Annotated in this window: 53 protein-coding genes and 1 tRNA gene; 31 read left to right on the top strand and 23 right to left on the bottom strand. The window is 37.6% G+C overall.

Annotated elements, in window-relative coordinates; all coding sequences use genetic code 11:
* Window positions 1-28: 28 nt before the first annotated feature.
* From ABR854_RS15605 to ABR854_RS15595, 3 genes are all read right to left on the bottom strand, one after another.
* Entirely contained in the window at window positions 29-883 is an 855-nt protein-coding gene (locus ABR854_RS15605; RefSeq protein ID WP_350266345.1) for a LytR/AlgR family response regulator transcription factor, read from the bottom strand.
* 95 nt (window positions 884-978) lie between these two features.
* A complete protein-coding gene (locus ABR854_RS15600; protein ID WP_350266344.1) occupies window positions 979-1,614 on the bottom strand; it encodes a rhomboid family intramembrane serine protease in 636 nt (211 codons plus the stop codon).
* Between the two features lie 87 nt (window positions 1,615-1,701).
* Window positions 1,702-2,676, bottom strand: coding sequence for a polyprenyl synthetase family protein (locus ABR854_RS15595; RefSeq protein WP_350266343.1), 975 nt, complete (start codon window positions 2,674-2,676; stop codon window positions 1,702-1,704).
* 278 nt (window positions 2,677-2,954) lie between these two features.
* Here ABR854_RS15595 and ABR854_RS15590 point away from each other — a divergent pair, with 278 nt between their 5' ends.
* A complete protein-coding gene (locus tag ABR854_RS15590) occupies window positions 2,955-4,364 on the top strand; it encodes a serine hydrolase (protein ID WP_350266342.1) in 1,410 nt (469 codons plus the stop codon).
* A 7-nt stretch (window positions 4,365-4,371) separates the two neighbouring features.
* On the opposite strand, the gene ABR854_RS15585 is transcribed toward ABR854_RS15590, so the two are convergent.
* From ABR854_RS15585 to ABR854_RS15575, 3 genes are all read right to left on the bottom strand, one after another.
* The gene (locus ABR854_RS15585; RefSeq protein WP_350266341.1) at window positions 4,372-4,980 is read right to left on the bottom strand and encodes a Uma2 family endonuclease; all 609 of its coding nucleotides are present in this window, start codon (window positions 4,978-4,980) and stop codon (window positions 4,372-4,374) included.
* A gap of 138 nt (window positions 4,981-5,118) precedes the next feature.
* Window positions 5,119-6,189, bottom strand: a complete 1,071-nt coding sequence (locus tag ABR854_RS15580; protein ID WP_350266340.1) for a branched-chain amino acid aminotransferase — start codon at window positions 6,187-6,189, stop codon at window positions 5,119-5,121.
* A gap of 167 nt (window positions 6,190-6,356) precedes the next feature.
* Entirely contained in the window at window positions 6,357-7,379 is a 1,023-nt protein-coding gene (locus tag ABR854_RS15575) for a M28 family peptidase (protein WP_350266339.1), read from the bottom strand.
* Between the two features lie 243 nt (window positions 7,380-7,622).
* Here ABR854_RS15575 and ABR854_RS15570 point away from each other — a divergent pair, with 243 nt between their 5' ends.
* The 6 genes from ABR854_RS15570 to ABR854_RS15545 all read left to right on the top strand — a co-directional run bounded on the left by ABR854_RS15570 (window position 7,623) and on the right by ABR854_RS15545 (window position 11,894).
* The gene (locus tag ABR854_RS15570; protein ID WP_350266338.1) at window positions 7,623-7,952 is read left to right on the top strand and encodes a nucleotide pyrophosphohydrolase; all 330 of its coding nucleotides are present in this window, start codon (window positions 7,623-7,625) and stop codon (window positions 7,950-7,952) included.
* Window positions 7,953-8,055: 103 nt separating this feature from the next.
* Complete coding sequence (locus tag ABR854_RS15565) at window positions 8,056-9,012, top strand: hypothetical protein (RefSeq protein ID WP_350266337.1); 957 nt, start codon at window positions 8,056-8,058, stop codon at window positions 9,010-9,012.
* A 49-nt stretch (window positions 9,013-9,061) separates the two neighbouring features.
* Entirely contained in the window at window positions 9,062-9,289 is a 228-nt protein-coding gene (locus tag ABR854_RS15560) for a hypothetical protein (RefSeq protein ID WP_350266336.1), read from the top strand.
* 200 nt (window positions 9,290-9,489) lie between these two features.
* Window positions 9,490-10,002, top strand: coding sequence for a DUF2480 family protein (locus ABR854_RS15555; protein ID WP_350266335.1), 513 nt, complete (start codon window positions 9,490-9,492; stop codon window positions 10,000-10,002).
* A 117-nt stretch (window positions 10,003-10,119) separates the two neighbouring features.
* On the top strand, window positions 10,120-11,625 hold the full coding sequence (gltX, locus tag ABR854_RS15550) for a glutamate--tRNA ligase (RefSeq protein ID WP_350266334.1): 1,506 nt from the start codon (window positions 10,120-10,122) through the stop codon (window positions 11,623-11,625).
* 86 nt (window positions 11,626-11,711) lie between these two features.
* Window positions 11,712-11,894 carry a hypothetical protein gene (locus ABR854_RS15545; protein ID WP_299421033.1) on the top strand — a complete coding sequence of 61 codons (183 nt, stop codon included), beginning with the start codon at window positions 11,712-11,714 and terminating at the stop codon, window positions 11,892-11,894.
* A gap of 2 nt (window positions 11,895-11,896) precedes the next feature.
* On the opposite strand, the gene ABR854_RS15540 is transcribed toward ABR854_RS15545, so the two are convergent.
* On the bottom strand, window positions 11,897-12,919 hold the full coding sequence (locus ABR854_RS15540; RefSeq protein WP_350266333.1) for a patatin-like phospholipase family protein: 1,023 nt from the start codon (window positions 12,917-12,919) through the stop codon (window positions 11,897-11,899).
* Between the two features lie 179 nt (window positions 12,920-13,098).
* On the opposite strand from ABR854_RS15540, the gene ABR854_RS15535 reads away from it, so the two are divergent.
* The 7 genes from ABR854_RS15535 to ABR854_RS15505 all read left to right on the top strand — a co-directional run bounded on the left by ABR854_RS15535 (window position 13,099) and on the right by ABR854_RS15505 (window position 20,343).
* Entirely contained in the window at window positions 13,099-13,914 is an 816-nt protein-coding gene (locus tag ABR854_RS15535; RefSeq protein ID WP_350266332.1) for an exonuclease domain-containing protein, read from the top strand.
* Window positions 13,915-14,065: 151 nt separating this feature from the next.
* Window positions 14,066-14,395: an NADH-quinone oxidoreductase subunit NuoK gene (gene nuoK, locus ABR854_RS15530; RefSeq protein WP_015028326.1), complete on the top strand. Its 330-nt coding sequence runs from the start codon at window positions 14,066-14,068 to the stop codon at window positions 14,393-14,395.
* 81 nt (window positions 14,396-14,476) lie between these two features.
* Entirely contained in the window at window positions 14,477-16,423 is a 1,947-nt protein-coding gene (gene nuoL / locus ABR854_RS15525) for an NADH-quinone oxidoreductase subunit L (protein WP_350266331.1), read from the top strand.
* Window positions 16,424-16,497: 74 nt separating this feature from the next.
* Window positions 16,498-17,943, top strand: a complete 1,446-nt coding sequence (locus ABR854_RS15520; protein ID WP_350266330.1) for a complex I subunit 4 family protein — start codon at window positions 16,498-16,500, stop codon at window positions 17,941-17,943.
* A 111-nt stretch (window positions 17,944-18,054) separates the two neighbouring features.
* A complete protein-coding gene (locus ABR854_RS15515) occupies window positions 18,055-19,449 on the top strand; it encodes an NADH-quinone oxidoreductase subunit N (RefSeq protein ID WP_350266329.1) in 1,395 nt (464 codons plus the stop codon).
* Between the two features lie 65 nt (window positions 19,450-19,514).
* Window positions 19,515-20,012 carry a GtrA family protein gene (locus ABR854_RS15510; protein WP_350266328.1) on the top strand — a complete coding sequence of 166 codons (498 nt, stop codon included), beginning with the start codon at window positions 19,515-19,517 and terminating at the stop codon, window positions 20,010-20,012.
* 151 nt (window positions 20,013-20,163) lie between these two features.
* On the top strand, window positions 20,164-20,343 hold the full coding sequence (locus ABR854_RS15505; protein WP_350266327.1) for a hypothetical protein: 180 nt from the start codon (window positions 20,164-20,166) through the stop codon (window positions 20,341-20,343).
* Between the two features lie 71 nt (window positions 20,344-20,414).
* On the opposite strand, the gene ABR854_RS15500 is transcribed toward ABR854_RS15505, so the two are convergent.
* Window positions 20,415-21,239 carry an aminotransferase class IV gene (locus ABR854_RS15500; protein ID WP_350266326.1) on the bottom strand — a complete coding sequence of 275 codons (825 nt, stop codon included), beginning with the start codon at window positions 21,237-21,239 and terminating at the stop codon, window positions 20,415-20,417.
* Window positions 21,240-21,289: 50 nt separating this feature from the next.
* The gene (locus tag ABR854_RS15495; RefSeq protein WP_350266325.1) at window positions 21,290-22,942 is read right to left on the bottom strand and encodes a M28 family peptidase; all 1,653 of its coding nucleotides are present in this window, start codon (window positions 22,940-22,942) and stop codon (window positions 21,290-21,292) included.
* Window positions 22,943-23,048: 106 nt separating this feature from the next.
* On the opposite strand from ABR854_RS15495, the gene ABR854_RS15490 reads away from it, so the two are divergent.
* A complete protein-coding gene (locus tag ABR854_RS15490) occupies window positions 23,049-23,552 on the top strand; it encodes a hypothetical protein (protein WP_350266324.1) in 504 nt (167 codons plus the stop codon).
* Between the two features lie 37 nt (window positions 23,553-23,589).
* Here ABR854_RS15490 and ABR854_RS15485 read toward each other — a convergent pair whose 3' ends face one another.
* The 3 genes from ABR854_RS15485 to ettA all read right to left on the bottom strand — a co-directional run bounded on the left by ABR854_RS15485 (window position 23,590) and on the right by ettA (window position 26,014).
* A complete protein-coding gene (locus tag ABR854_RS15485) occupies window positions 23,590-24,003 on the bottom strand; it encodes a PIN domain-containing protein (protein ID WP_350266323.1) in 414 nt (137 codons plus the stop codon).
* A complete protein-coding gene (locus ABR854_RS15480) occupies window positions 23,996-24,211 on the bottom strand; it encodes a hypothetical protein (protein ID WP_350266322.1) in 216 nt (71 codons plus the stop codon). Before ABR854_RS15480 ends, ABR854_RS15485 begins: the two co-directional genes overlap by 8 nt.
* Window positions 24,212-24,349: 138 nt before the next feature.
* A complete protein-coding gene (gene ettA / locus ABR854_RS15475) occupies window positions 24,350-26,014 on the bottom strand; it encodes an energy-dependent translational throttle protein EttA (RefSeq protein WP_350266321.1) in 1,665 nt (554 codons plus the stop codon).
* Window positions 26,015-26,227: 213 nt separating this feature from the next.
* Between ettA and ABR854_RS15470 the strand changes: the two genes are divergently transcribed.
* From ABR854_RS15470 to ABR854_RS15460, 3 genes are all read left to right on the top strand, one after another.
* The gene (locus tag ABR854_RS15470) at window positions 26,228-27,499 is read left to right on the top strand and encodes a DUF349 domain-containing protein (protein ID WP_350266320.1); all 1,272 of its coding nucleotides are present in this window, start codon (window positions 26,228-26,230) and stop codon (window positions 27,497-27,499) included.
* Window positions 27,500-27,575: 76 nt separating this feature from the next.
* Window positions 27,576-27,646 (top strand) — tRNA-Gln (locus ABR854_RS15465).
* Window positions 27,647-27,798: 152 nt separating this feature from the next.
* Window positions 27,799-29,565, top strand: coding sequence for an ABC transporter ATP-binding protein (locus ABR854_RS15460; RefSeq protein WP_350266319.1), 1,767 nt, complete (start codon window positions 27,799-27,801; stop codon window positions 29,563-29,565).
* Between the two features lie 106 nt (window positions 29,566-29,671).
* Here the strand turns inward: ABR854_RS15460 and ABR854_RS15455 are convergent, their stop codons facing one another.
* The 6 genes from ABR854_RS15455 to ABR854_RS15430 form a co-directional block, all read right to left on the bottom strand.
* Window positions 29,672-30,238, bottom strand: coding sequence for a precorrin-2 dehydrogenase/sirohydrochlorin ferrochelatase family protein (locus ABR854_RS15455; RefSeq protein WP_350266318.1), 567 nt, complete (start codon window positions 30,236-30,238; stop codon window positions 29,672-29,674).
* Between the two features lie 2 nt (window positions 30,239-30,240).
* On the bottom strand, window positions 30,241-30,732 hold the full coding sequence (gene msrC / locus ABR854_RS15450; protein WP_350266317.1) for a free L-methionine (R)-S-oxide reductase MsrC: 492 nt from the start codon (window positions 30,730-30,732) through the stop codon (window positions 30,241-30,243).
* Between the two features lie 38 nt (window positions 30,733-30,770).
* A complete protein-coding gene (locus ABR854_RS15445; RefSeq protein ID WP_350266316.1) occupies window positions 30,771-31,271 on the bottom strand; it encodes a hypothetical protein in 501 nt (166 codons plus the stop codon).
* A 142-nt stretch (window positions 31,272-31,413) separates the two neighbouring features.
* Window positions 31,414-31,881, bottom strand: a complete 468-nt coding sequence (locus tag ABR854_RS15440; RefSeq protein WP_350266315.1) for a toll/interleukin-1 receptor domain-containing protein — start codon at window positions 31,879-31,881, stop codon at window positions 31,414-31,416.
* On the bottom strand, window positions 31,878-32,366 hold the full coding sequence (locus tag ABR854_RS15435) for a restriction endonuclease (RefSeq protein ID WP_350266314.1): 489 nt from the start codon (window positions 32,364-32,366) through the stop codon (window positions 31,878-31,880). Before ABR854_RS15435 ends, ABR854_RS15440 begins: the two co-directional genes overlap by 4 nt.
* Window positions 32,367-32,378: 12 nt before the next feature.
* Complete coding sequence (locus tag ABR854_RS15430; protein ID WP_350266313.1) at window positions 32,379-33,173, bottom strand: (Fe-S)-binding protein; 795 nt, start codon at window positions 33,171-33,173, stop codon at window positions 32,379-32,381.
* A gap of 265 nt (window positions 33,174-33,438) precedes the next feature.
* On the opposite strand from ABR854_RS15430, the gene priA reads away from it, so the two are divergent.
* The 7 genes from priA (at window position 33,439) to ABR854_RS15395 (ending at window position 44,730) form a co-directional block, all read left to right on the top strand.
* On the top strand, window positions 33,439-35,928 hold the full coding sequence (priA, locus tag ABR854_RS15425) for a replication restart helicase PriA (protein ID WP_350266312.1): 2,490 nt from the start codon (window positions 33,439-33,441) through the stop codon (window positions 35,926-35,928).
* A gap of 85 nt (window positions 35,929-36,013) precedes the next feature.
* On the top strand, window positions 36,014-37,210 hold the full coding sequence (locus ABR854_RS15420; protein WP_350266311.1) for an AAA family ATPase: 1,197 nt from the start codon (window positions 36,014-36,016) through the stop codon (window positions 37,208-37,210).
* Entirely contained in the window at window positions 37,207-37,773 is a 567-nt protein-coding gene (locus ABR854_RS15415) for a DUF4276 family protein (RefSeq protein WP_350266310.1), read from the top strand. The genes ABR854_RS15420 and ABR854_RS15415 overlap by 4 nt, the downstream gene beginning before the upstream one ends.
* Window positions 37,774-38,064: 291 nt before the next feature.
* Window positions 38,065-40,386, top strand: a complete 2,322-nt coding sequence (locus tag ABR854_RS15410) for an adenylate/guanylate cyclase domain-containing protein (RefSeq protein ID WP_350266309.1) — start codon at window positions 38,065-38,067, stop codon at window positions 40,384-40,386.
* A 6-nt stretch (window positions 40,387-40,392) separates the two neighbouring features.
* The gene (locus tag ABR854_RS15405) at window positions 40,393-40,971 is read left to right on the top strand and encodes an HD domain-containing protein (RefSeq protein ID WP_350266308.1); all 579 of its coding nucleotides are present in this window, start codon (window positions 40,393-40,395) and stop codon (window positions 40,969-40,971) included.
* A gap of 260 nt (window positions 40,972-41,231) precedes the next feature.
* Window positions 41,232-43,244, top strand: a complete 2,013-nt coding sequence (locus tag ABR854_RS15400) for a M13 family metallopeptidase (protein ID WP_350266307.1) — start codon at window positions 41,232-41,234, stop codon at window positions 43,242-43,244.
* A gap of 325 nt (window positions 43,245-43,569) precedes the next feature.
* Window positions 43,570-44,730, top strand: a complete 1,161-nt coding sequence (locus tag ABR854_RS15395) for an ATP-binding protein (RefSeq protein ID WP_350266306.1) — start codon at window positions 43,570-43,572, stop codon at window positions 44,728-44,730.
* A gap of 61 nt (window positions 44,731-44,791) precedes the next feature.
* On the opposite strand, the gene ABR854_RS15390 is transcribed toward ABR854_RS15395, so the two are convergent.
* Window positions 44,792-45,349 (bottom strand): DJ-1/PfpI family protein, encoded by a 558-nt coding sequence (locus ABR854_RS15390; RefSeq protein WP_350266305.1) that lies wholly within the window; start codon window positions 45,347-45,349, stop codon window positions 44,792-44,794.
* A gap of 214 nt (window positions 45,350-45,563) precedes the next feature.
* Between ABR854_RS15390 and ABR854_RS15385 the strand changes: the two genes are divergently transcribed.
* Complete coding sequence (locus ABR854_RS15385) at window positions 45,564-46,706, top strand: hypothetical protein (RefSeq protein WP_350266304.1); 1,143 nt, start codon at window positions 45,564-45,566, stop codon at window positions 46,704-46,706.
* 45 nt (window positions 46,707-46,751) lie between these two features.
* On the opposite strand, the gene ABR854_RS15380 is transcribed toward ABR854_RS15385, so the two are convergent.
* Window positions 46,752-47,297, bottom strand: coding sequence for a hypothetical protein (locus ABR854_RS15380; protein ID WP_350266303.1), 546 nt, complete (start codon window positions 47,295-47,297; stop codon window positions 46,752-46,754).
* Window positions 47,298-47,588: 291 nt separating this feature from the next.
* On the opposite strand from ABR854_RS15380, the gene ABR854_RS15375 reads away from it, so the two are divergent.
* The 5 genes from ABR854_RS15375 to ABR854_RS15355 all read left to right on the top strand — a co-directional run bounded on the left by ABR854_RS15375 (window position 47,589) and on the right by ABR854_RS15355 (window position 53,855).
* Window positions 47,589-48,581 (top strand): sterol desaturase family protein, encoded by a 993-nt coding sequence (locus ABR854_RS15375; RefSeq protein WP_350266302.1) that lies wholly within the window; start codon window positions 47,589-47,591, stop codon window positions 48,579-48,581.
* 68 nt (window positions 48,582-48,649) lie between these two features.
* A complete protein-coding gene (locus ABR854_RS15370; protein ID WP_350266301.1) occupies window positions 48,650-49,096 on the top strand; it encodes a hypothetical protein in 447 nt (148 codons plus the stop codon).
* A 33-nt stretch (window positions 49,097-49,129) separates the two neighbouring features.
* Window positions 49,130-50,929, top strand: coding sequence for a hypothetical protein (locus ABR854_RS15365; protein ID WP_350266300.1), 1,800 nt, complete (start codon window positions 49,130-49,132; stop codon window positions 50,927-50,929).
* A gap of 140 nt (window positions 50,930-51,069) precedes the next feature.
* Window positions 51,070-52,386, top strand: a complete 1,317-nt coding sequence (locus ABR854_RS15360) for a M16 family metallopeptidase (protein ID WP_350266299.1) — start codon at window positions 51,070-51,072, stop codon at window positions 52,384-52,386.
* Window positions 52,387-52,457: 71 nt separating this feature from the next.
* The gene (locus ABR854_RS15355) at window positions 52,458-53,855 is read left to right on the top strand and encodes a M16 family metallopeptidase (protein ID WP_350266298.1); all 1,398 of its coding nucleotides are present in this window, start codon (window positions 52,458-52,460) and stop codon (window positions 53,853-53,855) included.
* Window positions 53,856-53,980: 125 nt separating this feature from the next.
* Here the strand turns inward: ABR854_RS15355 and hemC are convergent, their stop codons facing one another.
* The 3 genes from hemC to ABR854_RS15340 form a co-directional block, all read right to left on the bottom strand.
* Window positions 53,981-54,916: a hydroxymethylbilane synthase gene (hemC, locus tag ABR854_RS15350; protein WP_350266297.1), complete on the bottom strand. Its 936-nt coding sequence runs from the start codon at window positions 54,914-54,916 to the stop codon at window positions 53,981-53,983.
* A gap of 141 nt (window positions 54,917-55,057) precedes the next feature.
* Window positions 55,058-56,158, bottom strand: a complete 1,101-nt coding sequence (holB, locus tag ABR854_RS15345) for a DNA polymerase III subunit delta' (RefSeq protein WP_350266296.1) — start codon at window positions 56,156-56,158, stop codon at window positions 55,058-55,060.
* A gap of 83 nt (window positions 56,159-56,241) precedes the next feature.
* Complete coding sequence (locus tag ABR854_RS15340; RefSeq protein WP_350266295.1) at window positions 56,242-57,411, bottom strand: putative sugar nucleotidyl transferase; 1,170 nt, start codon at window positions 57,409-57,411, stop codon at window positions 56,242-56,244.
* Window positions 57,412-57,671 lie beyond the last annotated feature (260 nt).

Below are 57,671 nucleotides of genomic sequence, written 5' to 3'. Positions count from 1 at the left end.
GGGATAATCGTAAAGTTTTTCTGTGAATTTATCTTAAACGCTCAACAACTTCTGTGTATTTCCGAGCAACGGGTACAAGCAGTTCGGGGGCTTCGAGGTGAAGTTTGTAGCCTTGAGCATTGCCCGTTACTTTCTCGACTTTATCGAGATTGACAATGAATGAACGATGGCAACGCACGATGTTTTCGGAAGGTATTTGACTTTCGAGGCGAGTAAGGCTACTACGAAGAAGCTCTTTTTGGAGTTTGCCTTGCTTTTCGTAATATATGGTTGAATAATTATCAGACGATTCAATAAAATAGAGCGAATCGGTACTTAACTCTATCGAATCTTTTTCATTTTCAGCAATTAATTTCAGTGTTTTTTCAGAAACAGATTCGTTGGAAGGTTCCGAAACACTATGATGCTGCACAACAATGGGTTGGTTGTATTTTTTAAGCTGAACAATATAATTGAGCATCACACCAAAGGTGGCAGGGAAAATACCAATAATCATGACACCTACCAACATCCACAAAAAACTGCCAAAGCTAATACTTAGGTTAAATGCAATTTTACTCAAAAGCACATTGCCAAAAGCAACCATTAGAATGAGCAATAGAATTGATAAAATCTCTTTACCAATATTCCAAGAAGATTCGTTGTGGTATTTGGGAAAAGTTTTGAAAATAATAAACCTCAAAATTATTCCGCACAAAGTTGTAACAAGGCCATAACCAGCCAAATACCAGTTTTTGTTGGGGTCATGCCATTCGGTAAGTCCGAAGGGTTGAAAAAGTATTAAAAATAAGGCAATAAAAGTACCTTCTCCAATGCTTTGAATAAGCAATCGAAAATTTGATTTCTCGCCAAAAGGGTAAGGCTGTTGAAGGATTTTTAGCACGATTTGAAAGATTTACAAGATGGTAAGATTGAGTAAAACACTGTCTGTAAGTGTCTTGCAAAGCTAATTACGAGTAAAAAATAACTAATCACTAGTCAAAACGGTCGCCAATTTGCAATTTGATTAATAAAACTCGGCACCACTTCTGGGTACATTGCAATCATCACAACCACGCCAAAAATCGCTCCCCACCAGTGAGCCGAATGGTTGATGTAGCCATTGCCCCGCTGCATTTCGTAGTAGGTAAAAGCCAAATACAGAATAGCAAAAATAAACGCAGGCATCGGAATAAAAAACACCGCCAGTTTTGCCGTAGGAATGAATAAAATCGCCCCAAAAATTACGGCAGAAACCGCTCCTGATGCTCCGAGTGAATTATAGTTTCCGTCTTTACGATGCTTAAAAAATGTCGATAAGTCAGATACTACAATTGCAACTACATAAAAGATTACATAAGCTACCGAACCAAGACGAGGGTCATTATCAAACTTTTGGATGAAAACCTGCTCAATAAAATCACCAAAACTATATAAGGTAAACATATTGAAAAACAAGTGCATAAAATCGGCATGAACAAAACCCGAAGTTACAAAACGGTGATATTCACGGTTACGGTCAATGGCTTTGGGGTTCATCATCCAACTATAGAGCATAGTTGGGTTACCTAAGGCATAAAGACTCACACCTACCGTAACGATGATAATTAATAAATTTGCGGTCAGTTGTTCCATGTGGTTAATTTATATTTGAGAATGTGAAGAAAACACTTGAAATCATTCTTAATTTTTCATTCTACATTCTTAATTGTGCAATAGCACCTACGATTCTCTTTCTATTAATTGTTTGGTAAGCTCAATCAGCGGCTGCTTTCTTTCGGCCGAAGCATTGAGTTTTTCTAAATCAGCTAAGCCTTTATCAAAAAACGCATTCATCTTTTGCTCGGCCAATTGTCTGATATTCAAGGCGTCATAAATAGCTCTTACGGCTTTTACTTTTTCGTCTTTATCAAATTCTTTGGCATCAATCCATGCTTGTAGCTCCGTTTCTTGGGCAGTTCCTTTGCCAATTTCGAGGGCTTTTAGCAAAAGCCATGTTTTCTTATTTTCGATAATATCGCCACCTACTTGTTTACCAAATTTCTCAGGGTCGCCATAGACATCCAAAATATCATCTTTTAGCTGAAAGCCAATACCGATGTTTGTTCCGAAATCATATAGTAATTGCGTCGCTTCTTCACCCGCTTCGGCAATCAAACCGCCTAATTCTAAGGCAAAACCCAACAAAACGGATGTTTTTAGGCGAATCATATTAATGTATTCCTCTTCTGTAACATCATTTCGAGTGGCAAAATTCATATCCCATTGCTGCCCTTCACAAACTTCGGCCGCTGTGCGATTAAATCTTCTGATTACGTGCTTAAAAACTTTATCATCAACGGCTGTCATTAACTCATACGCACATACGAGCATCACATCACCCGAAAGAATCGCCACGTTAGCATCCCATTTTTCGTGTACAGTTGGCTTTCCTCTACGAAGTGGAGCGGCGTCCATAATATCATCGTGCATGAGCGTAAAATTATGAAAAACCTCAACGCCAAGGGCTGGTTTTACGGCTTTTTGCCAATCATCAACAAAAATATTAGTGGCCATCACGGTGAGTAATGGACGCATTTTTTTTCCACCGAGCGACATCAAGTATTCGATGGGTTCGTAGAGTTCAACGGGACTTTCGCCGTATTTTGTACTGGCAATTTCGGTTTGAATTGCTTTCAGAAAAACTTCTAATGACATGCTTTTTGTGGTGCGAACATCCTGTTCGCCGAAAATCAGATACACGGATTGAAAAACAAATAACGCCAAACTTAGCAAAACTACCAAGTAAATTATGCAGCCAAGTAAGGCATAAAATCGAAAGACTTTGAATATCAACTTATTAAAGTTGTATTTGGTTTTAGTTTATGATTTTTAATTTTTCGACCACCAAATTATTTTATTTTACCATCTGTCAAAATTGCCGCTTATGTTTAGAGATTCTTGCCCAAATTTAACCATTAAACAAACCATATATTATGAGAACTTTACTCACGCTTTTACTACTAATAAGCTCATATACAAGCTTTTCGCAAGCAGTTTCGGCCAGAATAGATTCGGTGCGAAAATTAGTTGAACTAACTTTCAATGAAAAAAACGGTAAAGCTTTATATGCTCTAACGAACGAAAGTTTTCAGAAGCAAGTTTCCGAAGCTCAAATCGTACAGGTATCATCAATGCTTTATAATCAGTTCGGAAAGTGGAATACTTCGGAATTTCAGAAAACCACCAATGGAGTAGCATACTTTAAAACTATTTTTGAAAAAGGAAATCAAAATTTCTTTATCGGATTAGATAAAAACGATAAAATTTCGACACTACTCTTTCAGCCTTACAAAGGTGAAGTACCGAAAAAAGATTATCAAGTTGCCAGTAACAATCCAATGAAAACGCCGCTCGATTTACGAGTTGATAGCTTGGTAAGGCCGTATATTCAAATGCAACACACGGCAGGCATTTGTGTAGCCTTCATAAAAGATGGAAAAACTACTACTTACAGCTACGGTGAAATTAAAAAAGACGACAAACAACTACCCAATGCCGATAAAACATTTTTTGAAATTGGTTCAATCAGTAAAACTTTTACAGGTATTTTGCTCGCCGACGAAGTGGTAAAAGGCAAAATGTCGCTCGACGACCCTATCAATAAATACTTACCAGATTCTATCAGAAAAATGGAATTTAAGGATGTCCCGATTACGCTCAAAACTCTATCGAATCATTCATCGGGATTTCCTCGTTTGCCGATGAATCTTTATAAAAAAGGCGATGATGCCAATAATCCATATCAAAATTATGATGCAGGAAGAATGTTTAGCTATCTGAAAACCTTTAAGCCATTCAGAGAAGTTGGTGTAAATTACGAGTATTCAAATTTTGCGGTGGGTTTGCTCGGCACAATCGTAGCTCAACAAAATCAAGTTTCTTACGAAGAATTATTGTTGCAAAAAATCTGCAAACCGTTGAAACTGAAAAATACAAAAATCAGCTTAGATGCTACTGACAAAAATAATTTTGCACAAGGCTACGACGAAAAAGGCAAAGCCGCCTCAACGTGGGACTTAAATATGTTGGCGGGTGCAGGTGGCATTCGCTCCACAACAAACGACATGGCAAAATATGTGGAGGCAAACATGAACAAAGCACCAAAACAACTTCAAGAAGCCATTGATTTAAGCCATAAAATAACTTTCGAGAATGAACAAAATATCGTTGGATTAGGCTGGCATATTACCAAACGAAAAGGAAATACAATTTATCAGCACTCAGGCGGCACGGGAGGGTTCAGAACTTTTGTGGGCTTCGATAAAGAACGCCAAATTGGCGTAGTAGTACTTTCAAACTCAGCCGAAGAGGTAGCCATGATTGGAATGGGGTTGTTGAAGTAAACAATTTTTACTCAAAAATTTCTTTTACATTCATGCCGAAGCCTACTATTACTTCTGATTGTAAAATGCCCTCTTTCAGTTTTTGGGCCAATTTGTAAGTATGGTTTTCCAGTAGATATTGTTCAACAGTCTGAGCATCGGTGTCAACAATCCAATATTCTTGCACACCATGAAGTGCGTAATCAGTCATTTTAATACCATAATCACGTTCTTTGGTGCTGTCAGATAAAATTTCAATGATAAAGTCAGGAGGTGGAAAAGCCGATTGTTTTTTCTCAAAATCAAGTGTGCGTTCTTTTTTCCAAAAACAAATATCAGGCTCATAATCATTTCTTGTGAGCCTAACCATTACTTTTTCGTAAGCAACTTTTCCTAAATCTTGGTCATAGACAAAAGGCAGTAACCTTCTTGTTAAGTTAGACGAAGCCATCCAATGTCTTCCATAAATAGGCGAATGATAAATAATTTCGCCCATAATAAACTCAGCTTTAATATTTTCGTCAATATTAGCCCAAAACTCATGACGACGTTTCTGTTCGTCAGCCCAAGCAGCTTCGAGTTCGTCAATGATTTCACGAAGATTAGGTGACTGCAATATTTCGTCGAATACAAGCATTTATTTGATTTTTTATACGAATTTATCAAGTTTTTAGAAATTATGAAATATATTTCACAACAAAAACGCCACTACGAAAAATCATAGTGGCGTTTTTGTTGTTACCCGAGCGAATCGGACTGCCGAAGCAGTCGAGGGTTAAGCATGAATATTCCACACCCAACCAAATGTATCTTCTACTTTACCAGTACGAATATCATTCAAAGCGTTTTTCAAGCGAGTTGACATCGAATCGTCAGTGATTGCTGGTAATACATAATCTTTACCTTCAAAACCGATTGCGGCAAATGGAGAAACTACTACAGCAGTTCCTGCACCAAATACTTCGGTTACGCTTCCGCTTTCGATTCCTGAAATAATTTCTTCTACTGAAACCTTTCTTTCTTCTACTTCGATGCCCATTGATTTGGCTAATTGGAGCAATGTATCACGAGTGATACCCTTCAAAATTGTAGAGCTTGTGTTTGGGGTTATGAGTTTGCCATCTTTCACAAACATTACGTTCATCGTACCCGATTCTTCAAAATATTTATGTTCGATAGCATCTGTCCACAATAATTGTGTATAGCCCTGCTCTTGTGCGAGTTTTGCAGGATATAACGATGCACCATAATTACCACCACATTTTGCTGAACCTACACCACCAGGAGCAGCACGGATAAACTCAGTTTCAACTTTCACTTTTGGTGGAGTTGAATAATATTTTCCTGCTGGACTCATGATAATCATGAAGCGATAGTTTTGTGATGGACGAACGCCCAAATAAACATCACTCGCAAACATGAACGGACGCAAATAAAGCGAGTTGTCTTCGCCTTTTGGCACCCAAGCGGCATCAATTTTCAATAATTCTTCCAAGCCTCCGATGAAAATTTCTTCAGGAACTTGTGCCATGCACATACGTTCGGCCGAAATATTAAAACGCTTGAAATTTTCAAGCGGACGGAACATCAATACTTCATCTTTTTCGTTTTTGAAAGCTTTCATTCCTTCAAAAATTGTTTGTCCGTAGTGAAGTGATGCCAACGCTGGATTATAACTAATATCTCCGTAAGGCAAAATCTTTGGGGTTTGCCATTCTCCGTTGATACAATCTGCGACCAACATGTGGTCAGTAAATATTGTCCCAAAAGCAATATTATTAGGGTCAAGTTGATGAATTCGGCTCTCAGCAACCAGCGTCACGTCTAAGTTAAGTGTTTCTGTCATAACAAAAAATTTGAATGAATGGCAATTTGATTTACTCTACCGCAAGAATTTTGTATCCGAAAATCTATAATAGAGACTTTATTAGTTATTTCTACTTGCGAAGTAACAAATAATATACCACAGTGTCAAGGAAAAATGCAAAAATAGTTGTCAAGACAATCTTTTTTTTATTGCACCTTACTTTCTTCGTATAAAACTTGCAAAACTGTCTGTCCAACAGCCTTTAAAGTGCCTTTATCAATGATACTCAAGTTGTCTTTTTGGGTGTGGTGATAATCACCAAAAGTGTTGCCTGTTGTTGGGCGTAAATCACAAATATCAATCATCGGTATTTTTGCATTTACGTTTACAGGTACGTGGTCGTCGGTGATATTTCCAAAATCTTGATTCAAGAAATACTGGCTATAACCCAATTGACTCGCAATGCTCCAAACGCTGTTCATCACAGCAGGAGCGTATTGCATGGAAGCGTTATCTTTCGTGAAAGTTGCTCCTTTTGCTCCGACCATATCCAACAAAATTCCGAAATAGGCCGAGTAGTTTGGTTTATGTAAATTTCTCGACCAATATTCCGAACCCATCAACCAACCACCGTTTGGAATCGTCACTTCTTTTGTATAACTATTTGGCGGCCCCCAATCTTCTACATCAAATAACACAACATCAATGCCAATGCTTGGTTTTTGTGCTGAATTTTGAATCGTGCGTAAAATCTCGAAAATAACGGCCACACCACTTGGGCCATCGTTGGCCGAGTCGAAGGGCTTATCTTTAGCCGTCGAATCATCGTCCGAAAACGGTCGAGTATCCCAGTGCGAAGCCAAAATGATACGTTTGGTAGCTTGTGGATTGTACGTACCGATAATATTTCGGGCATTTAGTACTTTTCCATCGTAAGTTACTGGCTTGAATTTTTGTTCAATTACCTCACAACCAAGTTTTTTTAGTTCGCTGGCCATCCAATCGCCACATTTTACGTGAGCCGCCGAATTTGGAATTCTCGGTCCAAATTTTACTTGTTTTGCTATATAATTATAAGCGGTGTCAGCGTTGAATGAGGGTGCAGTAGCGAGTTTCACGGTTTCGGTTGAGGTAGAAGTTTCTTCCGAACTGGCCGATTGCTTACAACCAACAAAAGCCGTAGAAATAGCAAAAACAGATAAATAACAAGTGTATTTCAGTAAATTCATAATAAAATTTGTGTAAAAACGAATACCCCTAAGCGAAGCGTCGCCAGTGGTTGAGCAAAGTTATAAGTTTTGATTCTTTTCTACTAACGTTGAATCGAATTAAGTATTTCAAGAATCGTTTTTTTGATTAGCTTTGCATAGAAGATACGAGATTTTAGATGCGAGATTTTAGATTTGAGACTTTGATTTCAATATTTTTTCTTGTGTCTCCAATCTCGTATCCCGAATCTAACATAAAAATAAATGACCATAGAAGAAGCACAAAAGATTGTTGATGAGTGGATTACGACGATTGGCGTAAGATATTTTAATGAATTGACCAATACGGCAATGCTCATGGAAGAAGTGGGCGAAGTGGCTCGAATCATGGCACGCCGCTACGGCGAACAGTCAGAAAAGGAATCGGATAAAAACAAAGATTTGGGCGACGAAATGGCCGATGTGCTTTTTGTATTGATTTGTTTGGCTAATCAGACGGGTATCGACCTCACGGAAGCTCTCCGCAAAAATCTCGAAAAGAAAACCAAACGTGATTTATTACGCCACAAAAACAATGAAAAACTGAATTCTTAAACCCTAATCCATTGATAAAATGATAAATGTATTAAGTTTAGACAACCTTCATTCTACATTTTTCATTCTACATTCTTAATTGTGCTTTAGCACTCACTGCCTGATGTTTACAATTCTGAGACAAGCCTTCCGTCGAACTGCTCAAAACTGGCAAATAGTTTTGGTTATATTTCTCGTAAACTTCATTTTGGGGCTTGTCATTGCATTTCCGAGCTTTAGCATTATCAAGGCTGAATCTGAACAATCATTGGCGTTTGAGAAGCTAATAAAAGACTTTGATTTTACGGTTTTCTATGATTTTATGCATAAAAACGGCAAGTCGTTGGTTTCAATGCTTCCTGTTAGCTTAGTTTTGAGTGGTTTTTATATTGCTTTAAATGTTTTCTTTTCGGGCGGAATTCTGAGCCAGTTTACACTTCGTAATTCTTTCAAACTGAACGAATTTCTGAAAAATTCTGGACATTATTTCCTCCGTTTCTTCTTGTTGTTTTTACTTCAAGTTGTTTTTCTTATCATTGCATTCATAGCCATTTTTATCGTATTCAGTATTTTTGGAAGAATAGCTGATGGAAAAACAGAGCCAACCTTTGTAGCGTGGATGATTTTTCCGAGTGCTTTTGCTTTCTTTATTATTACATTGTTGCTCAATGTGGGCGACTACGCCAAAGTTTTATTGCACCGAGATGAATTATTGAATCCGTGGAAAGCATTTTGGAAAGCAACCGAATACGTTTTCCGAAATTTCAAAACCATGCAAATCTACTGGGCAGTGGTGGTGGTTAGCTTCGCAGTGATGTTGGTTTATCTTTTTCTCGAATCAAGTATTGGAATGACTTCGGGTTTTAAAATCTGGTTGATGTTTATTATTCAACAGTTTTTTATCTTTTGCAGAGTTTTTATTCGTACTTGGAATCTCAGCAACGCTTTTGATTTTGTTTCCCTCCGCCCGATTCCGCTGACACCTAAGCCCATAATTATTGAACCCGAAGTTATAGAAGAAGCAAGTCAGGAATCTCAAACCGACGAAGAACAAGATTCGGGAACTAAACTTTCTGAATAAGAGATTTGTTTTCTAAAAAATACATCAAAATATAACCTTAGATATTATTATGAACACTGCACAAGGGTTTTATGAGGTCTATAAATCTTTACCAAAAAAAATACAGAAAGAGGTAATTGATTTAATAACAAATGATAATGAAGAATATATTCATATTTGCCTTCCAGCTTTGGTTGACGGGTTGACCGAATTGAAAGAAATTAAAGCGGGCAATAAACAATCTCGACCTGTTAGTGAATTATTGAAAAGGAATAGTAGATTACTCAAAGCTATTTAGTCCATAGGACTTTCATATCGGTAGCATAGAACCAAAATAGTGTAACAAGAATGCCGTAGGTATTCAACAAATAGGAAGTAAATAAGTTGAATACCTACGGCATTCTGAAGATTAATACAATCACAAATTCTATCAATATAGAAGTCCTACGGACTAAGAATTTGAATAATTTAACAGGAAAGTTCCCAAAGACTTAAAATATGGAAGATATAATAGTAAATAGAGTAGCCAAAAGCGGTTTATTATCGCTCGACTTAGAAGATTATTACCACGAAGGCGAACGAGTAGTTTATGATTTGAAAGATAATCTTTTTATGGGTCTGATTCTGAAAGAAAAAGATTTCAGAGAATTTATCAAAATTCATGATTGGAGCCAATATTCGGGCAAAAACGTAGCCATCACCTGCTCCGAAGATGCCATTGTGCCAACTTGGGCCTATATGCTTTTGGCAATTCAAGTTGAGCCTTATGCTCACATGGTAGTTTTTGGAAGTTTGGCAGATTTAGAAACCAAACTTTACGAAGAAGCACTTTCAAAAATCAATTTCCAAGAATACGAAGGCACAAGGGTGGTGGTAAAAGGTTGCAGCAAAGTTGCAGTACCCACGAGTGCATACGTAGAGGTTACTCGTCGTTTACGTCCGTACGCCCAAAGCATCATGTTTGGCGAACCTTGCAGCACTGTGCCACTTTATAAAAAGCCGAAAGTATAATTCTTGCATAATTTTCTGTAATTTTGCGACCCGTTTGTACCACAAGTTTCTAACTTGTGCCTATTTCTAATTAATTTCTACGATTTCAGACAACTTAGAAAGTTGTTTTACAAAAATATGGTTCGTGTAAGATTTGCTCCAAGTCCAACAGGCCCTCTGCACATCGGAGGTGTTCGTACTGCTTTGTATAATTATCTGTTTGCCCGCAAAATGGGTGGAAAAATGCTCCTCCGTGTCGAAGATACAGACCAAACTCGCTATGTTCCTGGTGCGGAAGATTATATTTTGGAAGCCTTGAAATGGGTAGGTATCGAAATCGACGAAGGTCAAGGCGTTGGCGGGCCTCATGCTCCTTATCGTCAGTCGGAAAGAAAACCAATGTATCGCCAATATGCCGAACAACTGATCTCGGAAGGAAAAGCCTATTATGCTTTCGATACAGCCGAAGAGTTAGATGAAATGCGTAAGCGTCTCGAAGAAGCAAAAGTTGACAATACGTCTTACAATGCCGTTACGAGAATGCAAATGAAAAACTCAATCACGCTTCCGAAAGAAGATGTTGAGGCAAGAATTGCCAATGGCGATGCCTACGTAATACGCTTAAAAGTGCCTTTGAAAGAAGAGATTCGCTTCAAAGATATTATCCGTGACTGGGTGGTGGTACATTCATCAACGATTGATGATAAAGTTTTATTGAAATCAGATGGAATGCCGACTTATCACTTAGCCAATATTGTGGATGACCACCTCATGGAAGTTACGCACGTAATTCGTGGCGAAGAATGGTTGCCTTCTGCTCCTTTACATATATTATTATACAAAGCCTTTGGTTGGAAAGCTCCAGAGTTTGCTCACTTACCGTTACTTTTGAAACCAGAAGGCAATGGAAAACTTAGCAAACGTGATGGTTTATTGGGTAACTTCCCAATTTTCCCGTTGGAGTGGCAAGACCCTTTCACACAGGAAATTGCTCGTGGTTTCAAGCAAGATGGTTATTTGCCAGAAGCAGTTGTCAATTTCTTGGCTTTCTTAGGCTGGAATCCTGGCACAGAGCAGGAGTTTTTCACGATGGAAGAATTGATTGCTTCATTCAGTTTAGATAAAATTCATAAAGCAGGTGCAAGATTTATGATTGATAAAGCCAAATGGTTTAATCAACATTATATCAAATCAAAAGCTGAGAGTGAATTAGCCGCTATCATCAAAGAATCAAAGACTGATTTATCTGATGAACTGGCTGTCAAATTGGTCAATTTAATGAAAGACCGTGTAACTTTCCCGCAGGAAATTATCACTGAAGTACCTTTCATTTTTGAAGCACCAAGTGTTTACGACGAAGAAATTGCCAAATCGAAGTGGAATGACGATGCCCGCAAGGCAATGGGTGTAATCAAAGAAGCGATTGCTGGTATGAGCGATGCAGATTTTACTTCTCAGAATATCCACGATACGATTTTTCCAGCTCTCGACGCTGCGGGAATCAAGGCAGGAAAAGTCATGCAAGCATTCCGTTTGGCAATCACTGGCGTAGGAAAAGGCCCAGATTTGATGCTAACATTGGAGATTTTGGGCAAAGCCGAGGTTATTTCACGTATTGAAAAAGCAGTTGTTGCGTTAGGTTAATCTTAAATCAAGTAAAAAGGGTGAATTGATTTTCTGATATTCACCCTTTTTTGTATATATTTCCAACATATTTATTAAAAAGTATCATGGCAAAGAAAAAAACCGACGAAAAACCAAACGAAGAAAAACCTCGTGTACACAAAGATTTAGATGGTTTCGATATAAAAATCAATTCTTTTGGCGAAATTCAGATGAGTTACGACATCGAAAAAATCAATCAGTTTCTCAACAAAACCGTTGATGATAAGAAACTTAGAAATCGTAAGTAATCTTAACGATAAAAAAATTCAACAACGCCCTGTTGGCCGCTAATCATCATTTTTCGGATTTCTTCTTCCGATAGTTTTCGTACTTTCGGATTCATGTCGTAGTCGTTGATATAAATCGTCCGCACAATATCTTCGGGTTTTGGTCGGCACACGGTTTCGGTCATGATATTATACAAAGCCGAAACATACCCTTTAAAATCTTGAATTTCAAAAGGGGCAAAACCTGTCTTTAGGCGAGTTTCGTGGTCGATTTGCTCACACCTTTCCAAGCGTAGCCCCAAAGTTTCTTCGTTAAAAACTGGTTCGTTTACTGTGCTATCAGTTGCAGTACTCAAGTATTTAGTTTGGTCAAAAAGTTCAATCGGATAATTCATCAAAAGTCCACCATCAACAAAAACATCGCATTCATCGCTCGGCAGCGGACTTTCAATAATTTTCCCTTTAGGGTTAATCGAAATTGACTGGTAATAAAGTGGAATCGACATCGAAACTCGCACGGCATCACAAATTCTCATATCAGGGTAAGTTTCGTGCGAAAATACCACAACTTTTTGTTTTGAAAGATTTACTCCCGTCACATATAAATCTCGGTACGGTACAGTTTGAGCCAATTCGTGTAGCTCGGCAAATGTCAGGTTAGGTTTATTGGTGCGGTCGGCGATAAGTTTCTGAATCGTATTCAAAAAGCTTTTTCCTTCATACCAGCCAAATTTTTTCAAGAAACGTTCGCCTGCCCGAAAAACAGTTCCCCCATCATTAAAAGTCTCAATGGGCGTATCGGCAATAATTTGCGAAATCTCGGCCGCCGAATAGCCAACTGCTAATAAACAAGCTTGAATTGCCCCAGCCGAAGTCCCTCCTACTCGCTGAATTTGTGGCAAAACGCCTCGATTTTCAAGTTCAATCAATGCTCCACCATAAGCTACACCTTTGATACCCCCTCCCTCCATTACCAAATTTCTGTAAACTTTTTGTTGAGCAAAACCCATAAATGAAAGCAAAAGCAAAAGAATAAATTTATACATTATCAATCTCATTTTTATTAAAACCTACACAAACAAGCTAAATCTTTGGAATAAACGAAGTTTTGAAAATTCTATTACAATCATTAGCTTAATAAATCAACACACAATCTAATCCTTTGATTTCGGCTATTATTATTTTTTAATTCATAACTTTGCACATTGAATTAAAATTAGCCCAAATGCTCACTCATTCGCTCAAACTACGTAAACCCTTAGCAGTAATCGACCTCGAAACAACAGGTGTAAATGTAGCCAAGGATAAAATCGTAGAACTCTGTATTGCTAAAGCAAAACTCGACGGCACGGTAGAAGTAAAAACTAAGCTCATCAACCCAGGTATTCCGATTCCGCTCGAAACGAGTCTTATCCACGGAATTTACGACGAAGACGTCAAAGACGCACCAACTTTCAAGCAAATTGGCAAGGCTCTTGCTCAGTTTTTGGAAGGTTGCGATTTGGCAGGTTTCAACAGTAATCGCTTCGATGTACCGATGTTAGTAGAAGAGTTTTTGAGAATGGATGTTGATTTCGACATTAAAAACCGCAAATTAATTGATGCCCAACGTATTTTCCACCTCATGGAACCTCGTACTCTTTCAGCAGCCTACAAATTTTTCTGCAATAAAAGCCTTGAAAATGCACATAGTGCTGAAGTAGATACTTTGGCTACGCTTGAAGTGCTTTGCTCGCAAGTAGAACGCTACGAAGGAGTAAAAATTAAAAACGAAAAAGGTGAAGAATACGAACCAGTAAAAAATGACATGGACGTATTGCACCAACTTACTTCGGCAAATATCGTTGATTTTGCTCAACGAATGACTTTAAACAAAAACGGAGAAATCGTGTTTAATTTTGGTAAACACAGCGGCAAACCAGTAAAACAAATATTAAAAAACGAGCCTCAATATTACGATTGGATGATAAACGGAGATTTCCCACTTGACACAAAACGTAAATTAACTGAGATTAAGCTCAAAATGATGCTTGATAAATAGATAAAAGACTGAATATCACGGTACATTCAACAATTTTCTTAAAAAGCACACTACAAAAACGAATATTGTTTATTTTTGCGGAAATATTCTTAGACACACGCCCCAAAGGCGTATTTTGAAAGAATTAATTAAACTGTTAATTGATAAAGAAATGCAAAGCCAAATACCTGACATTTTTCAGATACCCCTAATAAATTATGTATTATTAGCCAGTATCTTGTTTATCATTGGCATCGTGGGTGTTCTTATTCGCCGAAATGCCATTATTATCTTCATGTCTGTCGAGTTAATGCTCAATGCCGTAAACCTACTTTTGGTTGCATTTTCATCGTATCGTTCAGACCCAGCGGGACAAGTCTTTGTATTCTTCATTATGGCCGTAGCCGCTGCCGAAGTAGCCGTCGGACTCGCCATTATCGTAATGATTTACCGCAATATTCGCTCAATCGACGTGAGTCTTTTAGATAAATTAAAGTGGTAAGATTCAATGAAATGAAAAACGCAACTCTTCGTTTTTCATACTTCATTAATCATTATTCTTTGAAAATATAATTTGTAAGATATGTTATTAATAAAACTTATACCTTTATTTCCACTCATCGGTTTTTTAATCAATGGGCTTGGTTTCCGCAAAGTATCTAAAGGTCTGGCAGGTTGGATTGGCACAGGAGCGGCTCTTCTTTCGTTTGTTGGAGCTTTTTCAGCTTATCAAGCATTTATTGCAGGTGGCCAACAACCAATCATCGTTAGTATTTTTGATTGGATTACAGTCGGAACGCTCAATATCAACTTCTCATTTCAAATTGACCAACTTTCTATCTTGATGCTCTTCGTTGTGACGGGTGTGGGTACGCTCATTCACGTATATTCGATGGGCTACATGCACGATGACGAAGGTTTTGGCAAATTCTTCGCTTTCTTAAATCTATTCTTATTCTCGATGTTGTTGCTCGTTATGGGTTCAAACTACATTGTGATGTTTATCGGTTGGGAAGGTGTAGGTCTTTGTTCTTATTTATTGATTGGTTTCTGGAACAAAAACTTTGAATACGGCAATGCCGCTCGCAAAGCATTCATCATGAACCGTGTCGGTGACTTAGGCTTTTTGATTGGTATTTTCTTGATTATCAACCAATTTGGCACAGTAGAATACCTTCAAGTTTTCGACAAAGCAAAGGGTTTCTCGGTTGGCGATGCTACAATCGTAGCCATTACAGCTTTCTTGTTTATCGGAGCAATGGGTAAATCAGCTCAGATTCCACTTTATACTTGGTTACCAGATGCGATGGCGGGTCCAACACCAGTTTCGGCCTTGATTCACGCCGCTACGATGGTAACATCTGGTCTTTACATGATTGTTCGCTCAAATATTCTCTATACACTTGCACCTGGCACACTCGAAGTAGTAGCGTGGGTTGGTGTGGCAACGGCTCTTTTTGCGGCAACCATTGGTATTTTCCAAAACGATATTAAAAAAGTATTGGCTTACTCAACCGTGAGTCAGTTGGGTTATATGTTTATGGCAATGGGCGTTTCGGCTTATACGTCGGGTTTCTTCCATGTCGTAACTCACGCCTTCTTCAAAGCATTGTTATTCTTGGGTGCTGGTAGTGTTATTCACGCCATGAGTGGCGAGCAAGATATTCGTCGCATGGGTGGACTTGGCGGTAAAATCAAAATTACAGCCATTACTTTCCTTATCGGTACGATTGCCATCTCTGGTATTCCTCCATTTGCAGGTTTTTTCTCGAAAGATGAAATCTTAGCACACGTTTACGAACACAATAAAATCATGTGGGTGTTGGCAGTAGCTGGATCAATGATGACGGCTTTCTATATGTTCCGTTTGTATTTCTTGACTTTCACAGGAAGTTTCAGAGGTACACATGAGCAAGAGCATCACCTACACGAATCACCATTTAGCATGACATTGCCTTTAATGGTACTTGCAGTGTTATCAATCGTTGGTGGTTTTATCGGAATGCCTGAAATTTTTCACTTCCCTCACGCACTTGCTGAGTTTATGAGCCCATTATATGAAGGCTCGAAAGCTGTAAATCCTGAGTTTGGCGGTACACCAATCGACCATTCAACCGAATGGATGTTGATGGGAATTTCGGTTGCAGCCGCAGTTGTTTCTATCGTTTTTGCTTATTCTAAATTTGGTGGAAGCAAAAATGTTCCTGCCGAAGATTCAGAAATTACAGGCTTACAAAAAACTATTTATAACAAATATTATATTGATGAAGCTTACTGGGGAATTTTCGTAAACCCAGTGAAACGTTTATCAAATGTATTTGCTAATATAATCGAGCCAAAAGGATTCGATGGTGCAGTAAATGGCGTTGGTGGTTTTGTAAATACATTTAGCGGCGTTGCTCGAAAACTACAAGCAGGTGGAACAGGATTCTATTTATTTGCGATGGTTATCGGTATTGCCATAATCTTGGGAATGAATCTCGGATACCAAGTTTTGGAAACTATCTTGGCTTTTGTTGGAAAAAAATAAAACTTAGGTCAAATCCTGACCTATTGATATTCATAAAAATTACGGTTAAGTAATAATAATAAAATTAATTTCGAATGTTGGCACTAACACTCATACTTATACCCCTCATTGGTAGTCTTGTACTACTCTTATTGAAAGGAAGTAGCGTAGGTTCATCAAAAAATACAGCCCTTGTAGTATCATTGGCTACACTTGCTGTTGCTATTTATGCTTTTACGACCTTCAGTACTCAAACAACTATCGGAGTAAAATACAGTTGGATGAAAGACCTAAACATCAATTTTCACGTTTCGATTGATGGTATCAGTCTTTTATTGATATTGCTTACAGCATTCTTAGTACCGCTTATTATTGTTTCAACATTTAAGCATACATACAAAAATCACGCTTCTTTTTACGCACTTATCCTCTTGGCCGAAACAGCCTTAATGGGTGTATTTATGGCTCGTGATATTTTCTTGTTCTATTTCTTCTATGAAGCAGCATTGATTCCTGTTTATTTCATTGCAGCTGTTTGGGGAGGAAAAGACGCACCACGTATCACTTTCAAGATGTTTGTTTATACTATCTTCGGAAGTTTGTTTATGTTGGTTGCCCTTGTTTATTTATATATGAAAGGAGCAAGTGCTGAAATTGACCAATTGGCTACAACCGCTAAGTTGCTTTCACCAAACGCTCAAAATCTTTTATTCTGGGCATTTTTCATTGCATTTGCTATCAAAATGCCTGTGCTTCCATTCCATACTTGGCAGCCAGATGCTTATTCAGAATCTCCAACACCAGCAACGATGTTGCTTTCGGGTTTACTTTCTAAAATGGGGGTTTATGGTCTGATTCGTATCATGCTTCCTTTAGCTCCTGTGGGTGTAGCCAACTGGGGACAATTCGGAATGGTTCTTTCAATCATTGGTTTAATCTACGGTTCAATCATTGCTATTCAGCAAAACAATATCAAACGCCTGATTGCTTATTCATCTTTTGCTCACATGGGCTTAATGGCAGCGGGTGTTTTATCGGGTAATATTAACGGTATTCAAGGAGCATTACTTCAAATGGTTGCTCATGGTGTAAATGCAGTTGGTTTATTCTTTATCGTGAAAATCATCTACGACCGCACTGGAACTCGTGATTTGACGGCTTTGGGTGGAATTACACAAAAAACACCTGCTTTGAGTATTTACTTCATGATTATTATGTTGGGAAGTGTTGCTCTACCACTTACAAATGGTTTCGTTGGAGAGTTTTTATTACTCAAAGGAGTTTATGATAAAAATGCCTGGTTAGGTGGTTTTGCTGGTCTTACAATCATTTTGGGTGCAGTTTACATGCTTCGCTTGATGCAACGCTCAATGTTTGGCGAAAGCAATGACGTGACAGCGAAATTTAAAGATGTAAGTGGCAGCGAAGTGGCAGTTTTATTGCCAATCGCAGCAGTAGTTTTGATTATGGGTCTTTTCCCTAATGTTTTCTTAAAAATCACCGAACCCGCTGTGAATAGCATTTTACAGATGATGAAGTAATTCGGTCGATAGTTTTTCAATGCTCCAAAAACATTGAATTTTATCAAAAAATAGAAATATTATAAAACTCAATTCCTCCCCTCAAGGGGCTGGGGGTTTATCAAATAAAATATGTATCCAATACTCGTACTCTCTGTTACTGGACTTGTTACCTTGTTTTTAGGTTTCCTAAAATCAAAGAAAATACTTTTACCAGCTTCTTTGCTTTTTGTGGCGATTGCCTTTCTCTCAAACTTTATTGATTGGAATGCCCCAGGATTGTATTTCTACGATATGCTCGAAGCCAGTAATCTTTCTATCATATTTAGTTCAATCATTTTGCTTTCGGCATTTTTGGTGATGGCATTATCGAAAGGATTCCTTGATGACGAACATTCTCAACCAGCCGAATATTTTGCAATTTTGCAGTTTTCGTTGGTAGGAGCAATCATGATGACAAACTTCCAAAATCTTATTATGTTGTTTGTGGGTGTTGAAATCCTTTCTGTATCAATGTATATTCTTACAGGTAGCGATAAACGCAATCTAAGAGGAAATGAAGCCGCTTTGAAGTATTTCTTGATGGGTTCGTTTGCTACGGGTATCATGCTTTTTGGTATGGCCATGCTTTACGGTGCTAATTATTCTTTTAATATTTCTGATGCTCGCATTTTATTATTACAACCAGTCACCGATGTTCGTCCAGTATTTTTATACGTTGGGGTTACATTTTTGTTGATTGGCTTATTATTTAAAGTTTCGGCAGCACCTTTCCACTTCTGGACACCAGACGTATATGAAGGAGCTCCAACGATATTTACAACGTTCATGTCAACAGTTGTAAAAACTGCTGGTTTTGCGGCAATTTATCGCATTCTTGAAGTATCATTCTCACCAATGTATAGTTTCTGGTGGGTAATGGTCGTGACGATGGCTATACTTAGCTTATTCATCAGTAACATTACCGCAGTTTCTCAGAATAGCTTTAAACGTATGTTGGCGTTTTCAAGTATATCACACGCAGGATATATGTTGCTCGCAGTTGTAGGTTTAAACAATAAATCAGGTGATTCTATCGTATTCTATTCATTAGCTTATGCTTTAGCAACGATTAGTGCTTTTGGTGTATTAATGATTGTATCGAAAGACCGCTTGGTTGATGGCCGTCCAAACGAAAATATTGCGGTTTTGAATGGTTTATCAAAAAAGAGTCCTTTCTTAGCGGCTGTTTTGGCAATCTCAATGTTGTCGTTGTCTGGTATTCCACTAACGGCTGGTTTTTGGGGTAAGTTTTATGTATTTGCAGATGCAGCCTCACGTGGACATATTTGGGTGCTTGTACTTGCTATTATGATGTCAGCGGTTGGTATTTATTATTACTTCAAGCCGATTATTGCAGCGTATATGAAAGAGGGCGAAGGAGATAATATTCGATTGAGTGCTTTTTATAAAATAATTCTTGGGTTTACAACCCTTGGCTCAATTTTACTCGGCTTGTTTCCTGACTTGGTACGTGAATTGCTCTGATTTGCGAAACCGTAAATCACTAACCTATAGAGCATATTTTAAACCTTACTGGACTATATCAATTTGTGAAATTACTGAATAAAATAAAAAATAAAGAACTAAGGTCATTTATCACATTCTTTCTTACCGCTGTTTTAGGAGCAGGGACAAACTTTTTTACCCGAATATTATACAAACCACTATTCTTGAGTTTTGGCTTTGCTGATAAACCAGCATTTCAATGGAGTGTTTTTGCAGGATATATGACTGCTACAATAATCACTTTTATACCACAGAAAGTCTTTGCATTCTCTGCAAAAGAGTCTGGAAATACTAAGCGAGAATCTGTGAAATTTTTTATTATTGCTACTTTAGCATTGGGAATACAATTAGGATTATCTTCTTTAACCCTTGATTATATTGCTAATGTATATTTCACTAATTTCTCATTGACTCTTCGAGAAACTTTTTCGCATATTGTAGGTATGGGGTTCAGTTTTCTGGCCAACTTTTACGGACATAAGTTCCTAACTTTCAGAAGCACAGGTGTTTACGATAAAATCAAAGCCCGTTCTGCTCGCTGAAATTGTACAAAAACAAGAAAAGCTATTTTCTTAAAAAGAATTTAAGGAAATTTTAAATATTTTTTAAGAAAACCCTTGCATCTTATCTTAAAATTGTCTTAAATTTGCAATGCGTTTAAAATCAAACCTTAAAACACCGCAAACAAAGACAATGAAAAAAGTAATCGCAATCTTATTCGTAGCATGTGTAGCTTCTTTAGCTGCTTGTACTTCTAAAACTGAAACTGCTGCTGACTCAACTGTAGCTGCTGTTGATTCAACTGCAACTGCTGTTGTTGATACAACTGCTTCAACTGATACTACAGCTGCTGCTGATACAACTAAGAAATAATTTTTCTTGAGTTATATAAAAAAACCTTGTTCATCAGAACAAGGTTTTTTTATTGCCTATCAATCAACAACTTACCAATTTCTTACTTTATCATTAATTAAATCTAATAAGAATTTGGTTGCTTTACCAACTTTTCCATCGGCAATCATCTTATTGTCTATTTGAGTAATTGGCAATACTTTTTTGGTTGAACTGGTCGTAAAGACTTCATCGGCTTCCAATAATTCCTTCAATTCCACATTTCTTTCTTCAATTTTAAAATGGTCTTTGGCTAAATCTAAAACCACTTTTCGAGTAATTCCTCGTAAAATCTTTCTATTTGGCGTAATTAGAACATTATTTTTTACAAGAAAAACATTACTTCTACTCAGCTCACTTATATAGCCTCTTTTATGAAAAAGTACATCTGATGCACCCACTTCTTTAATATCAGCTTGTAGAATCATTAAATGTTTGTAATCAGTACTCTTCAAATCAGGGTAGTCACGTACATATTCATGCGAGATAACTTTGATGCCTGTTTCGTACTCTTGCGGCTTTACAGGGTGAATATCTTCGCTAATGATAAGTAAATTGGGTTTCGACACCTTCATGCTATCTTCTGAGTAGCCACCCGTCAATACAAAACGAATGCCGCAATCTGCTAAGCCACATTGCTCAATTAAACTTAAAACAACCTTATAAGCATCTTCTTTTAGAATCGGATTTGGCAAACGCATCAACTTTGCCGAACGCTCAAAACGCTCCCAGTACAAATCCCATTGAAATGGACGACCATTATACGTGCGAAAGTAGTCGAACAGACCATAACCTCTTAAAAGTCCTAAATCTGAAATATGAATATTAGTTGTTTCGACTGGACTAACAACTCCGTTTAAGTAACAATGATGGGCCATAATTTATTGATAATGGAAAATTAAAAATTGTTTGCCAAACTTAGCCATTCTTAGTTCTTTACTTCAAAAAAATCGCCCTTATTCCAAGTTGGTTTTTCGGGAGTTTGAGCAATTAAATAACTTACCAAAAAGTTTACCCGAGCATACGTTTTACCTGCTGCCCACACAAAACCATTCGTGATTTCGTCGGATGGCTTATGGTAGTGAGCTTCACGCCATTTCTTTACCTTCTCGGCCAGATTTAAGCTTGGATTACTAAATCTATAGCCATATTTAATGTGAAGAGCAGGAATACCCGCTTTGACGAAATTATACTGGTCGCTACGTACAAAACGCCCTTCGCTTGGGTCTGGGTCTGGTTCAACTTCTAACTTTACCATACTGGCCGCCGTTTCTACTACTTTTTGTAAGCTACTGTGTTCTGCACCTAATGGAGCAACAGACTCTAAAGGAGCGAGCAACGTAGGCATATCAGTATTTATATCGGCCACGATTCGGCTTTTCTTTACTGTTGGGTATGCTGCAAAATAACCAGAACCAAGCAGTCCCATTTCTTCAGCTGTAACCAATAAGAAAAGCAACGAACGCTTAGGCTTATCAGCAGTTGGTAAAGTAGCATACGAACGAGCAATTTCTAAAGCACAGGCCACACCCGAAGCGTTATCGTGAGCTCCATTATAAATTGAGTCGCCATTGATTGGTCGGCCAACGCCTAAATGGTCAAGGTGAGCCGAATGAATTACGTATTCTTTCTTTAGTTTTCTATCAGTTCCTTCGAGTTTTGCTACCACATTATAACTTTCAATATCTTGATAAGTGCTTTCATAGTGACCAGAAATTTTGCTTTTAAGGCTTTTACTTACATATTTACCTTTTTCGAGTTGTTGCCAAGTACTATCAAGCATATTGTTTTCGGCACGCATCAAATCTTGTAGAGCCGCCACCGAAATTCCACCAGCAACTTTGATTTTTCCGCCTAAAACGCTTGCCGAACTTGTACGTTTACCCTTAGCAGTTACCGAAGCCGAAATACCATTTGAAACCATGCTATTGGCAGCAGCTTTAAACTGCACAACACTGGTAGTATAATTACAAACCAATACTCCTATTGCACCGTTTTGAGCAGCAAAGGCTTGAATAGTAGCAGGATACCCCAAATGTAACTTTACGTTAGCAGGTAAGTTTTCGGGAATCCGACGCAGCACAACTACAATTTTACCTTTTACATCAAGACCTTTGTAGTCTTCAATATTTATTTGCGGAGCATCAAATCCTGACCCAACAAAAACCAAAGGGGCATTAAAATCGACACTTTTTAGTTCAGGGTGTGGATAAATCGACAAATCATTACCGAGTGATAATTCTTTCTTTTCTCCATTGGGAAGAATGAGCGTAAATTTAGCTGTTTCTTTTACTAATTTAGCTTTACGAAGCTTTACTTTTTGAGTGTAAGTCCCTTTTTCGCCTGCTGGTTTCAAGCCCATTTCTTTGTATTGATTAATCGCATAATCAACGGCCATTTGGTAGCCTTCTTTGCCAGGTAAACGGCCTTTAAGTTTATCGTCTGAAAGATACGCTACGTGAGCCTTAATTCTATTGGTATCAATGTTATCGAGGTGTTTTAAGACTTGTTCAGAAATACTATTCTGAGCAAATGCTGAAAGACTTAGAAAAGAGAAAATAGTTAGGAATGTTTTCTTCATAAAGTGTAATTTCTGTTTTTTTATCAAAAGTAAAGTTTCTTGCTTAAAGCTACGCAACCACATTGTCATTTTTTGCATCTACTTATCAAACAAAATTATAAAAACTATGAAAAAGCTTCTTTTAACACTCAGTCTGATTGGCTGTTCGACATTTATTTTTGCCCAATCTACCCTAAAATCTAATACCGATTGGCTCACAACCCACTTAAACAAACTCGTTATTAATGACGATGACAAACAATTGAACGTAAACGGAAATAAATCTAAGCCTGTTTTTTCGTTTGCAGGAAACAAAATGTTGATGGACATTAGTGCCAAAGACAAAGATTTTTCGATGGGTTTTAATATCAGTTGGTCTTTAAAAGACGTACGAAAAGTAAGTTACAAAAAAGAAAAAAATGGTAATTATGAATTGGTATTGGATGTACCCGCCGACCGTGTAAAAGTAGATTTAGGCTTCGGAAAAGATAATAATATCGGTGGCTCATTTAATGTAAAAGATGATGATAAAGATAACCATACATCATTTACGCTCGCAACAAAAGATGAAAATGTGGTGAAAGAAATAACTCAGCACTTTGAAAGTGCAATTAGAGAAGCGAGGAAGTAATAAAATAACTGAGGCATACCTAAAAGATATGCCTCAGTTAAAACTCAAAGAATTTGGTAAATCCTAATGCAGTTAAGCCGTTTATTATTGGCGTATCAAATGTCCAAAGTTCGCAATCAAGTTCGATAGTTAGTGCCACGAAGGGGACATCTTTTTCATCAATTTCTTTGCACAATCGGTATGCTTCGAGGTAACTACCAATCGAAACAAAATCTTCATTAATGAAAGTAATCCGATTTAAAAGGAGATTGAGATATTCATAGAATTCATCTTCTAACTGTTGATTATTTTTCAAAATTTTTTCTTTATGCTTGAAAACTTCAACAATCAAAAATTTAGGTACATAAAAGGTAATTTCTTCTTGGTTCAGAATCTCTCTGATAAAAGAATATTTCAAACGAAGTGCCTTAAACACAACATTCGTATCAATAACTACAACCTTACTACTCATTGATAAATCGGTGTTTGTTTTTTTTCCACCAATCTGATTTAATTTGCTCACCTAACTCTTCAATTTCTTCATCAAAATCGAATTGTTGAGCCAACTCTTCTACTCGTAGTTTTTCAACTAATTTAATCAGCCAAGTTTTATCTAAGGCTTTTTTATCAATTGAAATAACGTATTTATCAGAATTTGTATCTAAATGAATTGAAGTCATTTTTTGAAAGATTTTATTCAAAGTTAATGATAAAACTTTAAAATAAAAGAAAGCAAATCTTTACTTATCACAATGTAAACAAGAATAGCATACCGTACAAACAATTGCGAGGTATGCCATTCCTAACTTTACCAAAAATTACTGCAATTTTCTATACTTAATACGCTTAGGCGTCACATCAGTTCCCAAACGTTTTTTGCGGTTTTCTTCGTATTCTGAGAAGTTCCCTTCAAACCAATATACTTGAGAGTCTCCTTCAAAAGCCAAAATATGCGTAGCAATTCTATCTAAGAACCAACGGTCGTGGGAAATAACTACCGCACAACCCGCAAAGTTTTCGAGACCTTCTTCTAAGGCACGGAGTGTGTTTACGTCCAAATCATTGGTAGGCTCATCTAAAAGCAATAAGTTACCGCCTTCTTTGAGCATCATAGCCAAATGCACACGGTTACGCTCACCGCCCGAAAGTGTACCAACTTTTTTCTCTTGGTCAGAACCTTGGAAATTGAAACGGCTCACATATCCACGGGCGTTGACTTGCTTATTTCCGAGCATTACCCAATCATTTCCCCCCGAAATCAATTCATAAACTGATTTATTAGGGTCGAGTTGATTATGCTCTTGGTCAACGTATGAAAGTTTTACGGTTTCACCTACTTCAAACGTACCTGCTAATGGCTGAAGTTGGCCTGTAATCAATTTGAATAAAGTTGTTTTACCCGCACCATTTGGCCCGATTATTCCAACGATACCATTTTGTGGTAAACTAAAATTAAGGTCTTCGTACAATAATTTATCGCCAAAGCCCATTTTCACGCCCGATGCTTCAATTACTTTATTACCCAAACGTGGCCCTGGTGGAATGAAAAGTTCGAGTTTATCTTCTCTTTCTTTCACGTCTTCGCTCACCATGCGGTCGTATGCTGCCAAACGAGCCTTAGATTTTGCCTGACGTGCCTTCGGAGCCATTTTCACCCACTCCAATTCTCGTTGTAAAGTTTTCTGACGTTTCGACTCTGACTTCTCTTCTTTTTCTAAGCGATTTTGTTTTTGCTCCAACCACGAAGAGTAATTTCCTTTCCACGGAATCCCCTCGCCTCTGTCTAATTCCAAAATCCAGCCCGCCACATTATCTAAGAAATAACGGTCGTGGGTAACGGCAATGACCGTTCCTTTGTATTGACGGAGGTGTTCTTCCAACCAAAGCACCGACTCGGCATCGAGGTGGTTAGTAGGCTCATCGAGTAATAATACATCGGGTTGTTTCAAAAGCAAACGGCAAAGTGCCACTCGACGTTTTTCTCCCCCCGAAAGGTTCTCAACCAAGGCATCTTCTGGCGGACAACGCAAAGCGTCCATTGCACGCTCCAAACGAGTATCTAATTCCCACGCATCAAAGTTGTCGAGTTTCTCTTGTACTTCACCTTGGCGAGCCAAAAGTTTATCAAAATCAGCATCGGGGTCGCCGAATGCTTCATTAATTTCGTCGAATTCTTTCAATAAATCTACGATTTCCTGCACACCTTCCTCCACAATCTGACGAACCGTTTTTGTTGGGTCAAGCTTTGGCTCTTGCTCAAGCATACCAACGGTATAACCTGGCGAGAAAACCACATCACCATTGATGTTTTTGTCGATGCCTGCAATCACTCGGAGAAGCGTAGATTTACCTGAGCCATTCAAACCCAAAACCCCAATTTTGGCTCCGTAGAAGAACGAAAGGTAAATATTTTTTAAGATTTGACGATTGGGTGGAATGATTTTACTCACTCGCTCCATCGAAAAGATAATTTGTTCGCTCATGGTTGAATAAATCTGTAATTAGGTCTGAAAACAAAAATTAATGTTAATTTTTTAATAATTTCACATCAAAATCTATTAAATCAGGTATTTTTTACTACATTTAATAAATTTTTACGCAAATATCGCTAAAGCTGTTTGTATTATACAAAAAAACTGCGAATTTTACCCAAACAAACCACCATCCCTGACTCACAAGCCATGTGATTTATTATTATGAACGGCGTAACATTAGAAAACGAATATGCTTACATAAAAGACGGTAAGGTATTCTTGAAAGGGTATTTAGATATGCCCGACCGACAAATCGGAGAAGTTAAACGCACAGAAGAAGAGGCTTTCCAGTATTTCATTAACCGTTACCAAATTGCGGTAAATAAGGTTACTCAATTGGAATCTGAGATTACCGAGGCCCAAAATAAGGGTTCTTTCTTGACAAAACTCACACAACTCCGCAAACGCTTGCTGAATTTCGACGGCATCGGCGACTTTATTCCATTGCTCAAAACACTCGATGAGCAAGAGGAATTTCTGCGTAGTCTAATTGTGGGCAATCAAGCCAATAACTTGGCTATCAAAGAAGCTCTTATTGAAGAAGCTAAGGTAGCTAAAGAAGAGGTTGATTGGAATATAGTTGCGGAGCAACTCCAAGACATTAAAACTCGCTGGATAAGAACTGGTCCAGTTGATAAGCCTTATCAGGAATCAATCGAACAAACTTTCAAAGAAGTTTTAGATGATTTCTATCAACGTAGAAAGGCTTTCTATGAGGAACAAAATCGTATCATTGGCGAGCGTATGGAAAAATATGCCGAGCTTGTTCGTGGTGCCGAGATGTTATTCAGAATGGGTAACTGGGAGCTTTCATTCGCCGAATTAAAACGCCTACAATCAGAATGGCGTAATGTGGGCGATGTACCACCGAAAAGATTGAAATATGAGTTCCGTAGATTCAAGAAACTCACTACATTATATTACGAAAAATATTGTGCTGCGAAAGGGATCCAAATCAAAGTACGTGTTGACCCTCGTGTAGAAGCTCAACAAAAAATGATGGAAGAAGCCGAAAGCTTGGCAGAATCGAAAGATATTTTTGCAGCAACCGAGCGTGCGAAAGTGATGCTCAACGACTGGAAAAACATCAAAGTACCTTCGCACTTGGCAGTACGCAACGTTGCAGAGCGTTTCAGAGCAGCTTGTGATAAGATTTTTGAATTGAGCTACTTGATGAAAGTGGTTACTCGAAAATTGCCTAATTACAACTACTTGAGCGAAAAACAACAAATCTTGACGAAGTTCCGGGAAATGGAAAATATCGTGATTCGTGCAAGAGGCGAATTGAAGATTTTGATTGAAAGCAACGAGGGCGTTTCGCAAGGGCCAGATTTAGATAAAATCACGCAATCTAATATCCAAACTCAAAAGCGTAAGCTCTTAATGAAGGAAGTGATTTTGGAAGAATTACGCCGTGCTGCACAAGCTCAATAAAAAAAATAAAAATATTTTTGGTTTGAGACTTGCGTTATAAAATCAAAAATATTAATTTTGCATCATAATTCAGGACTGACCTATGGTGTAATGGTAACACTACGGTTTTTGGTACCGTCTTTCTAGGTTCGAATCCTGGTAGGTCAACAACCTTAAAAGGTAAAATTTGATTCATTCAGATTTTACCTTTTTTAATTTTATAGCTTTCCCTTTGAATCTTCTTGCGGAATTATTTACCGATAGGCTTTGTTAAAGTTTAGTACAAACCAGAACTTTTCGTCTTTCTTTACTTCTATCTTATGAAATTACTATTACAATACTTAGGCCGCTACCGTTGGCAGGTAGTGCTGGCTTTAGTTTTAGCAGCCATTAATCAAACCTTTTCATTGCTCGACCCGCTCATTTTCGGAAAAATCGTAGATGAGTATGCAGGAAAAGCAAAAACTTTCACGCAATCAGACTATACCGTTGGAGTTTTGCTGATGCTCGGTGCCGTTGTGGGTGTGGCGATGGTCAGTAGAATTGCCAAAACGCTTCAAGACTATGTAATGAATATGGTGATTCAGAAATTTGGAGCATCTATCTTTACTGATGGCTTGAAACATACGCTCAAACTACCCTACCAACAATTTGAAGACCAACGTAGTGGCGAAACGCTTTCGGTTTTGCAGAAAGTACGCACTGACACTGAGAAATTTATCACACTTTTTGTGAATGTTGGTTTTACGTCGTTGATTGGTATTATTGTGCTAAATGTGTATATCTTCCATTTCGGCATTAGCCCGTGGTTGTTTTTTGTGTATTTAGGTGGAGCAGCAGCATTAGCAGCTTTGACGAGAGTTTTGAGCCGAAAAATCAAGAAGATTCAGCAGACAATTACAAAAGAAACGACGGCACTGGCAGGAACAACCACCGAATCGCTCCGAAACATCGAGTTAATAAAAAGTTTAGGGTTAACCGACCAAGAAATCAAACGTTTAAATCTCAACACTTTCAAGATTCTGCAACTCGAACTCAAGAAAGTTCGTAGTATTCGTAGTATTGGTTTTATTCAGGGGACTTTCGTAAACTTCTTGCGTCAGGCAATTTTATTCCTCTTATTATTATTGATTTTCAAAGACCAAATGACTGTTGGTCAATTACTTACGCTACAATTTTGTTCATTTTTTGTATTTGGACCAATGCAAGAAATGGGCAATGTAATTATTGCTTACCGTGAGGCCGAAGCCTCGCTCAATAATTTTGAGAAATTACTCAATAATCCAATTGAAGTAACACCAGAGTTTCCGACTAAACTCGGAATGGTTGAAAACCTTCGTTTTGAAGATGTGAGTTTCAAACACCTAACTGCCGCAGGAAAAGCCTTAGAAGATGTGAGTTTTGAAGTAAAGAAAGGTCAAACCGTAGCATTTGTTGGGCCATCGGGTTCGGGAAAAACTACTTTGGTAAAACTCTTGGTTGGGCTTTATAATCCATCGGAAGGAAAAGTATTTTATAATGGACTACCCTCTGACGAAATCAATATTGAAGAATTACGCTCGCAAATTGGTTTTGTAACACAAGACACACAATTATTTTCGGGAACAATCAAAGAAAACTTATTATTTGCCCAACCTCGTGCGACCGATGAAGAAATCATGGACGCTTTGCAGAAGGCATCATGTCAGAATCTTTTGGCAAGAGCCGATAATGGCGTTGATACCGTCATCGGTGAAGGTGGAATCAAGATTTCGGGTGGAGAAAAACAGCGTTTGTCAATTGCGAGAGCGTTGTTGAGAAATCCGAAGATTTTTGTTTTTGATGAAGCTACTTCGGCCTTAGATTCATTGACCGAAGAAGAAATCACAAACACGGTAAAAGACGTAACCGCCCAAGGCGACTACATAACAGTAATGATTGCTCACCGACTAAGCACCGTAATGCACGCCGATAAAATCTTTGTTTTAGAACAAGGGAAAATCATTGAAGTGGGTAAACACGAAGAACTTTTGGTTGAAAAAGGGCTTTATTATGCTATGTGGCGTCAGCAAATTGGCGAACGCAAGAATAAATTGGTAGCTGCTTAAATGTAAAATCACTATTAAAAAATGTGCCACACCTTGTCATCACAGACAAAAGGTGTGGCATATTTTTTTAGGATAAAGCTAAGGACTATTGACCATCGACCGTGGACTACTCCTGCATAACCTTCGTAATTTCGTTCAGTTTCTGTACTTTGCTCTGAAAATCACCTTTGAGTTTATTTCTGATTGCTTGCAAATTATTCAATGTTTCTTGCAAGTTTTCGGGAATGATTTCTTCTAAAATCTCTCGGAAACGCTTCGCAAAGGTCGGTGATTTTCCGTTGGTAGAAATAGCAATTTTCAAATCTTCTTTCACCACTACCGAACTCAAATAAAAATCGCATAAATCGGGCGTATCTGCAATATTTACCAATATTCGTTTGGCTTTACAATCGTCTCGTACTTGTCGGTTTACTTCTTTGCTGTCTGTTCCTGCCGTAACGATGTCCATTCCATCAAGGTGCGAAATATCGTATTTTTCCTGAATCAACGTAAGGTTATGATGTGGCACCAATGCCTTGATTTCCTCACGAATTTCGGGAGCAACGAGCGTGACTGTCGCTTTTGGAGAATTTCTAAAAATAGCTTCGAGTTTTTCTAAACCCACATTTCCTCCACCCACGACAAGCGTATTCAATTCTTCAAGTTTCAGAAATACTGGAAATAATGTATTCATTTTTAAGCGATAAAAGTCTTCTCTAAAATTCTTACCAAAGCTTCTAAACCTTCTTTGTCAACTTCCGAAAAATCATCTAATTTATCGCTATCAACATCCAAAACCATTGAAACATTGCCATTTTTATCAAAAACTGGCACTACAATTTCAGATTTTGAGGCCGAACTACAAGCAATATGCCCAGGAAACTCTTCGACATTTGGCACAATAACGGTTTCTTTTGTGCGATAACAATGACCACAAACACCTTTATCAAAATTGATGCGAGTACAAGCAATCGGGCCCTGAAATGGCCCCAAAACTAATTGATTTTCTTTTTTGAGATAAAATCCAACCCAAAAGAATCCAAAAGCTTCTCTTAGAGCAGCAGCAAAATTAGCCAAGTTAGCCGTTTGGTCGGTTTCGCCACTCAGAAGTCCCTCTACTTGGGGAATAATACTATCGTAAACCTCTTTGCGGGAAGCATTTTCTGGAATATATAATGTTTCAGCCATATTTGTGGGGCGATGTTCCTACATCGTCCAAAGTAAGATTAAGCCACTGTATTAACAAAAAATCTTTTCAATGTCGGGGCATCAATGGCTTTCACTTGCCATTTGCTGTTTAAATCACCCAAAGTTGATAAAGTAGTGTTGTTGAAGATAATAGTTTCGGGAGAAACAAGACCGCTTTCAACGGCTTTTTTGTATTGAAAAACCGAGAAAGTTTTTATTTCGTTTCCATCAAGATATGCCTGTGAACGGTCGAAAAAATCTATGTTTAGGGCATCGCCAAGCTCTTTAAACCAACGAGTAGAGGCATCTATCGAGCAACCACTGGCGGCATTCATGTTTTGGTCGAGAGCAATAATCACAAAACGATTATGCAGCACCTTAGCCGAGGCCAACAAAGCCGCTCCATGAGCAGCCCATTGATTAACGGCTGGTTTGAGATAATTCTCAACCGTATTTATCTCATCAGCAGTCAACTGACGATTGGCTTGATATACCCAAATGCGGGCATCTTGCGGAATTTTATTGAAATCTACGTACATAATATTGTCTTTAAAAAAATATGCCACAATCAAAATTGCGGCATATATAGTTTGTAAACAATATTTTTTGAAAATAATCTCCGATAAGGTTGATTAATTTTTTATAAAAAGAAATACCTATTGATAAGCTAATCGTTCTAAATTATCTTCTACTACTTGGTGAGGACAGTAAACCAATAACAGCCAATAATGCAGCCCCTCCTAATGCCCAAGGTAGAAATTCTTCAGTTGCATTTTTTGGTAACATACGCCTATTAATTTCATCAACCGCATTTTTAGGATTTTTTCTATTAAAAACAACATAGTTTCCTTGTAGTAATCTATTATCAACTTGCATATTTTCTTCAAGCAATAATATATTTGGTGTATTATTGCTTTTTGCATAATTCCATTCTTTAATTACTCGTTCTCTATCATTGCTATTTTTAGTAATAACTCCAATAAATAGATTAGCTTCATTTATCATTCGTTGGCTCATTGGAGTCAATACAAATGAAGAAAAATCATAATTCATCGAAATAGAAAAGCCTTTTTCTCTGAGTTTTGCAGAAAGCAACGCCATTACTAATTCATCTCTATCATTTAGTGAATACGAAACAAATGCTCTCATGATAAATTCCTTTTAAAAAATTCGTAATATTTCGGAAAAAACTGTTGCCAAAGCGTATTTTCTGTACCCAAAATTAGGTTTTTTAATTGTTCACCCGACCAAATTTTATATTTATATTTAAAACTACAATTAAGTTCAAGACGTTCAAAGAAGTCCGTTAATTTTGAAGTAGGTCTTTTTTTACAAATAAGTAAGTATCCAGAAGCATTGTAAGAATGTATCAAAGAAGGAATATTAATATCCGCTATTTTGTTTGTTGAAATATCTGAGTCATGAAACTTACATTGAATAACCCATCTTCTAAGAAAAGTTTCAATATTATCATCAACAGTAAATTCAACTAAAATATCTCTCCCGCCATCTGTCCCAGTTCCAGATGCTTGTACTTTTACAGAAGTTACATCTTTTTTCATCCCTTTGAAGTAAGCAACTATTAATTCTTCAAATTGCTCACCATTTTCAATTTCATCTAATGAAAAGTGCATAAGTTATTATTTTTACATCGCTTGCTCCAGCAATTCAGCTAAATCATAGACTTTTACTTCATGCTCACGCTCTTTATTTTTTACGCCATCTGACATCATCACCATACAGAACGGACACGCCACTGCGATGGTTTTCGCTCCAGTAGCAAGTGCATCTTCAATTCGCTCAATGTTTACGTCTTTAGTGCCTTTTTCTGGCTCTTTAAACATTTGTCCACCGCCCGCACCGCAGCAAAGTCCGTTAGTTTTGCAACGCTTCATTTCTACGAGTTCGGCATCTAAATTCTCCAACAATTGGCGTGGTGCTTCATAAATATCATTCGCACGACCCAAATAACAAGAATCGTGGTACGTAATTTTTTGTCCTTTAAACGAGCCTCCTCCTTCAATTTTTACTCGTCCTTCGTTGATTAATTGCTGTAAATAGGTCGAATGGTGAATTACTTCGTAGTTTCCGCCCAATTCTGGATATTCATTTTTAAGCGTATTGAAGCAATGCGGACAAGCCGTGACGATTTTCTTCACGCCGTAGCCATTCAACACTTGAATGTTTTGTTGGGCTAACATCTGAAATGTAAATTCGTTACCCGCTCTACGTGCAGGGTCTCCCGTACAAGCCTCTTCTGTGCCGAGAACAGCAAATTTCACTCCAATTTTATTCAAAATCTTTACAAACGAAATCGTAACTTTTTTATATCGGTCATCAAACGAACCAGCACAACCCACCCAAAACAACACTTCAGGTTCTTGACCGCTTGCTGCCATTTCTGCCATCGTAGGCACTTTATATTCGATAGTATCTGCCATTTTTTTAATTAAGAATTAAGAATGTAGAATTAAGAATGATTTTTATTGTAACTCAACATTAACAAAAATAGTATGCGTGCATAACATTTGCAAGCGAGTAGCCGAAAATTATTTACACTCATTTAGTGTTATGATATTTGTAAGGTACTTTTTCCCAAGCAATGATTGAATTTAGTACCTTTGAAGCATTCTTCAGGATGTATTTAATGGACGTTTTTTACAACGTATTCATTCTACATTCTTCATTTTACATTCTTAATTCTAAATGGAAGGTCTTTTTTCTGTTGAAACAACATATTTTGCTGATGTGATTTTGCCCGTGCCGATTCCACGAATGTTTACGTATCGGGTACCGAGAAATTTTGTTGATGAGATAAAAATCGGGGCGAGGGTTATCGTTGAATTTGGCAAAAATCGGGTCGTGACGGCGGTTGTTGGACGGATTCATGAGACACCTCCTGCAAAATACCAAGCCAAATATATCCTCGAACTACTTGATACAGAGCCACTTATCACGAAGCAACAACTTTGGCTATTCGATTGGATTGCAGACTATTATATGTGTTGCGTGGGCGAAGTGATGAATGTGGCCGTGCCGTCGGGTTTGAAAGTTACGAGCCAATCAAGGATTCAACTCAACCCAGATTTTGACCATCCTGAGCTTTTGGAAGAAAACGAAATTGAGTTTTTGGAGATTCTGAAAAATCATGCTTCGTTGACTTATGATGATGCCCTGAAATTTGTGGGCGAAACCAATATCAACGCCATGATAAAGTCGTTGATTGGTAAGCACGCAATCATTATGTATGAGGAAGTTAAGGAAAAATACAAGCCTAAAATTGCCAAGAAAATTCGTCTAAAAAGGGTTTATGAGGGCAGTGAAGAAGTGGCTAATTTGATTGATTCGTTGGCCAAAAATGCCAAACAACAAACGGTTGTGTTGGAATATCTACGCCAGATTCCGATGCACCAACTCCGTGAACGCAATCACTTTGGCGTTGATAAATCGTTTTTTACGCAAGGTGAAACTTCTGATTCTTCGCTCAATAAATTGATTGAAAAAGGAATTTTGGAGCAGTTTGAAATCGTGGTTTCTCGTTTTGGCGATGATATGCCAACCGAGCCAGTTAAAATCGAATTGACCGAAGCCCAACAACAAGCCAGCAACGAGATTTTATCGAATTTTCAAGAAAAAGACATTGTTTTACTGCACGGAATTACGGGAAGTGGTAAAACCGAGATTTATATTGATTTGATTCAGCAGGTACTGGAAGGAGGCTCGCAAGTATTATTTTTATTGCCCGAAATTGCCCTTACGACCCAAATTGTGGTACGTATGAAGCGAGTTTTTGGCGATAAAATGGGCGTGTATCACTCCAAATTTTCGGACAATGAACGAGTTGAGGTTTGGAAAGGTGTGCTTGAAGGACGCTACCAGTTTGTGGTGGGCGTGCGTTCGGCGGTTTTCTTGCCAATGGATAATTTGGGCTTGGTGATTATTGACGAAGAGCACGAAAGTTCGTATAAACAATATGACCCCGCTCCACGCTATCACGCCCGTGATGTGGGCATTATGCTGGGGCTGAAACAAGGTGCGAAAATCTTGTTGGGTTCGGCCACGCCATCGCTCGAAAGTTATTATCAGGCTTCTACTGGCAAATATGGTTTGGTTACGCTCAACCAACGCTATGGCAATGCTCAATTACCTGATATTCAACTGATTGATTTAAAGGCTGAACGCAAGGCAAAAACCATGAAAAATGATTTTTCAAGCGTTTTGTGTCAGCATATTGAACATAATTTGGCTTCGGGTGAGCAGACAATCATTTTCCAAAACCGACGTGGGTATTCGCCGTATTTGAATTGCCAAGAATGTAATTGGATTGGTGAATGTGAGCAATGTGCGGTGAGTTTAACGTACCACCTCGACTCGAAAGAATTGCGTTGCCACTATTGCGGACATAAAGAAGAAATTCCGAGGGCTTGCCCCGCTTGTGGTTCGGGCAAAATCCGAACGGTAGGTTTTGGTACTGAAAAACTCGAAGATGACCTCCGAATTATGTATCCAGCGGCACGAGTGCAACGCATGGATTTGGACACGACTCGCACAAAAAATGCTTATCAGACAATTCTTGGGGAATTTGAGCAAGGAAATACTGATATTTTGGTCGGAACGCAGATGATTAGTAAAGGATTGGATTTCGACCGAGTGAGTTTGGTGGGGATTTTTGATGCCGACCGCATGATTCACTTCCCTGATTTTCGGGCGGCCGAAAGGGCATTTCAGATGCTTACGCAGGTGAGCGGGCGTGCAGGCCGACGTGAGAAAAAAGGTTTGGTGCTGATTCAGACCAATAATACGCAGCAGAGTTTGCTACACAAAGTTGTGGCGAATGATTATATGGGTTATTATCATGATGAAATCAAGGAGCGAGAAGGGTATTTTTATCCACCTTTTACTCGTGTGATTTCGATAACCGTAAAGCACGAAGAACAAGATAAAGCCGAAAAAGCTGCTCATTGGTTGGCCAATAAGTTGCTCGAAAAACTCGGTAAAGCTCGTGTGCTTGGCCCCGAAAAAGGCATGGTTGAGCGAGTAAGAAATAAGTTTTTGTTTGACATTTTGCTAAAACTCGAAAAAGATAAACTCAATATAAAAGCCGCAAAGGTTTTCTTACAAGAACAAATCGACGCCGTAATGACTCAGCGTGAGTTTAGAGGGGTTTATGTGGTGGTGGATGTGGATGCGGTGTAAAGTTTTTGAAGGATTAACTCTAAATTTTGCATTAGGTAATACTTAAAAGTATATTTGTTTTTTCTGTGTTAAATGTCGCAAATGTATGAAAATTGAAAAAATAAAAATAAAGAATTATAAAGTTTTTGAAGATACTGAAATAAGCGATTTACCAAGTATGTGTGTATTTTTAGGTGCAAATGGCTCTGGTAAGTCTACCCTTTTTGATATTTTTGGATTTTTAAGTGAAGCATTACGAAATAATGTTCGCTCTGCTATTAATAATAGAGGAGGATTCAAGGAAGTGATTTCTCGAAACAAGTCTGGGGATATTGAATTTGAGATAAAATTTAGAAATGATGCAATTGATGGGAAAAAGCAGCCTCTTATTACCTATGAGCTTAAAATAGGCTTAGAGCAGAATATGCCTATTGTGAAAAGAGAAGTTTTAAGTTATAGAAGAGGACAAATGGGCAAACCATTTAAATTTTTGAATTTTTCAAGTGGAAGGGGGTTCGCAATTATTAATGAAGAAAAATTTGAGGAGGCAAAACAAGATTTTCAAGAAGAAAGAAAAGAGTTTTTATTAGAGTCTGCTGATATTTTAGCGATTAAAGGACTTGGACAATTTCAAAGTTTTAAGGCTATCTCAGATTTCAGGAAATTATTGGAGAGTTGGTATATATCAAATTTTCAAATACCAGATGCTAAGAAGAGCCAAGATATTGGCGTAAGTGAAAGTCTTTCTTCAACAGGCGATAATCTTGCATTAGTAACAGACTACATCTATGAAAATTATCCAAAGATTTTTGATGAAATTTTAGTAAAAATGAAAAAAAGAGTACCTGGAATTGCTGATGTAAAGGCGGCAAAGACAGAAGATGGTAGAATAATTTTAAAATTTCAAGATGGAAGTTTCAAAGACCCATTTATTTCAAGATATGTATCAGATGGTACTTTAAAAATGTTTGCCTACTTGATTTTAATGAATAACCCTCATAAACATCCTTTACTTTGTATCGAGGAACCTGAAAATTATTTACATCCAGAGTTATTACAACAATTAGCAGAAGAATTTCGAGAATATTCTATTAAAGGTGGGCAAGTTTTTATTTCCACGCACTCTCCTGATTTTGTTAACGCTCTCAATTTAGAAGAGCTTTTCTGGCTAACTAAAAAGAATGGTTATACATTCATCAACAGAGCAAAAGATGATGAAACTGTGAAAAGTTTGGTAAAAGAGGGTGACCAATTGGGTTATTTATGGAATCAAAAATACTTTAAAGGAAGCGGACCACAATGAGAATAGAATTTTTATTGGAAGAACCATCTATGGAAAATGTTTTAAATGAGATTTTGCCAAAGATTTTACCAAAAGGATTTATTCTCAATTCTAATTGTTTTTTACGTCCACATCAAGGTAAAAGCGATTTAAGAAAATCTATCCCTAATAAAGTAAGAGCATTCTCTCATTCTCCTGAGGAAGTTAAGATTGTAATTTTACACGACCAAGACAGTAATGATTGCAAAGAGTTAAAAAGGCAAATTGAAGACTTATGTCTTCAAAATGGTCATTGCCCAGTTTTAATCAGAATTGTTTGTAGAGAATTAGAATCGTGGTACTTAGGTGATATGGATGCTATTCAGCAAATATATCCAAGATTTAAAGCTAATAATTATAAAAGGGTGGCTAAATTTAGAAACCCTGATATTTGTAATGCTTCGGATGAATTAAAAAAAATAATTCCAGACTTTCAAAAAGGATATGCTTCCAGAGAGATTTCAAAACATTTGAATATAGAAGAAAATCAATCTGAAAGTTTCAAACAATTTAGAGACGGAATTAGAAAGTTTTTGAATACCTAAAATAGAAATACTCTGCGAATAATAGTTCTTCGCAAAAGTGTTTTGACATCTCCTGATGTCAATTGGAAAATTGCGTTCGGGAGAACCAAACTTACCTCTTCAAAACTTGAAACGGAGCCGCCCAGTTTTCACACAGTAAAGCCCAAAGTTGAAATAAAAACACAAAACTTCGTATAAACGCCATTTTACAAAATTATATTTTGAAAAATATGGCCTTGATTTATGTATTCAGAATTTGAAATATAATTTGTACGACAAATAGTATTTGTATATTTTTGAAAAAAAACTACTTTGAAAACACACCTTACAATAATCCTATTATTTTTCAGCTTTGTTCTCAAAGCTCAAGAGCCTGCCACAATCACCAGTTTAAAAAGTAAATTAGATACTGCTTCTACACTAAAAACGAAAACATTGCTTCTTGGGCAGCTTTCACAGACATATGCTGGAATCCAAAAGTTTGATAGTGCCATTGCCTATACCAACAAAATGCTCACAGCAAATGCCCAAATTGATGATAAAGATAGGTTAGCATCTATAAATCTATTGATGTCTCAACATTACCTTCAGCAAGGGAAAATAGATGGGGCGTATCCGTATTTGAGCAAGGCCGAAAAATTATTGGAAAACTCAAATGATATTACTCAAATATCAGGGTTGAACATTTTATTTGGAGCTTACTATTTCTATAAGAAGGAAATCAAAAAAGGAGAAGAATATTTTAAAAGAAACATAGATTTATATAATCAGGGTAAAGCCATAAATAAGAATTTGGTTATGATATCCTACCAAAATTTATTTTCAACGAGCTTTAATCAAAATAATCTTAAAAACACCTTTGAAGCTCTAAACAACTATTACGATTTTGTGAAAAACAATTTTCCTGATAAGCTGAGTGATGCTAATTTTTTGTTGGGGAATTTTTATTTAATGAGTCGAGATTTTAAAAAAAGTATTTCAAGCCTTCAGAAAAGTTTGAGTTTAAACAAAAAAGAAAATACCGCATTTGAGGCTCAGGCCAAAACTTTCCTCGCTACTGCTTATCAGGAATCTAATAAATTAGATTCTGCCAAATACTATTTAAAGGGCAATAGAGAAGTTTTTGAAAAAACTGGCGACAAGTTTTTTCTCGGAATGACATATTACATAAATGCTCAAATTCAAGAAAAAGAAAAAGATTTTGATAAGGCCGAAGAAAACATATTAAAGGCTATTGAACTTTCACCCGAAGAAGATATACGAAAGATGAAAGCCTCTTATCAAAATCAACTGTATGCAATTAAATTGGAGAAGTTATTTCAAGATAGTCTGACGCTGAAAAACGACCCAAAGAAACAAAGTGAATTGAAAGGATGGTTGACAAAGTATGAGGCTTCGTCTAAAGATATTGAAGGTAATTACGGAGCCCAATATGGCTTATATGAAAACTACGAAAAACTGGCAAAAGGCTATGAATACACAGAGAATTATGATTTAGCACTTTTTTACTTGAAGAAAGCTATCGCTTCAAAAAATGCAGTTTATGGCCAAGAAAAACTCAAAGAATTCGCCGATTTTGAGTCGGAGTACGAAATGAAAATTGAGAAAAGTAGAATTAAACTTGAAGAAGAAACCAAACGTCTCGAACTGGAAAAACAGATAGAATTAAAAGCTGTAAAATTTGAGTTTGAAAAAAAACAGGCTTTGGCTAAAACCGAAGAAGAAAAAAAGAGGCTGGTGCTGGAGGAAGAGCTCAAAAGGAAATTGATATTGGTGAAATACGAAGAAAAGCAAAAGGCTATCACGCAGAAATTCAACCAAGAAAAAGAAATTGCCAGAATAAATCAGGAGAAAAAGGATGCTCTCGCTAAGGCAGAAATTGAGAATTCAAAATATATGAAAAACATGTGGGCTTTGGGAATGGCTCTCTCTTTGGCTTTATTAGGTTTTGCGGGTTTCTCCTATTATCAAAAACAAAAAGACAACAAGAAAATTGCCTACGAAAAACAAAAGTCTGATGAATTGCTTCTGAATATTTTGCCTCATGAAGTAGCCGAGGAACTAAAACTAAATGGTGAAAGTAGTGCCAGACATTATGACGAAGTATCAGTATTATTCACTGATTTTGTTAATTTTACTCAGAAATCAGAAGCATTAGGAGTTCAAAAAATGCTCAATGAACTAAATGTTTGCTTTACTGAGTTTGATAGAATAATGGAAAAATATGGTTTAGAAAAAATAAAAACCATCGGCGACGCCTATTTGGCCGTAAGTGGCTTACCATCAACCAACGTCAATCATGCCCAAAATGCTGTAAATGCTGGTCTTGAAATATTGGAGTTTATCGACAAAAAGAAGTCTTTGAACGAAAACTCTTTTGAGATAAGAATAGGGATTCATTCGGGACCTGTTATTGCGGGTATAGTTGGAGTGAAAAAGTTTGCCTATGATATTTGGGGCGATACTGTAAATACGGCAGCCAGAATGGAACAAAACGGGGTAAAAGGTAAATTGAACGTTTCGGGTTCTACCTATGCCCTTATTCACGAAAAATTTAATTGTGAACACCGAGGCAAAATAGATACCAAAGGTAAAGGGGCATTAGATATGTATTTTGTCAATAAAAGCATTTGATATTTTATGAGATACAATGAAATCAAAAAAGTGATTATTGCGGAGCTTAAAAACAACCTTCCTAAGCATTTGACTTACCATAGTGTCAATCACGTAGAAGATGTCATAAAAGCAGCTACCGAAATAGGCAAAGCCGAACAAAAGAACGCCGAAGATATCAAGTTGTTAAAGACAGCTGCATTATTTCATGATACAGGCTTTTTGCATGGTGCCAAAGACCACGAAGCCAATTCATGTGTCATTGCCCAAAAGCATTTACCTAATTATGGCTATACTCAATCTCAAATAGATACTATAAAAGGTATGATAATGGCCACCAAGATACCACAAACACCGCATAATCACTTAGAAGAAATTCTGGCTGATGCTGATTTGGATTATCTGGGTCGGGATGACTTTTTTACTATTGGAGATAAACTTTTTGATGAACTCACAATGCTCGGCATCATAAGCTCAGAGCGTGATTGGAATTTTTTACAAGAAAAGTTCTTAGAAAGTCATAACTTCTTCACCAAAACATCTCTGCAAAAACGAAAACCGAAAAAAGAAGAAAACTTAAGAATTGTAAAATCTAAATTATTGTAACATCCCCACTCTGCGAAGAATATTTCTTCGCAGAGGTGTTCTGACATCTCCTGATGTCAATTTAAAAGTTACGTTCTGGAAAACTAAATTTACCCGTGCAAAGTTTGAAACAAGAATGCCCAGTTTTCGCATAGCAAACCCTTGCATAAAGTCGATAATTTCCCTTAGCAGGTCGATAAACACCAAAAATACCTTCATCGGTTTTAGATTTTTTGGGCTTATAGTATTACCTTTCGCTCTAAGACAAATTATCAACAATCATGAAAAAACTCCTACCTATCTCATTCATTCTTTTGTTTTTATTAACCAGTATCAATACAAGCTTCGCTCAAAAAGTAAGCATTACGGGCATTGACCCTACGCTAAAACCTGGTGATGATTTCTTTATGTATGTCAACAGTAAGTGGTATAATTCTGTCGAAATTCCTTCTACCCAATCGGGTGTTGGGGCTTATTCGTTCATGAATTACCCGCAACGCATACGCCTACAAGGAATTTTGGATAGTGTTTCGGCTGCCAAAAATCTTAAAGGGAGTATCGAACAAAAAGTGGGTGATTTTTATGCCTCTGGCATGGATACCACTACTATCAACAAAAGAGGTTTCGACCCTATAAAGCCAATGCTCAAACAAATTGAGGGTATCAAAGATGTAGCTGGGGTTATGAAGTATGTAGCTGACCAGCAGAAGTTTAATAATTTTTCCATCATCGGTTTTCGTGTTGGGCCAGATATTAAAAACAGTTCCATCAATATCGTGAATGTAGGTCAAACAGGAATTGGCTTACCCGAAAGAGATTATTATTTCAGAACCGATTCTTCGACACTTTTCATTCAGAAATCTTACCAAAATTACCTTAGCACTTTGTTCAGACTGACGGGTTCTGATGCGGCTACGGCAAGCAAAATGGCAGCAGCAGCTTATGCTATCGAAAAAGAATTGGCGGCATCGCACAAGACTAATATCGAACGCCGAAACGTACAAGCCAATTACAATAAACTGGCCGTTGCGGACATCGCCAAAAAACAACCAAACATTGGCTGGCAAACATTTTTTGCAGCATTGAGCGTAAAAATAGATTCGCTGAATGTGCAACAACCTGCTTATTACGACCGATTGAATACTTTACTGACTTCGGCATCAATCGAAGACTGGAAAGCTTATCTAAGAGCCAAAACGCTGGTTTCGTATGCTGATTTTCTGAGCAAACCTTTTACAAAAGCTTCTTTTGAATACGCTAAAGTTTTGTCAGGACAAGCAACGCAAAAACCTCGTGGAGAAGAAATTACAGAAGCCGTCGATAGGTCGCTTGGGCATGGACTTGCTCAACTTTATGTAAAAAAATATTTTCCAGAAGAGGCCAAACGACGCATGAAAGAACTGGTTAAGAATTTGAAAACCGCTTTTGAAAATAGAATCACTAACCTTGATTGGATGAGCGACTCCACCAAAGCGAAAGCCAAAGAAAAACTCTATGCTTTCACCGAAAAAATTGGTTATCCTGATAAATGGAGAGATTACTCGAAAGTGGTTATCAATCGAGGCACTTATTTTGAAAACCGCTTAGCAACCAGCAAAAATGATTTCGTTTATGGAATTTCAAAAATCGGACAGCCCGTTGACCGCACCGAGTGGGGAACAACTCCGCCAACGGTAACGGCTTACAATAATCCGCCTTTGAATGAGATTGTTTTTCCTGCGGGAATTCTTCAACCACCATATTTTGATATGAATGCTGATGACGCCCTCAATTACGGTGGAATCGGAATGGTAATTGGCCACGAAATTACGCACTCGTTCGACGACCAAGGAGCGTTGTACGATAAGCAAGGCAATGTAAAAAACTGGTGGAAAGCCGATGATTTCAAGAAATTCAAGGCCAAAACTCAACTCGTAATTGAGCAATACAATAAATTTACAGTACTCGATTCGATGCACGTAAAGGGAGCATTAACCGTTGGAGAAAATACAGCCGATATTGCAGGAATTGCCATTGCTTACGATGCTTTTAAACTAACCGAACAAGCCAAAAGTAATGAAAAAATTGATGGTTTCACGCCTGAGCAACGTTTCTTTATTTCAATTGCCCGAATCTGGCGAGTAAAAACCAAAGATGCGTTCATGCGTACGTACGTAAACACCAACCCTCACTCGCCAGCCAAATGGCGTGTGAATGGCCCATTGATGAATTTTACGCCTTTCTATAAAGCATTTGATGTAAAACCTGGCGATAAAATGTACAAACCCGAAAGCGAACGCATTACGGTTTGGTAAGAATTTCGGTGTTACGTAAATCAAAAGGCCTCTATTGAGAATATTTCTTGGTAGAGGTCTTTTTGTATCTTTTGCTTTTAATCTGAAAGATTTAAGTAGTCCACGGTCAATAGTCGACAAGTCCGCAAAAAGTTAATTAGCTTATATACAACTACTTATCAGCTTACAGAATTACCTATTATATAGTATTACTTATATAGGTAATGTGGTAAAACTTTAGTAGCTAAAGTTGATGTAAATCGTAAAGTTTATTTTATGTAAATCAAAAAGTTTGATATATGCAAATCGAAAAATAAGCTATATTTGTACTTTAAATAGAATCATTATGATAGAGCGAAATATAGCCAAAGCGATTAGCGAATTGATGCTTGTTTATCCGGTTATTGCCCTTACTGGGCCACGCCAATCGGGTAAAACTACTTTATTAAAAAGTATGTTTAAAGATTACCGTTATATCTCGCTCGAAAATCCAGACAATAGATTTTTTGCAGAACAAGACCCCAACGGTTTCTTAGAATTATACAATCAAAAAGTCATTTTCGATGAGGTTCAGCGTGTACCTTCTTTATTTTCTTACATTCAAACTTTAGTAGATGAATCGAAAACAATGGGGCAATTTATATTGTCTGGGTCGCAAAATTTTAGTTTGATGAAAAACATTACCCAAAGTTTGGCGGGTAGAGTTGCCCTATTCAAATTATTCCCTTTTGATTTTGAAGAATTAAATTCTCATAACTTATTAACGCCCGATTACTCATCTATGCTGGTGCGTGGGTGTTATCCAGCATTGTATGACCGCCCAATGCCAACTACACCTTTTTATGCAAATTACATTGAGACTTATGTAGAACGAGATTTATCTGAACTCTTGAATATAAAAGACATTCGTCTATTCCGAACATTTCTGAAATTGTGTGCTGGGAGAATCGGACAGCAACTTAACCTAACGAATCTTGCAAACGAAACAGGTATCTCTATTCCAACAGTCAAATCTTGGCTGTCTATTTTAGAGAGTAGCTATATCACTTATCAGTTACCCCCATTTTTCAATAATTTCAATAAGAGATTAGTCAAAAGCACGAAACTATATTTTTATGATACTGGTTTAGCATGCTACTTACTTGGAATAAAAAGCGAAAAATCAATTCAGGAAAGCGAGTTCAAAGGTGCTTTGTTTGAAAACATGGTTATTAACGAATACATAAAGCAAAACTATCATCATGGTTTATACCGTGAATTCTATTATTGGCGAGATTCGAATGGACACGAAGTCGATTTGTTGGTCAGTAATGAAACTACTTACGATGTTGTAGAAATAAAGGCAACGAAAACAATTTTACCAAAACTATTTGATGGCTTAGATTTACTGAAAAACATTGGAAAAGAAACAATCAATCGGAAGATTTTAGTTTATGGTGGTACTGAAAGCCAAAATAGAAGTAACTATAAAATATGGGCGTGGAATAGTATAAAAATTGATTTTTGAGTGAACAAAAACACTCGTACAAGGCTTCTGACCAAGCACGAGTGCCAGTATCTTCAAACTTCTATCTTTCATTCAGACACTCAAAAACCATTCGATAAAAGTCGGGGTGCGATTGCCACGTTTGGCCAGAAACATACTTCCCGTCTCTTACGGCTTCGTCTTTGCCCACAAAATTTCCTCCACAGGCTTCTACTTCAAATCTTACATTTTCGTAGCACGTAATGGTTTTGTTTTTAACCAAACCTGCGGCCGTCAGAATCTGAATTCCGTGGCAAATTGAGAACACAAACTTATCAGTTTTATCAAATTCTCTCACGATTTCGATTACTTTTTCGTTGTGTCGCAAAAACTCGGGGGCTCTTCCACCCAAAATTAAAACCGCAATGTAATCTTCCACTTTTACATCAGCAAAGGCAATATTCGCCTCTACAATATAGCCTGGTTTTTCGATGTAAGTGTCCCAGCCAGGCTCAAAGTCGTGGATAACTAAATTGAGCCTTTTTACGCTCGGTGCAGCAATAATGGCTTCATAGCCTGCTTCTTCAAAGCGGTGTTTACCGTATAAACATTCGTAACCTTCACCAGCATCTCCAGTGATAATCAAAATTTTCTCTTTCATTGTACAAAATAAGGTTGAATAAAAAACAAATATAAATACATTCTATTACAAGAATGGTTTTCCAGGTTGTTCTGTAAAGAATATTTCTTTGTAAAAATGTAATTTAAGGTCTTTAGGCAAAATTACAGACCTCATGAAGCATAGACTATAAGCTAATTTTCCTCAAATACGCTCAAAATTCGTTATATTTGACTTTAAGATTAAATGAGAGAACATGAAAAAAATAGCCCCCCTCGGAAAAAAGAGTTATACGGGTAAGAAATTTAAGTCAGCAAGCCCTAATGAATTGAATGCTTCCGATAAAAATTTTATTAGACATAACATTCATCTCTTTAATGTCCAACTGCTGGCATTCAAGGTCGGGAAACCTGTTACCAGTGTGGAGAAGTTTATCAAAAAAGAGAAGTTAGTCTCTACAATTGAGGTTCAAACGGTAAAAGAACTAATAAAACCCAACATATCAGTTGAAACTCAAACAAGTAAGCAAGATAGCACGGAGTCGCAAAAAGAAAACAAGACGGATAAATTATTAAAACCAAAAGTATCGCATGAAACTCAACCAAGTAAAAACGCTAAAATAGAGTCGTCGAAAGAAAAGAAAGAGACTAAACCCAAAAGACATGAAGTTGTAAACAAGAAGGTAGATTTTATCCGTGAAAATTATCAAAAATACAGTGTCATTGAACTGGCGAAGATGCTAAATGCTTCGATTACTGGAGTACGATATCATCTCAAAAATTTAAATATTGTGAAGACTTCTTATAAAGTCATAAAAGCTCCACCTGAAGTAATATTAGAGAGAGAAAAATTCATAAAAGCAAATCATAACAAACATACGGTACGTGAGCTTTCAGAACAATTGAATTGCAGTGGTGATATTGTCAGAATTGCACTCCGTAAAATGAAAGTAAAAGCTCTTCAAGTACCTTTAGGGCAAGAGATCCCTCCTCAGGCAATTAATTTTATTAGAGCCAATTACCGTACCATGACAGCCCGTGAAATGAGCGATGCTCTGGGAAATGTAAGATGGACTCAAGTAAAATACTTGTGTGAAAAACATGGTTTCTTGAAAACTCCCGAAGAAACAACTGCCATCAGAAACCGTTGGAATCGAAGTGAGTTTACAATCAGTGAAGAAAAATATATCATCATGAATCATGGTAGTATTCCTTTGTCGGAAATTGCCAAAAATCTTGAACGAACTCGCTCATCTGTCGTCAAATTGTTAGCTCGTAAAGGCTTAAAAATCACTAAAGAACAGCACGATATTCTCAACAGAAAGAATTTTGAGAAAGGAAGAATCACAATGAAAGCACAATTAGAAGCCAAAAGAGCTATTTCTATCAAAGAAAATTAAAAGTAAAGAGCCATTTCGATATATCGAAATGGCTCTTTACTTTTACTAAATTTGGTCGGTTGGAATTTTATTTTTGTAGTTCCAAAACGCCGAAACATTGACAATTCGCCACTTACCATCACTTCCTTTTTCCATCAAACGAACTTCTTTACTGTGTAAAAAATACTTTTGTTCTCGGTCGCTGTTATACTGGTCCCAAGTTACGTGCGAAGCATTGTTTCCATAAAACTTAAATTTCATATTTTTCCGTTTAACAATCGGATGGCTGCTGCCTTCTTTTTCAGGTTCAGCAGGGTTTTCTTTGATAAACTTACCAAGATTTTTATTAATATTTTCCCACCCTACACTTGCGTCAAAAGTGCCGTCAGCGTTGCTCCAAGCTTGGTAAGAATATTCTGAATGAGTGAATTTGTCTTGCCAACAATTGTAATCTCGTTTAAAAAAGCAGTCAGTTTCTGCCTCAATACATGCAATGATTTCTTTCTCTTCTTTGGCTTGGTCAACGATTCCGCTGTTGACCGCCGATGAAGATTTCTGACATGAATATATCATAATTGTCAGTAAAAGTGAAGCTAAAATAGGTACTTTCATGATGGTAAGAGTTTATAGTGAACAAAGTCATTATTGTGTAGATTCATAGAATCTACATCTTACACTAAGCATCCTTTAAAGGTAAATAAACATAGTAATTATTTTTAAATATTCCAAGAAAAAATTAAAATATTTCAAGCCAAATAATATTTTACATTTATTGCTAAATCGGATAACCTCTATCACTCATAAAATATTCAATAAAAAAATTTATAAAAATTTCTATATTTATAAAAATATTTTAGAAATTGAATCCATATTCAACCTTAACAAAACATTATAGATAATCAGATGGAAATTCTTGAGTTATTATACCAAGAAATAATCAACTTCTTGGGCCTACGTAGTACTTTAGAGATTCTCAAATCGGGCGATTTTAGTACATTTCTTACATTCGATGGCATCATTAAGGCCATTGGGCCAATCTTGCCACTATTGCTTGTTCTTGAACTTATCAGTGGTATCGTTCAGAAAAATCCACATACGAAAGTCTATAAAATGACTTTCTTGATTTACATCCTCAATCGTTTTATTGGTCGTTTTATTTCAATCGGGGCAATTTCATTTCTGATTGCAACCCTCCAACCTTATGCTCCATTCCAAACTACTTTTACTTGGTATTGGCTTATTTATGGCTATATTGTCTGGGAATTTTCGCATTTTGTGTATCATTTCTTAGGGCATAAAGTTCGTTTGTTTTGGTGTTTGCATTCCACTCACCACACGCCCGAAAACATGAATTTATCGGTTTCGCACGCTCACTTTTTTCTCGAAGGCCCCTACGCCGATGTTATTCGTGGGTCGATTTGCATCATTTTGGGTATTCATCCTGCACTTTTATTTTTCATTATGTTTATTGATGGCACTTACGGAATGTTTATTCACGTAGGCGAAAACCTCATGAAAAACGGCAAAATGGGGTTCTTGAATCATATTATTCTTACGCCATCGCATCACCGAGTACATCACGCTCGCAATCCACTGTACATGGATACCAATTTTTGTAATCTCCTCAATATTTGGGATAAAATTTTCGGTACGTATCAACTCGAAAAAGATGAAATAAAGCTCGAATACGGCATCACAAGACCAATGGATTCGGGGAATTTGTGGGATGTTTATTTCGGTGAGTTCATCGCACTTTTCAAAGATGTTTGGGCGGCTCCTACCCTCAAAGATAAAATCCTTTATATTTTTATGCCTCCAGGCTGGCATCACTCGGGCGACCATAAAACGGCTACCGTTGTCAGAAACGAATATTTGGCAAGCCACAAGACCATCTGAGAAAATCAGGCGTTTCTACGCTAAAAAATTGCCGTTTTTTGACTTACTTTGGTCAAAATTATTCGGACATGGACTTATTCAAAACTACTCGAATTCCAGCAGGCCAAGCTGGGGCTGATGCCCTCAAAAAATTCATAGCCACCCAACCATTTGTCATTATGGTGATGGCAGGAAACGACCCAGATTCTGAAACAATGGCTGGCATAGCCGATATAATTGCAGGGGGCAATATCGCCGAAAATCATCGTCGAGTCCTGTGGGCTGATACACCGCCTTACGAGCCAATTATTGATTTACTGAAAACGTTTCCTGCCAAACCACTGGTAATCAACAAGTTTGATGAGGGAGCAACTTTCAAAGCTGTTTTCATTTCCCTGAGTGGAGTTATCTGCGATGGCATCACAGCCGAAGACGAACTCAACAAAGCCCAAATAGCTATCGGGTTTATTCGGGCAGAGGCCGACCGCACCGTTAATCCCGACCGTATGTCACCGCTTTCGGCTGGTTTAAATTAATTCCTCAAAACTCCGAACATGGTCTTGATAGCTATGAAAAAACTTTTCTTCTTCTTATTTTTAATTTCGTCCGTTGCCAATGCCCAAATTTTAAATTGGACAGAAAAAGACGACGATGGCGGCTCAGCAACCGAAAAAAAGGTGGTGGATATCAACAGCGATATTCAGATAAAAATCAATTCCGATTCATTGGCTCGTCGTATGCGTTCAAAAACGCAACTTCCGAAGAGTTTTTGGGATAAAGTCAATAAACTCAGCATTGCTCTCAGTAAACGCAAAGAATCGTTGGATAAAATCAAGGAATCGAACAAAAACTTCAAAAATCTTACAAATAATACAGGTTCGTTTGCGGTTTATGCCAAATCAATCGCTGATGCTGCCGAAGCCCCTAACGAAATCTTAGATGCCGCTCCCGAAATTGCAGACGATTTTGATAATAAACTCAATCAACTTCCACTCAACGAACTTGCCACAAAAAGTGGACAATACGGGGCTTTATTTGATGCCGCCCAAAGTTTATCTGCTGATTTAAATAAAATCATTAAAGATTCGATAGCTAATCAAAAGATTTTGGTGCAACTCGGAGCTTGGATAGTAACCAAACAAGGACAAACGCCCATTCATTTAGCTGGCTTTGATTCGCTCCAAAAAGGCGATAGATATGAGGTCGAAAGATTTAATTTTCAGTTGAGCGACGCCCAACAGCAACAACTCAAAACTTTCTCAGATTTAATCAACGATACCAATCAAAGTGGAAAAATAACGAATCAGGAAGTGATGCAACTCGTGACGGATGTTTTTCAGAATACGGCTACTTTTAAATCTTTGGCAAGTTTACGAGATTTTGCTAAAAATTTGGTTGATAAATACAAAACTCAAGCTCCCGAAGTTGTCGCACAGGTTCGGCCAGTTTTTATTGATTTACAAAAATACGCCAACGGCTTGAAAGCTTTGGGCGAAAAATATAAAAATCCAACTTCGGCTCAGGGCATGAGTTCACAGCAATTTTTATTACAAACCCAAACCGATTTGAGTAACTTGTATAATACCACCAACCGCTTGATTATCGACACACTTAAAAACAAATACATTCCATTAGTTCAGAAACTTACCAATCAAGCCGTAGGCGAAATAAAAACCGATTTAACTGCCCTACAAACGCAACTCAACGGCGTTGTGACAGGCATTAACAGCGACTTAGAAAACCTAAACACCGCCAAAAACGAATTGATTGGCTTTTTCAAAGGCAGTAGTTTTGATGAAAGTACGCTACAATTTTCAGATTTGAATACCAAATTGGCTTTTAATGCACTGCCACAAGAAACCGAATTTTCGCTGAAAGACACAGGTTTTCGTCAAGAAGGCGATTTTGTGGTTATCAAAATTGGCACGAGTACGGGGCAAAATCCAACACAAACACTCGAAACCGACCGCATTTATTTGTTTAAAGTGCTTCCGAGTGTACACACAACTGTCGGTGTGATTTTTGCCGACCCGCACTCACAGACATTGCCCATCAAAACCGTTTTTCAACCAGCCGCTTCTTATAGTTTTATCATGACGGGGCTTTTCGACAAAAAACTTCGCCGAAAATCAATGAGTTATAACAAATATTTTGGTTTGGGCTGGGGGCTAAACTTTGCTTCGATGGATTTTAATAAAGATGATGTACCCGAGCTGGGCGTTGGACTTACAGTTTCACTTTTTAAAGATTGGCTACAAGGCGGCATCGGCTACAACGTTCCGAATGATAAAAGATATTGGTTTTTCAGCGTAAAAATCCCTTTACCGACTTTCAGTTTTGGTAGTGTACAGACTGGTGGGAGCAACTAAAGTTTCTTGAACTAAGGTTTTGCTCCTATCAAGCGTTGGTATTTATCCAACGCTTTTTGTTTTTTTAAGAAATAAAAAAGCACAACAAAAGCTTAAAATTGATAGTTTTACAGGCTAATCAACAATTAAAATTTATTCCAATGAAAAAGCTTCTGATGTCTGCACTTTTGTGTGTGGGGCTGCTCTCGGCCAATGCACAAATGAAAGCAGAAGACGTAAAAACATTCACACTCAAAAACGGCATGAAGTTTTTGGTGATTGAAGACAGTTCCATTCCCAACGCCAACATGTATTTGTTCTACCGAGTAGGTAGCCGCAACGAATACCAAGGTATTACTGGACTTTCGCACTTTTTTGAACACATGATGTTCAATGGGGCGAAAAAATATGGTCCAAAGATGTTTGACCGCACCATGGAATTCAATGGCGGAGCAAACAACGCTTACACCACCGAAAACGTAACAGTTTATACTAACTGGTTTCCTTCATCAGCCACCGAAGTGATTTTCGACTTGGAAGGCGACCGTATTGCAACGCTAAGTATTGACCCTAAAATGGTCGAAAGCGAAAGAGGTGTAGTTTTAAGCGAACGTAGCACAGGCCTCGAAAACTCCAAGTGGGAATTGCTTTCGCAAACCGTACAAGGCACGGCTTTTCACGAACACCCCTATCATTGGCCAGTAATTGGATACGAAGACGACATGAAAAACTGGAAACAGTCAGATTTGGAGCGATATTTTAAAACTTACTATGCTCCCAACAACTGCGTAACAGTTATTTCGGGAAATGTAAAATTTGATGAAGTAAAACGTTTGGCTGAAAAATACATTGAGCCAATTCCTGCCCAGCCCGAGCCACCAAAAGTAATGATTGTTGAGCCTCCACAAACGGGCGAACGCCGTGTTTGGGTGCAAAAAGATGTTTCTACACCTGCCTTGATGATTGCCTACAAAGTGCCAGAATCGAAAAATGAAGATTATTATGCACTTACTATTTTGAGCGATATTCTAAGTAGCGGGAATTCTTCTCGTTTATACAGCTCTTTGGTTGATAAAAAGCAATTGGCCACCCAAGTTTTTACTAATTATGGCGAAAGTTTCGACCCAACTTTATTTGGTATTTACGCAACCGCAGCGGCAAAAGTCAACGAAAATGAGTTAGAAAAGGCGATTTATGAAGAAATAGAGAAAATTAAAACCGAAGGTATTACCGAAAAAGAATTGCAGAAAATCAAGAATCAGAAATTGATGGAATTCTATGGTCAAATCGAGACCATCAACGGAAAATCTAATAATATCGGCACGTATGAAGTTTTCTTTGGCGACTACAAAAAAATGTTTGATGCACCAGCGGCTTTCAATAAAGTAACGGTCGATGACATTAAAAACGTAGCCAAAAAATATTTCAAGAAAACCACTCGCACAGTAGGTATTCTGAAAGCTAATACTGAAGAATAAAAATTATCTTAAATCTAAGATAAGGATTTTCAAATCTCTTGTCTTTTGTCTCAAATCTCTTGTCTAAAATCATGTCTAAATACATCAAAATATTCTTCAATGCAGCTTTGGCGATATGCCTAAGTAGCAGCCTACTTTTGGCACAAAATTACCAGTTGCCAAAATACCAAAAGTTTAAATTACCAAATGGCCTAACCGTCTATTTGATGGAACAGAAAGAAGTGCCAGTTATCAGTGTATCGGTGGTTTTGCCCGCAGGAGCAATCTACGACGGTACAAAAGCGGGGCTTGCCTCATTGACCGCAACCGCACTCAAACACGGCACAAAAAGCTATACCAAGACCCAACTCGACGAAGAACTCGATTTCATAGGAGCTTACGTAAATACCTATGCTTCAAAAGAGTCAGCAGGTTTATCAGCTAAATTTGCTACCAAAGATAAAGACAAAGTGTTGGGTATCATCAAAGAAGTTTTGCTCGAACCAGCTTTCGATAATGTCGAATTTGAAAAAGAAAAGAAACGTTTACTCTCAAATCTCGACCAACAGAAAGAAAGTCCACGTTCGGTTTTACCTGCCTATTTCGATAAATTTATGTACGGAAGCCACGTGTATGGCAACATCATTCAAGGCAAAAAATCGACGGTGAGTCCACTGACTGTTGAAGATATAAAAACTTTCTACAAAGAAAATTACTTACCCGAAGCCTCAGCTATTGCCGTGGTTGGTGATTTTAATAGTGCAGAAATGAAGAATACTTTAACAGCCTTATTGGGTTCGTGGAAAAAAGGAACAAAAGCACAAGAAAACTTAGCAGCAAAGCCAATTGCTAAACAAACAGGAAACCGTGTTTTGCTTATCAATAAAGATGATGCTCGTGAAACAACTTTCAATATCGGTGCAGCAGGAATCAGTCGAAACAACCCCGATTACGTAGCAATTGATGTGGTAAATACGCTTTTTGGCGGCAGATTTACCTCAATGCTTAACGACGAACTTCGTGTAAATACTGGTCTTACTTACGGAGCCAATAGCCGTTTCAGTCCATTGAAAACTGGTGGAACATTCGCCATTTCAACATTCACGGCAAATAAAACTACTGAAGCAGCTATTGATAAAGCCTTGGAAGTGCTGGATAAACTTCACAAAAACGGCATTGACGAAAACGCTCTCGCTTCTGCCAAAAACTACGTAAAAGGACAATTTCCGCCACGCTACGAAACCGCAGGACAATTATCAGGTTTATTGACACAAATGTTTTGGTATAATTTCGATGAGTCTTTCATCAATAATTTCGAGAAAAACGTTGATGGACTTACACTTGAAAAAGCAAAATCAATCATTGATACTTATTTTCCGAAAGATAAATTACAGTTTGTATTGGTAGGAAAATCGGCCGAGATTAAGAAAATAGCAGAAAAGTACGGCCCAGTAACTGAGGTGCAGATTAAAGATGAGATTAAGGATTGAAAAGAAAAGGTTGCCTTCGACTTCGCTCAGGCAACCTTTTCAAATATTTTTAGTTCTTTCGACCTTATCCAATAATTTTGGTCATTAAGCGAATCGGACTGCCGAACCAGTCGAAATGGCCAAAATTATCCATTATTCTTAATTCCTTCTAAAACCTCTGCTCCGCCATCGCTCAAAACTTGTTCAGCCAAAACTTCACCGAGTTGTTCGGCCTCAGCAGCAGGTTTTGACTCATTTTTCTTGACAATTACCTGTCCATCAAGACTAATGATTCCCGAAGTCATATTTAAAGTCAATTCTCCATCCTTTTCTTCTGCCACACACCATCCAAACGACGGAATCGAACAACCACCTTGCAGCTTACGTAAATACGCTCTCTCGGCTTTCAAACACTTTTCCGTTACATCGTCATTAATCAAATTACGAATAGCAGCACGTTTTTCTTCTGATAAACTCTTAGCGGCTTCAATCGCCACACAACCCTGCCCCACAGGCGGCGTAAACTGGGTTGTAGGAAGTTCTTGGGCAATCATCTCATGGTATCCCATGCGATGCACACCCGCATAAGCCAACAAAAGAGCATCACACTGTCCTTCTTCCAGCTTGCGTAGGCGAGTCTGCAAATTTCCACGCATATCCACAATTTTTATGTGTGGATAAAAATGACGAAGCATAGCAACTCGTCGAGTAGAAGAAGTTCCGACCACGAAACTTTCACCACTACCAAGCGATAAATTTTTATTGAAACTCACCAAAACATCGGCGATTTTCTCACGCTCAGTAAAAGCAATTAGTTCTAAATCATCAGCTAATTCCGACTGCAAATCTTTGGCAGAGTGAACGGCAATATCAATTTCTCCCGAACGCAATTGGTCTTCCAATTCTTCCGTAAAAACTCCTTTACTACCAATTTTTGATAAAGCACGGTCAAGAATCTTATCGCCCTTTGTTTCAATAATTACTATTTCGGTTTCAATACCATTGGCTTTCAGTTTATCTTCAACATAATAAGCCTGCCAAAGAGCCAATTTACTACCACGTGTACCAATTTTTATTTTCATATTTCTTTGTGGGGCGAACCGGGCAACGTTTGCCTCGGGTTCGCCTATAATTATTTTCACCTAAAAACACTTACGAAATTTTGAGAAACTCAGTCGAAACCAATAACAAATTTCCCAATAACAAGTAACAAATAACCAACCCTACCGCATCAAACGAGCAATCGCCAACGAAATATCCAAGAAAATCATCTTCGCACGTCCATTTCTCTCAATATGATAATGTGATTCACTCAGCAAATTAGTAATAGCCTCTAAATTACTGATATTCAACACATTAGAAAACTTCTGCACAAAAACCAATTCATCACCTTCAAGTCGAATTAAGTTATCCCCTCCGTGACGATACAAAAAAATTTCTCTAAAAATACTTAAACCATATTCAAGCATAGCTTTCTGATATTCTTTTCCTTTAGCATCAAATTCATCGGCCATTGGCACTAATTTCAGAATATTCAACGCATAGCACATTCGCATCCAGTTGGCAAACCAAGCGTGTTGGTCATCGTCTGTTTTATGAGCTATCTCCAGAGCATGATTCAGATTTCCGTCAGAAAGGTAAGCAATTTGTTTGGCTCTTTCGGGGCCAATATCTTGTTTTTGAGTTAGATAACTGACAATTTCATCGTCCGTAAAATTTCTCACAGCGATGCGTTGCGTACGTGAAATGATAGTCGTCAATAACTTATCCGAGCTACTGGCAACCAACAAAAACAGCGTTTGCTCAGGTGGTTCTTCCAAAACCTTCAAAAGTGCATTTCCTGCTGCAATATTAAGCATTTCAGCTTGCCAAATAATAGCTATTTTGTAGCCACCCTCATAAGATTTCAAAGAAAGTTTCTGAATCAACTGACGAGATTCTTCGGCAGGAATATTCCCTTGTTTAATTGCAATATGCTCAAGCCAATCAGAAAGCGTACCGTAAGGCGTATCTTTTACAAAAGTACGCCATTGAGGCATAAAATTTTCAGAAATCACCGATTTCCCCCCCGCCGTTGGAAAAATATAATTAACATCGGGGTGAGCTAACTTGCTCATCTTATTGCAGTTTGGGCAACGTCCGCAGGCATCATCGGCTTGCTTATCTTCGCAATTAATATAGGTTGCATACGCCAAAGCCAAAGCCAAATTTGCACTACCCTCTGCTCCATGAAGAAGCTGAGCATGTGCCACATGATTACTATTGACCGCCTGTATCAACGATTGTTTTACGTCGTCTAAACCTATAATTTCTCGAAAAAGCATTGGTAAAATAGATTCAAAGAAGTCAAGGAAGTCTTCGCTTGAAGCGAAGACTTCCTTATAACGCTTCCCTCGTAAATACGCCTTTATTTTTTAAAATCATGAACATGCTTCAAGATAGCAATATCCTTATCGGTAAGTTCTTTATTTCGTCGAGCCATTGTTGCTCTAATAACCTCTAAAGCTTTATCAAAACGATAATCCACATATTCGGTATCAGCCCCACCCCACATAAAAGATGGAATATGTTTATCTTGAAAACCAGCCCCAAAAACATTTGAACAAACCCCAACTACTGTTCCTGTATTAAACATCGTACTGATTCCAGCCTTTGTATAATCTCCCATAAACAAGCCACAGAATAATTCACCCGTTTTTTCGAGTTTATCAGTGGCATAATTATATAGTTTTACTTCTGAATAATCATTTTTAAGGTTAGAATTATTGCAATTTGCACCCAAATTACACCATTCACCAATCACAGAAGCTCCTAAGAAACCATCATGAGCCTTATTTGAATAACCAAAAATAACCGAACTTCCAACCTCACCACCTGCTTTAGAATACGGTCCAAGTGTAGTATTAGGTCGAATCTTACTCCCCCAAACTACCACACTACCTTCATCAATCGAAACTGGACCAATCACAATCGAGCCTTCCTGAATCGTTGCATTTTTACCGATATATATTGGGCCTTGTTCGGCGTTCAAAATCACAGATTTGATACTCGCACCTTCTTCTACAAATATATTCTCCGAACCATAAACACGTGTAAAAGGGTCTGTTATTTCCTGCGTAATTCTTCCCGCTGTTATTAGTTTAAAATCTATCTTTATTTGGTCGCCATTCATCAAGAAAATATGAGGTAATTGCGTAATGATACTCACCTCACCATCAAATTTATTTTGTTGAAATGCTTGAAAACTTATTGGGAAAGAAAGTTTTTCGGTAGTTCGCATGGCCAATACATTATTATTACTATCAACTAAACACTCACCAACGGCCAATTTATTAATTTCAGTAATTAAAATTTCGTCGGGGCAAACCGCACCATTGATGTAAGTATTTATCGAACTCTCAGCCGTAATTTCCTCTAAATAACGCTTTGAAAGACACGTAACTTTTGTTTTTAGTCTAAATGCCCATTTATCTCTAATCGTCAAGATACCACAACGAATATCGGCAACTGGACGAGTAAAAGTAAAAGGTTTCAATTGATTTCTGATTAACTCATCATCAAAAAGTATATACGCCATCTAAATTGAAAGTTAGTAGGCTGCAAAATTACGAAAAAATACTGGGGAATGTTAATATAGGACCTTATGAATAGGGAATAATGTAGGATCTGAAGAGTTACTAATTTAGGCTTTCGATATTAGTTTGGGCTTAAAACGAGAGGAATCTTGTAAGAATGATGGCTACTATGCGAATAATAGGCTGATTAAGAACCAGTAGATATTTACAGGATTGTCCCGCATTTGTTGTTTGTTAATTGGGTTGGTATAGTCTAATAACA

The organism is Emticicia sp. W12TSBA100-4 (assembly GCF_040253585.1).
In the GTDB taxonomy this organism is placed as follows: domain Bacteria; phylum Bacteroidota; class Bacteroidia; order Cytophagales; family Spirosomataceae; genus Emticicia.
Note: the sequence above shows the minus strand (reverse complement) of the source record. Positions and strands in the feature narration are given on the sequence as shown.

Bases quoted from the DNA above. Each gene is read 5' to 3' on its own strand.
- ABR854_RS15600 (WP_350266344.1), bottom strand. From the start codon at position 1,614: ATGGAACAACTGACCGCAAATTTATTAATTATCATCGTTACGGTAGGT.
- ABR854_RS15595 (WP_350266343.1), bottom strand. From the start codon at position 2,676: ATGTCATTAGAAGTTTTTCTGAAAGCAATTCAAACCGAAATTGCCAGT.
- ABR854_RS15590 (WP_350266342.1), top strand. From the start codon at position 2,955: ATGAGAACTTTACTCACGCTTTTACTACTAATAAGCTCATATACAAGC.
- ABR854_RS15585 (WP_350266341.1), bottom strand. From the start codon at position 4,980: ATGCTTGTATTCGACGAAATATTGCAGTCACCTAATCTTCGTGAAATC.
- ABR854_RS15580 (WP_350266340.1), bottom strand. From the start codon at position 6,189: ATGACAGAAACACTTAACTTAGACGTGACGCTGGTTGCTGAGAGCCGA.
- ABR854_RS15575 (WP_350266339.1), bottom strand. From the start codon at position 7,379: ATGAATTTACTGAAATACACTTGTTATTTATCTGTTTTTGCTATTTCT.
- ABR854_RS15570 (WP_350266338.1), top strand. From the start codon at position 7,623: ATGACCATAGAAGAAGCACAAAAGATTGTTGATGAGTGGATTACGACG.
- ABR854_RS15565 (WP_350266337.1), top strand. From the start codon at position 8,056: ATGTTTACAATTCTGAGACAAGCCTTCCGTCGAACTGCTCAAAACTGG.
- ABR854_RS15560 (WP_350266336.1), top strand. From the start codon at position 9,062: ATGAACACTGCACAAGGGTTTTATGAGGTCTATAAATCTTTACCAAAA.
- ABR854_RS15555 (WP_350266335.1), top strand. From the start codon at position 9,490: ATGGAAGATATAATAGTAAATAGAGTAGCCAAAAGCGGTTTATTATCG.
- gltX (WP_350266334.1), top strand. From the start codon at position 10,120: ATGGTTCGTGTAAGATTTGCTCCAAGTCCAACAGGCCCTCTGCACATC.
- ABR854_RS15545 (WP_299421033.1), top strand. From the start codon at position 11,712: ATGGCAAAGAAAAAAACCGACGAAAAACCAAACGAAGAAAAACCTCGT.
- ABR854_RS15540 (WP_350266333.1), bottom strand. From the start codon at position 12,919: ATGTATAAATTTATTCTTTTGCTTTTGCTTTCATTTATGGGTTTTGCT.
- ABR854_RS15535 (WP_350266332.1), top strand. From the start codon at position 13,099: ATGCTCACTCATTCGCTCAAACTACGTAAACCCTTAGCAGTAATCGAC.
- nuoK (WP_015028326.1), top strand. From the start codon at position 14,066: ATGCAAAGCCAAATACCTGACATTTTTCAGATACCCCTAATAAATTAT.
- nuoL (WP_350266331.1), top strand. From the start codon at position 14,477: ATGTTATTAATAAAACTTATACCTTTATTTCCACTCATCGGTTTTTTA.
- ABR854_RS15520 (WP_350266330.1), top strand. From the start codon at position 16,498: ATGTTGGCACTAACACTCATACTTATACCCCTCATTGGTAGTCTTGTA.
- ABR854_RS15515 (WP_350266329.1), top strand. From the start codon at position 18,055: ATGTATCCAATACTCGTACTCTCTGTTACTGGACTTGTTACCTTGTTT.
- ABR854_RS15505 (WP_350266327.1), top strand. From the start codon at position 20,164: ATGAAAAAAGTAATCGCAATCTTATTCGTAGCATGTGTAGCTTCTTTA.
- ABR854_RS15500 (WP_350266326.1), bottom strand. From the start codon at position 21,239: ATGGCCCATCATTGTTACTTAAACGGAGTTGTTAGTCCAGTCGAAACA.
- ABR854_RS15495 (WP_350266325.1), bottom strand. From the start codon at position 22,942: ATGAAGAAAACATTCCTAACTATTTTCTCTTTTCTAAGTCTTTCAGCA.
- ABR854_RS15490 (WP_350266324.1), top strand. From the start codon at position 23,049: ATGAAAAAGCTTCTTTTAACACTCAGTCTGATTGGCTGTTCGACATTT.
- ABR854_RS15485 (WP_350266323.1), bottom strand. From the start codon at position 24,003: ATGAGTAGTAAGGTTGTAGTTATTGATACGAATGTTGTGTTTAAGGCA.
- ABR854_RS15480 (WP_350266322.1), bottom strand. From the start codon at position 24,211: ATGACTTCAATTCATTTAGATACAAATTCTGATAAATACGTTATTTCA.
- ettA (WP_350266321.1), bottom strand. From the start codon at position 26,014: ATGAGCGAACAAATTATCTTTTCGATGGAGCGAGTGAGTAAAATCATT.
- ABR854_RS15470 (WP_350266320.1), top strand. From the start codon at position 26,228: ATGAACGGCGTAACATTAGAAAACGAATATGCTTACATAAAAGACGGT.
- ABR854_RS15460 (WP_350266319.1), top strand. From the start codon at position 27,799: ATGAAATTACTATTACAATACTTAGGCCGCTACCGTTGGCAGGTAGTG.
- ABR854_RS15455 (WP_350266318.1), bottom strand. From the start codon at position 30,238: ATGAATACATTATTTCCAGTATTTCTGAAACTTGAAGAATTGAATACG.
- msrC (WP_350266317.1), bottom strand. From the start codon at position 30,732: ATGGCTGAAACATTATATATTCCAGAAAATGCTTCCCGCAAAGAGGTT.
- ABR854_RS15445 (WP_350266316.1), bottom strand. From the start codon at position 31,271: ATGTACGTAGATTTCAATAAAATTCCGCAAGATGCCCGCATTTGGGTA.
- ABR854_RS15440 (WP_350266315.1), bottom strand. From the start codon at position 31,881: ATGAGAGCATTTGTTTCGTATTCACTAAATGATAGAGATGAATTAGTA.
- ABR854_RS15435 (WP_350266314.1), bottom strand. From the start codon at position 32,366: ATGCACTTTTCATTAGATGAAATTGAAAATGGTGAGCAATTTGAAGAA.
- ABR854_RS15430 (WP_350266313.1), bottom strand. From the start codon at position 33,173: ATGGCAGATACTATCGAATATAAAGTGCCTACGATGGCAGAAATGGCA.
- priA (WP_350266312.1), top strand. From the start codon at position 33,439: ATGGAAGGTCTTTTTTCTGTTGAAACAACATATTTTGCTGATGTGATT.
- ABR854_RS15420 (WP_350266311.1), top strand. From the start codon at position 36,014: ATGAAAATTGAAAAAATAAAAATAAAGAATTATAAAGTTTTTGAAGAT.
- ABR854_RS15415 (WP_350266310.1), top strand. From the start codon at position 37,207: ATGAGAATAGAATTTTTATTGGAAGAACCATCTATGGAAAATGTTTTA.
- ABR854_RS15405 (WP_350266308.1), top strand. From the start codon at position 40,393: ATGAGATACAATGAAATCAAAAAAGTGATTATTGCGGAGCTTAAAAAC.
- ABR854_RS15400 (WP_350266307.1), top strand. From the start codon at position 41,232: ATGAAAAAACTCCTACCTATCTCATTCATTCTTTTGTTTTTATTAACC.
- ABR854_RS15395 (WP_350266306.1), top strand. From the start codon at position 43,570: ATGATAGAGCGAAATATAGCCAAAGCGATTAGCGAATTGATGCTTGTT.
- ABR854_RS15390 (WP_350266305.1), bottom strand. From the start codon at position 45,349: ATGAAAGAGAAAATTTTGATTATCACTGGAGATGCTGGTGAAGGTTAC.
- ABR854_RS15385 (WP_350266304.1), top strand. From the start codon at position 45,564: ATGAAAAAAATAGCCCCCCTCGGAAAAAAGAGTTATACGGGTAAGAAA.
- ABR854_RS15380 (WP_350266303.1), bottom strand. From the start codon at position 47,297: ATGAAAGTACCTATTTTAGCTTCACTTTTACTGACAATTATGATATAT.
- ABR854_RS15375 (WP_350266302.1), top strand. From the start codon at position 47,589: ATGGAAATTCTTGAGTTATTATACCAAGAAATAATCAACTTCTTGGGC.
- ABR854_RS15370 (WP_350266301.1), top strand. From the start codon at position 48,650: ATGGACTTATTCAAAACTACTCGAATTCCAGCAGGCCAAGCTGGGGCT.
- ABR854_RS15365 (WP_350266300.1), top strand. From the start codon at position 49,130: ATGAAAAAACTTTTCTTCTTCTTATTTTTAATTTCGTCCGTTGCCAAT.
- ABR854_RS15360 (WP_350266299.1), top strand. From the start codon at position 51,070: ATGAAAAAGCTTCTGATGTCTGCACTTTTGTGTGTGGGGCTGCTCTCG.
- ABR854_RS15355 (WP_350266298.1), top strand. From the start codon at position 52,458: ATGTCTAAATACATCAAAATATTCTTCAATGCAGCTTTGGCGATATGC.
- hemC (WP_350266297.1), bottom strand. From the start codon at position 54,916: ATGAAAATAAAAATTGGTACACGTGGTAGTAAATTGGCTCTTTGGCAG.
- holB (WP_350266296.1), bottom strand. From the start codon at position 56,158: ATGCTTTTTCGAGAAATTATAGGTTTAGACGACGTAAAACAATCGTTG.
- ABR854_RS15340 (WP_350266295.1), bottom strand. From the start codon at position 57,411: ATGGCGTATATACTTTTTGATGATGAGTTAATCAGAAATCAATTGAAA.